General features: G+C 54.4%; 49 protein-coding genes, 1 other RNA gene, 3 pseudogenes and 1 other annotated feature. Of the genes and pseudogenes, 27 read left to right on the top strand and 26 right to left on the bottom strand.

The annotated features are described in order from the left end of the window. The 3 genes from SOR61_RS04230 to SOR61_RS04220 form a co-directional block, all read right to left on the bottom strand. A partial coding sequence (locus tag SOR61_RS04230) for a class I tRNA ligase family protein (protein WP_320611443.1) occupies positions 1–495 on the bottom strand: 495 nt, incomplete at its 3' end. 58 nt (positions 496–553) lie between these two features. Further along, positions 554–1,081: a YcxB family protein gene (locus tag SOR61_RS04225; protein ID WP_320611442.1), complete on the bottom strand. Its 528-nt coding sequence runs from the start codon at positions 1,079–1,081 to the stop codon at positions 554–556. A gap of 45 nt (positions 1,082–1,126) precedes the next feature. Then, positions 1,127–1,349 (bottom strand) — a binding site (T-box leader). A gap of 38 nt (positions 1,350–1,387) precedes the next feature. Beyond that, on the bottom strand, positions 1,388–1,654 hold the full coding sequence (locus SOR61_RS04220) for a hypothetical protein (RefSeq protein ID WP_320611441.1): 267 nt from the start codon (positions 1,652–1,654) through the stop codon (positions 1,388–1,390). 422 nt (positions 1,655–2,076) lie between these two features. On the opposite strand from SOR61_RS04220, the gene SOR61_RS04215 reads away from it, so the two are divergent. Next, complete coding sequence (locus SOR61_RS04215; protein ID WP_320611440.1) at positions 2,077–3,000, top strand: arylamine N-acetyltransferase; 924 nt, start codon at positions 2,077–2,079, stop codon at positions 2,998–3,000. Here SOR61_RS04215 and SOR61_RS04210 read toward each other — a convergent pair. Next, positions 2,893–3,852 (bottom strand): tRNA-dihydrouridine synthase family protein, encoded by a 960-nt coding sequence (locus tag SOR61_RS04210; protein WP_320611439.1) that lies wholly within the window; start codon positions 3,850–3,852, stop codon positions 2,893–2,895. The two genes, SOR61_RS04215 and SOR61_RS04210, sit on opposite strands and share 108 nt — an antisense overlap. Before the next feature lie 237 nt (positions 3,853–4,089). Here SOR61_RS04210 and SOR61_RS04205 point away from each other — a divergent pair, with 237 nt between their 5' ends. Further along, positions 4,090–4,368 carry a hypothetical protein gene (locus SOR61_RS04205; RefSeq protein WP_320611438.1) on the top strand — a complete coding sequence of 93 codons (279 nt, stop codon included), beginning with the start codon at positions 4,090–4,092 and terminating at the stop codon, positions 4,366–4,368. Positions 4,369–4,454: 86 nt separating this feature from the next. Here SOR61_RS04205 and SOR61_RS04200 read toward each other — a convergent pair whose 3' ends face one another. Together SOR61_RS04200 and SOR61_RS04195 are read right to left on the bottom strand one after the other, a co-directional pair. Then, positions 4,455–5,348, bottom strand: a complete 894-nt coding sequence (locus SOR61_RS04200; RefSeq protein WP_320611437.1) for an SH3 domain-containing C40 family peptidase — start codon at positions 5,346–5,348, stop codon at positions 4,455–4,457. 30 nt (positions 5,349–5,378) lie between these two features. Beyond that, on the bottom strand, positions 5,379–5,669 hold the full coding sequence (locus tag SOR61_RS04195; protein ID WP_320611436.1) for a hypothetical protein: 291 nt from the start codon (positions 5,667–5,669) through the stop codon (positions 5,379–5,381). Between the two features lie 253 nt (positions 5,670–5,922). On the opposite strand from SOR61_RS04195, the gene smpB reads away from it, so the two are divergent. The 3 genes from smpB to ssrA all read left to right on the top strand — a co-directional run bounded on the left by smpB (position 5,923) and on the right by ssrA (position 7,411). After that, positions 5,923–6,381 (top strand): SsrA-binding protein SmpB, encoded by a 459-nt coding sequence (smpB, locus tag SOR61_RS04190; protein WP_320611435.1) that lies wholly within the window; start codon positions 5,923–5,925, stop codon positions 6,379–6,381. A gap of 75 nt (positions 6,382–6,456) precedes the next feature. Further along, positions 6,457–6,978: a peptidylprolyl isomerase gene (locus SOR61_RS04185; protein WP_320611434.1), complete on the top strand. Its 522-nt coding sequence runs from the start codon at positions 6,457–6,459 to the stop codon at positions 6,976–6,978. An 85-nt stretch (positions 6,979–7,063) separates the two neighbouring features. Further along, positions 7,064–7,411: a transfer-messenger RNA gene (gene ssrA, locus SOR61_RS04180) on the top strand. A 233-nt stretch (positions 7,412–7,644) separates the two neighbouring features. Here ssrA and nrdD read toward each other — a convergent pair. Together nrdD and SOR61_RS04170 are read right to left on the bottom strand one after the other, a co-directional pair. Continuing rightward, the gene (gene nrdD / locus SOR61_RS04175; protein WP_320611433.1) at positions 7,645–7,917 is read right to left on the bottom strand and encodes an anaerobic ribonucleoside-triphosphate reductase; all 273 of its coding nucleotides are present in this window, start codon (positions 7,915–7,917) and stop codon (positions 7,645–7,647) included. A gap of 63 nt (positions 7,918–7,980) precedes the next feature. Next, entirely contained in the window at positions 7,981–8,142 is a 162-nt protein-coding gene (locus SOR61_RS04170) for a hypothetical protein (RefSeq protein ID WP_320611432.1), read from the bottom strand. A 364-nt stretch (positions 8,143–8,506) separates the two neighbouring features. On the opposite strand from SOR61_RS04170, the pseudogene SOR61_RS04165 reads away from it, so the two are divergent. The 3 genes and pseudogenes from SOR61_RS04165 to SOR61_RS04155 form a co-directional block, all read left to right on the top strand. Continuing rightward, a pseudogene (locus SOR61_RS04165) lies at positions 8,507–9,685 on the top strand (terminase large subunit); the annotation flags it as partial. A 105-nt stretch (positions 9,686–9,790) separates the two neighbouring features. After that, positions 9,791–11,110, top strand: a complete 1,320-nt coding sequence (locus SOR61_RS04160; RefSeq protein WP_320611431.1) for an ATP-binding protein — start codon at positions 9,791–9,793, stop codon at positions 11,108–11,110. Between the two features lie 164 nt (positions 11,111–11,274). Continuing rightward, positions 11,275–11,608 (top strand): annotated as a pseudogene (locus SOR61_RS04155) (phage portal protein); the annotation flags it as partial. 231 nt (positions 11,609–11,839) lie between these two features. Here SOR61_RS04155 and hcp read toward each other — a convergent pair. Genes hcp through SOR61_RS04130 form a run of 5 tightly spaced genes read right to left on the bottom strand, consistent with a single transcriptional unit; the run spans position 11,840 to position 15,320 of the window. Further along, positions 11,840–13,435 carry a hydroxylamine reductase gene (gene hcp / locus SOR61_RS04150; RefSeq protein WP_320611430.1) on the bottom strand — a complete coding sequence of 532 codons (1,596 nt, stop codon included), beginning with the start codon at positions 13,433–13,435 and terminating at the stop codon, positions 11,840–11,842. Between the two features lie 23 nt (positions 13,436–13,458). Further along, the gene (locus SOR61_RS04145; RefSeq protein WP_320611429.1) at positions 13,459–14,148 is read right to left on the bottom strand and encodes a DUF2249 domain-containing protein; all 690 of its coding nucleotides are present in this window, start codon (positions 14,146–14,148) and stop codon (positions 13,459–13,461) included. Continuing rightward, positions 14,145–14,408: a hypothetical protein gene (locus SOR61_RS04140; protein WP_320611428.1), complete on the bottom strand. Its 264-nt coding sequence runs from the start codon at positions 14,406–14,408 to the stop codon at positions 14,145–14,147. The genes SOR61_RS04145 and SOR61_RS04140 overlap by 4 nt, the downstream gene beginning before the upstream one ends. A 4-nt stretch (positions 14,409–14,412) precedes the next feature. After that, the gene (locus SOR61_RS04135) at positions 14,413–14,568 is read right to left on the bottom strand and encodes a rubredoxin (RefSeq protein ID WP_320611427.1); all 156 of its coding nucleotides are present in this window, start codon (positions 14,566–14,568) and stop codon (positions 14,413–14,415) included. Positions 14,569–14,600: 32 nt separating this feature from the next. Further along, positions 14,601–15,320 carry a 4Fe-4S dicluster domain-containing protein gene (locus SOR61_RS04130; RefSeq protein ID WP_320611426.1) on the bottom strand — a complete coding sequence of 240 codons (720 nt, stop codon included), beginning with the start codon at positions 15,318–15,320 and terminating at the stop codon, positions 14,601–14,603. Positions 15,321–15,404: 84 nt separating this feature from the next. On the opposite strand from SOR61_RS04130, the gene SOR61_RS04125 reads away from it, so the two are divergent. The 3 genes from SOR61_RS04125 (at position 15,405) to SOR61_RS04115 (ending at position 17,312) form a co-directional block, all read left to right on the top strand. Then, a complete protein-coding gene (locus SOR61_RS04125) occupies positions 15,405–16,067 on the top strand; it encodes a Crp/Fnr family transcriptional regulator (protein ID WP_320611425.1) in 663 nt (220 codons plus the stop codon). 289 nt (positions 16,068–16,356) lie between these two features. Continuing rightward, on the top strand, positions 16,357–16,779 hold the full coding sequence (locus SOR61_RS10230; protein WP_407066504.1) for a DUF3304 domain-containing protein: 423 nt from the start codon (positions 16,357–16,359) through the stop codon (positions 16,777–16,779). Then, positions 16,665–17,312 carry a zinc ribbon domain-containing protein gene (locus SOR61_RS04115; protein WP_320611444.1) on the top strand — a complete coding sequence of 216 codons (648 nt, stop codon included), beginning with the start codon at positions 16,665–16,667 and terminating at the stop codon, positions 17,310–17,312. The genes SOR61_RS10230 and SOR61_RS04115 overlap by 115 nt, the downstream gene beginning before the upstream one ends. Positions 17,313–17,374: 62 nt before the next feature. On the opposite strand, the gene SOR61_RS04110 is transcribed toward SOR61_RS04115, so the two are convergent. Next, positions 17,375–17,887 (bottom strand): TetR/AcrR family transcriptional regulator, encoded by a 513-nt coding sequence (locus SOR61_RS04110; protein ID WP_320611423.1) that lies wholly within the window; start codon positions 17,885–17,887, stop codon positions 17,375–17,377. A gap of 187 nt (positions 17,888–18,074) precedes the next feature. Between SOR61_RS04110 and SOR61_RS04105 the strand changes: the two genes are divergently transcribed. The 7 genes from SOR61_RS04105 to SOR61_RS04075 all read left to right on the top strand — a co-directional run bounded on the left by SOR61_RS04105 (position 18,075) and on the right by SOR61_RS04075 (position 27,033). Beyond that, positions 18,075–18,392: a flavodoxin family protein gene (locus tag SOR61_RS04105; RefSeq protein ID WP_320611422.1), complete on the top strand. Its 318-nt coding sequence runs from the start codon at positions 18,075–18,077 to the stop codon at positions 18,390–18,392. A 20-nt stretch (positions 18,393–18,412) separates the two neighbouring features. Continuing rightward, on the top strand, positions 18,413–18,724 hold the full coding sequence (locus SOR61_RS04100; protein WP_320611421.1) for a hypothetical protein: 312 nt from the start codon (positions 18,413–18,415) through the stop codon (positions 18,722–18,724). Between the two features lie 287 nt (positions 18,725–19,011). Beyond that, complete coding sequence (locus tag SOR61_RS04095; RefSeq protein WP_320611420.1) at positions 19,012–21,387, top strand: InlB B-repeat-containing protein; 2,376 nt, start codon at positions 19,012–19,014, stop codon at positions 21,385–21,387. A gap of 1,492 nt (positions 21,388–22,879) precedes the next feature. Further along, positions 22,880–23,707, top strand: coding sequence for an RNA methyltransferase (locus SOR61_RS04090; RefSeq protein WP_320611419.1), 828 nt, complete (start codon positions 22,880–22,882; stop codon positions 23,705–23,707). Between the two features lie 368 nt (positions 23,708–24,075). After that, complete coding sequence (locus tag SOR61_RS04085; RefSeq protein ID WP_320611418.1) at positions 24,076–25,404, top strand: MBOAT family O-acyltransferase; 1,329 nt, start codon at positions 24,076–24,078, stop codon at positions 25,402–25,404. 11 nt (positions 25,405–25,415) lie between these two features. Continuing rightward, a complete protein-coding gene (locus SOR61_RS04080) occupies positions 25,416–26,555 on the top strand; it encodes an alginate O-acetyltransferase AlgX-related protein (protein ID WP_320611417.1) in 1,140 nt (379 codons plus the stop codon). Positions 26,556–26,628: 73 nt separating this feature from the next. Next, entirely contained in the window at positions 26,629–27,033 is a 405-nt protein-coding gene (locus SOR61_RS04075; protein WP_320611416.1) for a hypothetical protein, read from the top strand. A gap of 6 nt (positions 27,034–27,039) precedes the next feature. On the opposite strand, the gene SOR61_RS04070 is transcribed toward SOR61_RS04075, so the two are convergent. Continuing rightward, on the bottom strand, positions 27,040–27,330 hold the full coding sequence (locus SOR61_RS04070; RefSeq protein WP_320611415.1) for a hypothetical protein: 291 nt from the start codon (positions 27,328–27,330) through the stop codon (positions 27,040–27,042). A 133-nt stretch (positions 27,331–27,463) separates the two neighbouring features. On the opposite strand from SOR61_RS04070, the gene SOR61_RS04065 reads away from it, so the two are divergent. The 6 genes from SOR61_RS04065 to SOR61_RS04040 all read left to right on the top strand — a co-directional run bounded on the left by SOR61_RS04065 (position 27,464) and on the right by SOR61_RS04040 (position 31,111). Beyond that, positions 27,464–28,282, top strand: coding sequence for a zinc dependent phospholipase C family protein (locus SOR61_RS04065; RefSeq protein ID WP_320611414.1), 819 nt, complete (start codon positions 27,464–27,466; stop codon positions 28,280–28,282). A 78-nt stretch (positions 28,283–28,360) separates the two neighbouring features. Beyond that, on the top strand, positions 28,361–28,720 hold the full coding sequence (locus SOR61_RS04060; RefSeq protein WP_320611413.1) for a CidA/LrgA family protein: 360 nt from the start codon (positions 28,361–28,363) through the stop codon (positions 28,718–28,720). Next, a complete protein-coding gene (locus SOR61_RS04055; RefSeq protein ID WP_320611412.1) occupies positions 28,717–29,409 on the top strand; it encodes an LrgB family protein in 693 nt (230 codons plus the stop codon). The genes SOR61_RS04060 and SOR61_RS04055 overlap by 4 nt, the downstream gene beginning before the upstream one ends. 16 nt (positions 29,410–29,425) lie before the next feature. Next, positions 29,426–30,028 (top strand): cytidylate kinase-like family protein, encoded by a 603-nt coding sequence (locus SOR61_RS04050; protein WP_320611411.1) that lies wholly within the window; start codon positions 29,426–29,428, stop codon positions 30,026–30,028. After that, positions 30,009–30,704 carry a GntR family transcriptional regulator gene (locus tag SOR61_RS04045; protein WP_320611410.1) on the top strand — a complete coding sequence of 232 codons (696 nt, stop codon included), beginning with the start codon at positions 30,009–30,011 and terminating at the stop codon, positions 30,702–30,704. Before SOR61_RS04050 ends, SOR61_RS04045 begins: the two co-directional genes overlap by 20 nt. Positions 30,705–30,745: 41 nt before the next feature. Continuing rightward, on the top strand, positions 30,746–31,111 hold the full coding sequence (locus SOR61_RS04040; protein WP_320611409.1) for a VOC family protein: 366 nt from the start codon (positions 30,746–30,748) through the stop codon (positions 31,109–31,111). A 68-nt stretch (positions 31,112–31,179) separates the two neighbouring features. Here SOR61_RS04040 and SOR61_RS04035 read toward each other — a convergent pair whose 3' ends face one another. The 9 genes and pseudogenes from SOR61_RS04035 to mtnA form a co-directional block, all read right to left on the bottom strand. Continuing rightward, the gene (locus SOR61_RS04035) at positions 31,180–31,605 is read right to left on the bottom strand and encodes a GtrA family protein (RefSeq protein WP_320611408.1); all 426 of its coding nucleotides are present in this window, start codon (positions 31,603–31,605) and stop codon (positions 31,180–31,182) included. Between the two features lie 12 nt (positions 31,606–31,617). Continuing rightward, a pseudogene (locus SOR61_RS04030) lies at positions 31,618–33,006 on the bottom strand (FGGY-family carbohydrate kinase). Positions 33,007–33,036: 30 nt separating this feature from the next. After that, positions 33,037–33,606, bottom strand: a complete 570-nt coding sequence (locus tag SOR61_RS04025; protein ID WP_320611407.1) for an RNA 2'-phosphotransferase — start codon at positions 33,604–33,606, stop codon at positions 33,037–33,039. A gap of 136 nt (positions 33,607–33,742) precedes the next feature. Further along, positions 33,743–34,588: a metallophosphoesterase gene (locus SOR61_RS04020; protein ID WP_320611406.1), complete on the bottom strand. Its 846-nt coding sequence runs from the start codon at positions 34,586–34,588 to the stop codon at positions 33,743–33,745. Between the two features lie 115 nt (positions 34,589–34,703). Continuing rightward, on the bottom strand, positions 34,704–35,117 hold the full coding sequence (locus SOR61_RS04015) for a PadR family transcriptional regulator (RefSeq protein WP_320611405.1): 414 nt from the start codon (positions 35,115–35,117) through the stop codon (positions 34,704–34,706). 195 nt (positions 35,118–35,312) lie between these two features. Further along, a complete protein-coding gene (locus tag SOR61_RS04010; protein ID WP_320611404.1) occupies positions 35,313–35,777 on the bottom strand; it encodes a hypothetical protein in 465 nt (154 codons plus the stop codon). Between the two features lie 58 nt (positions 35,778–35,835). Next, positions 35,836–36,228 (bottom strand): hypothetical protein, encoded by a 393-nt coding sequence (locus SOR61_RS04005; protein WP_320611403.1) that lies wholly within the window; start codon positions 36,226–36,228, stop codon positions 35,836–35,838. A gap of 188 nt (positions 36,229–36,416) precedes the next feature. Further along, positions 36,417–37,073, bottom strand: a complete 657-nt coding sequence (locus SOR61_RS04000; protein WP_320611402.1) for a class II aldolase/adducin family protein — start codon at positions 37,071–37,073, stop codon at positions 36,417–36,419. Continuing rightward, positions 37,073–38,158, bottom strand: coding sequence for an S-methyl-5-thioribose-1-phosphate isomerase (mtnA, locus tag SOR61_RS03995; protein WP_320611401.1), 1,086 nt, complete (start codon positions 38,156–38,158; stop codon positions 37,073–37,075). Before mtnA ends, SOR61_RS04000 begins: the two co-directional genes overlap by 1 nt. A gap of 526 nt (positions 38,159–38,684) precedes the next feature. Here mtnA and SOR61_RS03990 point away from each other — a divergent pair. Then, positions 38,685–39,902 (top strand): aminotransferase class III-fold pyridoxal phosphate-dependent enzyme, encoded by a 1,218-nt coding sequence (locus SOR61_RS03990; RefSeq protein ID WP_320611400.1) that lies wholly within the window; start codon positions 38,685–38,687, stop codon positions 39,900–39,902. Between the two features lie 254 nt (positions 39,903–40,156). Here SOR61_RS03990 and SOR61_RS03985 read toward each other — a convergent pair whose 3' ends face one another. Next, positions 40,157–43,642, bottom strand: a complete 3,486-nt coding sequence (locus tag SOR61_RS03985) for a pyruvate carboxylase (RefSeq protein ID WP_320611399.1) — start codon at positions 43,640–43,642, stop codon at positions 40,157–40,159. 497 nt (positions 43,643–44,139) lie between these two features. Between SOR61_RS03985 and SOR61_RS03980 the strand changes: the two genes are divergently transcribed. Further along, a complete protein-coding gene (locus tag SOR61_RS03980; RefSeq protein ID WP_320611398.1) occupies positions 44,140–45,564 on the top strand; it encodes a PLP-dependent aminotransferase family protein in 1,425 nt (474 codons plus the stop codon). 127 nt (positions 45,565–45,691) lie between these two features. After that, positions 45,692–46,663: a phosphate acetyltransferase gene (gene pta, locus SOR61_RS03975; RefSeq protein ID WP_320611397.1), complete on the top strand. Its 972-nt coding sequence runs from the start codon at positions 45,692–45,694 to the stop codon at positions 46,661–46,663. A 145-nt stretch (positions 46,664–46,808) separates the two neighbouring features. Here the strand turns inward: pta and SOR61_RS03970 are convergent. Continuing rightward, a partial coding sequence (locus SOR61_RS03970; RefSeq protein ID WP_320611396.1) for an integrase core domain-containing protein occupies positions 46,809–47,087 on the bottom strand: 279 nt, incomplete at its 5' end.

The raw sequence follows: 47,087 nt of genomic DNA, 5'->3' as shown, positions 1-47,087 counted from the left end.
ATACAGGTTGCAGAAGGTCTCACGCACGGCCTTGGAGCAGCCCTCGTCCATGGTGAAGCGGGCGCGGTCCCAGTCGCAGCTGGCGCCCATCTTCTTCTGCTGCTCCACGATGCGGTTGCCGTACTGGTTCTTCCAGTCCCACACCCGATCCAGGAATTTCTCCCGGCCCAGGTCATACCGGGTCAGACCCTCGTTCACCCGCAGGTTCTCCTCCACCTTGATCTGAGTAGCGATGCCGGCGTGGTCGGTGCCGGGCAGCCACAGGGCCTCATACCCCTGCATCCGCTTGAAACGGGTGAGGATGTCCTGCAGGGTGGAGTCCATGGCGTGACCCATGTGCAGCTGGCCGGTGACGTTGGGTGGGGGCATGACGATGGTGTAGGGCTTTTTCTTGGCGTCCCGGACGCCGGCAAAGCACTTGTTTTCTTCCCACTGGGTGTAGATGCGGCCTTCTACCTCCCGGGGGTCATAAACTTTAGGCAGTTCTTTTCTCATGCAGATGGTTCCTCCTCATAGTCTTGTCACGGGTTCCTTGGGGAAAGGACCGTAGGGTTCAAAATTTCTGAATGGGCAGCTGGGTATGCTGACCGATGAAGGCCTTGAAGGCCATGGGATCACCGGCGGTGAAGCCTTTCTTGTCCAGCACCACCCCGTGGCTGCTGTCAAAGAAGATGGCATACCAGTCTTTGTCGCCTACCACGGCGTAGACCTGGTCATAGGGATAGTGGAGCTCTCCGGCTTCGGTGTGGCAGATGAGCTCGTCCTCGTCAAACTCGTAGGTGCAGGTACGGACGCCCTGCTGGAGCTGCCGCTGGGAAGAGCGCAGCTGGAAAGACTTCCAGGTGATGGCTACCAGAAGAAGGAGCACGCCGTAGATCAGCAGCAGGGTCCCCACCAGGGTCTGGCTCTGGTAGCAGTAAGAACCGGCCACCAGACCCACCACGCCCAGCAGGTAGCACAGGGCGCGGGTGCGGCGGGACTTCTCCTTGCGCACGCTGGCCTCAGCCAGACGGTTCAGGGCGGCGAGAGCGTCCCGGTTGTAGGTGGTTTGGTTGACAAAGGGGTAGAAAGATTCGTCCATAGAATGCCTCCAGTCATACATAAAACGCCCTGGATCCCAAGAGGGATTCAGGGCGAAGGATTCCGCGGTACCACCTGAATTCGGACAGAAAAAAACACTGTCCGCACTCATTTTCCCGTAACGGGGGACGCCGGTCTGCCTTACCAAATGGGCTGGGGCAGACAGCTCCGGGAGGACTTCAGCTGCAGGCGGGGGGAGACTTGCACCGTCCGTCTCCTCTCTGGACCCCGTAGGTCTGCTGCCTACTTGTTCCCATCATCGCTTTGTTGCTCGTAAATTTTAGTATAAAAAACGGCGGGAAGATTGTCAAGAGGGTGGAAGAATTTTGCAGGGGACAGAACGAGCAGTCCGACGCAGAAGAAGGAAAACCGCCAGAGTCATGAGAGAGTACAGCTCCACCGGCAGGAAGTCCATAAACAGGAAGTAGGGCTGCCCATAGGTCCGGGTGAACCAGAGCAGGAGCAGCCGGAGGATGACACCTGCTGCCAGGATGCCTGCGTAGACTCCTTTGGACGCTGCTGCCTGCTTGCGGAAGCGGACCAGCAGCCAGAGAAGACCGCCCAGGATAACCACGCTCAGCAGGGGACGGAGCAGGGAGGTGTAGAAGGAGACCAGAGCGTCCTCATAGGGGACGGCAGAGGCGTATTCATCGATGAACCAGAACCAAGTACTCCCTGGTCAGGGGCGGAACAAGGAGAGAAGAGGGGGAAGGCAATAGGATAATCGTACGCCAGAGGGTGCAGCAGAGAAGAAAGAAAACCTGACAAACCCCGATGGAAAGGGAGAAAAACAGGACAGCTTTCTTGGGCATGAGAGACACCTCCTACGATTGGGGGCGAATGACGGAGAAGAACAACCATCGGTTTCCTGTTTATATTATATAGGGAGAGGATAAAACCGGTCAAGAAAAAGGGTTCTTTTTGGGGAGAATTGTGAAACCTCTCTTCCCGTGGTACAATGGACCAAGCATGATGAGAAAGAAGGCACATAACGCTATGGATATCAACGCCCTCAACGGCCCCAAAATGACGCAGCAGCAGATGGAAACCTACCTTCAGCGGATTGGCCTGTCAAACCCAGTCCCCTTGACGGTGGAGGGGTTGGGAGAACTTCAGCTGGCCCACAAACTGACGGTTCCCTTTGAAAACCTGGATATTGTGGCAGGGCGTCCCCTGTCCTTGGCCCTGGACCATCTGTATGAAAAGATCGTCCTTCGGCGGCAGGGGGGCGTGTGTGCCGAGCTGAATACTTTGTATAACTGGCTGCTCTACTCTCTGGGCTTTTCGGTGACCAGCTACAACGCCCGGATGCTCACCCCGGATACCTATCTGTTCCGCCGCCATCGGATCCTGGCGGTGGAGATTCAGGGGCAGACGTATACCACCGACGTGGGCTTTGCCACGGAGAATGCCCGCTGCCCTCTTTTGTTGGAAGAGGGCTTGGTGCAGAACGACGGTCACTGTGACTATCGGTACCAGTGGGAAGACTTTTTCGGCTGGGTCCAGTGTCAGCGGCGGCCAGGCCGAGACTGGGAACGGATTCAGGCCTTTGCCCTGGAGCCACAGGTGGACCGGGACTTTGACCCGGTGCTGTTCTTTTTTGAAAAGAGTCCCACGTCCAATATGAACCAGTTTCCCCGTCCCTCCATCTATACCCGGGAGGGGATGCTGGCCCTGCGGCGGCATGTTTTCCAGGTGGAGCGGCAGGGCAATGTGGACCAGGCTGCCCCCACCACGCCGGAGGAGGAATTGCGGCTCATCCGGGAGGTCTTTCACCTGGACACCGCTGGGATCTATCCAGAGCTCAGCCGGTCAGAAGGGGGAGAAGTGGGCCCCGGGCAGCAGGTCCTGGTCCCGGAAGAGGCCCTGGACCGCAGAGGTGTAGTCGGAGAGGGTGCGGGCTTTCCGCATGGCCTTTAAGGGCTTTTCCGGGGCGGGGAAGAGATGAGACCAGTAGAACCAGAGCTCTTTCATCTTTCCCAGGACCGGCCGATCTCCGGACAAAACCGAGGCATATCCCTCCAGCAGGCGGGCATGAAATTCCATAAGCTCCTCTTTGGTGAGGGGCGGACCCCCCTGAATCTCCCGGGCCAGGGCAGGGTTGGCCACCAGTCCCCGGCCGATCATCACGTGTTGGATGGCAGGAAAGTCCTGGGAGAAGGCATGGTATTGTAAAGGAGAAGTCAGGTCGCCGTTGAAGCAGAGGGGAAGGTCCGTGTGGGACACCGCATAGCGGAAGGACTCCATCCGCAGGGCTTCCCGGTAGAAATCAGTCCGGATACGGGGGTGGATGGTCAGCTCCGCAATGGGGTAACGGTTGAAAATTTCCAGCAGACCGGGCCACTCCTCAGGGGAGTGCAGCCCCAGACGGGTTTTGACAGAGACCCGAAGATCCAGCCCAGAGAATACCTCCGCAAAGAATTGGTCCAGATGTTCGGGCAGGGATAGAAAACCGGAACCTTTCCGCTTGGCGGTCACGGTACCGGAGGGACAGCCCAGGTTCAGGTTGACTTCCTGGTAGCCCAGATCCTGGAGCGCTTTGGCGGCGGCGATAAAGTCCTCTGCCCGGTTGGTGAGCAGCTGGGGGACCAGAGGGACCCCCTGATTATGGTCCGGGAGGACGTCGGCCAGGCCCCGACCGGACAGAGGGCTGTCGGCTGTGGGAGCCCAGAAGGGGGTATAATAGGTGTGAAGGCCGGGAAACATGGCGTGGTGAACAGAGCGATAGAGCCACCCGGTGATGCCTTCCAAGGGTGCGAAAGAAATCTGCATAGAGAACCTCCCAGTTTGGACGAAGCAGAGGGGAACTGCATAGGATGAGGGTGCGGGCACAGGGAAGGGATCCGGCTCCCTGCCCGGCAGAGATATTATACAGGGGAGGAGGAAGAAAAGGAAGGAAAACCTTCCCTTTTTGCGGGAAAGGGAAGCCTTGCGAAACCATAGGGAAAACGATATAATAGCAGCATAAGGAAAGATTGTGCGTACATGGATCCAAAGGAGGTAACAGATATGGCAGAATGGAAAGACCTGAGCAACAAGGCGAAGAATCTGACCCTGGCAGGCATTGGCAAGGCCAGAGATCTGGGAAAAAGCGCCAAACTGAACCTGGATAATGTGTCCGAGGAGGAAAACCGGAAGCGCCTCTATATGGAGATCGGCAAGCGCTTCGTGACGGAGAACCCCACGGCACCTCTGGGCTACGAAGTGTGGTACCAGCAGCTGGAAGAAGTGGAAGGAAGGATCGCGGCCAACAAGGCACGCCTGAACCAGCTGAAGGACGAGGACTGACGCACAGAAAAAACCATGAGATAAGGGAAAGGGCTGTCCCCTGGGGGACAGCCCTTTCTTTATCGGTCGTGTCGTTGTGGAGTTGGTCAGATGATGCGTCGAGCAGCGAAGAAGTGCGTGGTGTAGTAATTGGAGTTCAGGTCGCTGATGATGACGCCGGAGGTGGGGGTAGAGGCATGAATAAGCTGTCCGTCCCCAATGTAAATGCCCACGTGGGTGACCACAGTGCCGTTGCTGGAGAAGAGCAGCAGGTCAGCGGGCTGGAGCTGGTCTTTGGTCACAGGCATACCGTTGTACAGCTGATCCTTGGAGGAGCGGTTGAGGGTGTAGCCGAAGTGCTTAAAGACGTAAGAGGTGAAGCCGGAGCAGTCAAAGGTATTGGGTCCGGCGGTGCCGTAAACATAGGGATAGCCCAGGTATTGCAGGGCATAGTCCACGATCTGCTGAGCCAGGGTAAGGTCTCCGCCGCCGGGGTTTCCGCCGGGATGGTTGATCTCGTCTTCGTGCTTTTCGATGACGAACTCAGCAGAGACGTAGCCGGTACGGCCGTTGCAGGAGATCTGGTACCATCCATTGGTCTTCCCGGTGATGGGGAAGAAGTCGCCGTCAAAGACGGAGCAGAGGATGCCATAGTTGGTGCCGGGACCTTGACGGACCCGGAGAGAATCCCCGCCGGCGTTGACGCAGGCGTAGAGCTTGGCGTTCTGGGCGACCACAGAGACGTTGGCGGAGCTTTCATTGCCGTTTTTGTCGTGGTAGGAGACCTGGATGTTGCCGGTCGCCTGATCGGGAGAGACCGGAATGGGGCTGCGGTTGCCGGCGGTTGCCTGGCTGGAAGAGATGATATTGGGACCCCGGTCCACACGGGAGGTGTTGGTGGAGCTGCTTTCAGCCGGAGCAGCCAGGGCGGTGATAGACAGGAGAGAACCGGCCAGCAGAGCGGAAGCCAACACCCGGGAGAAACAATGCAAAGATTTCATAGGATACCTCTCTCAGGGGGAAGGGATGGGTCAGCGGCTGGCCAGAGCTCTGTCCAGCCAGACGGAAGCGATGTCGATGGCGGAGTAGAGGCTGTCCTTTTCGCTGCGCTTGACCACCCGATCCCGGCCCTTCAGGTCGGGGTCGGTCAGCTGGAGCTGGATGCTCACCTTGGTGGCCACGTTCATGTCGCCCACGGGTTTGGTGTCCAGGATCTGAAGCTGGATGATGTGGGAGTCGGACATGCTGCCATAGTAAATCATGTTGTCCTTCCGGAGAAGGGGATGACCTTTATAAGTCAGGGGGATCTTTTCGTTTGCCATAAAAACCTCCATATACACATAGGGCAAAGGGATGGGAGGGCAAAAGCATGGTGCCTCCAAAAAAGGGCAGGGCAAGGTGCCCTGTTTGTAAATGTAACCAAATTGTAACACATAGCAGGTAGGTTGTCAAATTGAATTCTGTAAACATTGTTTGAACAGGGGGAAAGGCGGGTCTGGACCCTTGACAGAAGGGAGATAATAAAGGATAATAAAAACACTGTTGCAGGCATTTGCCGGAGAGGAGGTGTCCGTCTTGGCGGGAGAAAAAACCAAGCAGATTGCGCAGAACCGCAAAGCGTTCCATGACTACTACGTGGAGGACCGCTACGAGGCGGGCATCGAACTGGCGGGGACCGAGGTCAAGTCCATCCGCATGGGGAATGTCAACCTGAAAGATTCCTTCTGCACCATCAAGGATGGGCAGATGACCTTAAACGGAATGCATGTGAGTCCCTATGAAAAGGGAAACATTTTTAACCGGGAACCCAGACGGCCCCGCCGCCTGCTTATGCACAAGCGGGAGATCCTTCGCCTGTTTGCCAAGATCAAGCAGGACGGCTACACGCTGGTTCCTCTGAGCCTGTACTTTAAAGGGCCCCGGGTAAAAGTAGAGATTGGCCTGTGCAAAGGCAAGAAGCTCTACGATAAGCGGGAGGCGGCAGCAAAAAAAGACGCCAAGCGGGATATGGACCGGGCGCTGAAACAGCGCTGAGCAAAGAAAGTCCCGGTTTCGGTTGTATGATCTATCATCGCGTTATCTATGATATGTAGTAAGGAGAGCATACCTATGGCACAGAATCCCATTGTTACCATTGAAATGGAAGACGGCGGCAAGATCGTCGCGGAGCTGTACCCTGACATTGCGCCCATCAGCGTCAACAACTTCATCAGCCTTATCAACAAGGGCTTTTACGATGGCCTCATCTTCCATCGCGCCATTTCCGGTTTTATGATCCAGGGCGGCGACCCCCAGGGCATCGGCATTGGCGGCCCCGGCTACTGCATCAAGGGTGAGTTCGCTTCCAACGGCGTGGCCAACCCTCTGAGCCACAGCCGCGGCGTGCTGTCCATGGCCCGGGCCCAGAGCCCCAACTCTGCCGGCAGCCAGTTCTTCATCATGCATGCCGACGGTGACTTCCTGGATGGCCAGTATGCAGCCTTTGGTAAGGTGACCGAGGGCATGGACGTGGTGGACCGGGTCGCCGCTGTGAAGACCAACTTCAGCGACAAGCCCAAGGAAGACCAGCGGATGAAGAAGGTGACCGTAGATACCTTCGGCGTCACCTATCCCGAACCCGAGAAGATGTAAGATCTCTCAACTATCAGCAATCCATACCTCTGGCAGGGAGGATCTCCTCCCTGCCAGAGGATACCCTGCACAAGGGTCATAATATGGGGGCGTACTGGTTTCGACGGGGACATGGGTGCAGGAATAGCGGGCGGATGTGTCTGCCATCCTTAAAACAGACAACTTATAAATTAAAGAACAACGACAACGAAGTTCTCGCCGCTGCTTAATAGCGGCCGTCCACCCCGGAAGGACCACGAGCCGGGCTTGGGCGTGATCTAAGTGGTGCACGTGACCGGGGTAAGCTTTGCCCCCGGCATGACCAATGAAGCTACCGGACCATGAAGCATGACGGCTTGCGTCATGGCGAGGGAATGTAAAGAACCGTCTGCGCCCGGAGAGGTTCCTGAGGAAGTGTTATCGGACGGGGGTTCAACTCCCCCCGCCTCCACCAAGAAGAAACCCCTTGAGCCAAAACGGTTCAAGGGGTTTCTTCTTTGTATATCAGCGTTTTTTGTTCTTGTTCGGTTTTATAATAACGAACACAGCGTTATATATAACAACAGAATTAGCAAAGGGAAAACCAAAAACGCTAACGGAAATACTAACGAAGAAAGAGACCGGATCCCAACAAGACTAAACAAGAAAAATCCCGCCCTCTGAAAAAAATCCAGGGGTGGGATTTTTTTACACGCTGTGCTTCACCCTATCGTGCACCTCTGCCAGCTTCCCGTTATTGAAGCGGCCCAGGTCGCCCACCAGGTAGCCGGTAATGCGCCGGATACGCTGGAAGGGGATCTTTTCAAAAATGGGCGTGATCCCGTATTCGTCCGGGTTCCCTGTGGTGCGGATGGAGATCTCCACCACCTTGCGCCCGTCTTCCTGCTCCATCATGGCAACGGCCTTTTGGATGATCTCGTCTGGCAGGCCCTCCGGGTTATTGATCTTCACGTCTTGCATAACGACGCCTCCTCTCTGATGACTTTAGTCTATCACACATCGGAGGAATTGCCAGTGATAAAATCACCGATCATACAACCCCGCCCGGTCGTTGATCACCAGCACTCGCAGCAGGTCGCTGGTGAGCCCCAGGCCGCTGCCGTCGCCCCGCAGGTAAGTGTTCTTGTCTAACCAGCTTCTTGACGGTCTCCTGGCCCCACGCAGGCACCTCCTGGATCGTCTCATACACTACGGTGCCTTTCAGCAGTTCATCATCTACAATCCGTCTGACTTCCAGTTCGTTCATGTCAGGCTCCTTTCTCTTGCGCATTTCCTTCTGAACGTCTGCCAACAAGATCATCAAGAATAAGCGCTACATCGGCATCTATACCTAAAAGGGCTGACCTACTCGGTGGCAGTCGGCACAGAAACGGAACGCAAAGCCGCTCTCCGGCAGAAGGTCAGCGTGTACATCATCAACCGGGAAAATGTCCAGTGGCTCGTGGAGGAAAGCGGCGTTTCGTTCGATTATGACATGGTGGTCATCGATGAGCTGTCCTCCTTCAAAAACTGCCAGGCAAAACGGTTCAGAAGCCTGCTGAAGGTTCGCCCGTCGATCAAGCGCATCGTCGGGCTGACGGGCAGTATCTATCAAGTTCTATCCGCCGATGTTGGCAACAAGCATGGCTTCAATACCCACGGCGTGGTATTTGACGAATTGCACACGCAGCCCAACCGCAAGCTGTTTGATGTTATGACCAAAGGCTCCGGTGATGCCAGAATGCAGCCGCTGTATTTCCTTATCACCATGGCGGGCAACGATACAAAATCCATCTGCTACGAGGTGCACCAGAAAGCCCAGGACATCATTGCCGGACGGAAGATTGACCACACCTTTTACCCCGTTATCTACGGTGCGGATGAAAGTGATGACTGGACAGATCCGGCGGTCTGGAAGAAGGCCAATCCATCCCTTGGTATCACGGTAGGTATCGACAAGGTCAAGGACGCCTGCGAATCCGCAAAGCAGAATCCCGGCGAGGAGAACTCCTTCCGGCAGTTGCGACTCAACCAGTGGGTCAAGCAGGCTGTGCGCTGGATGCCCATGGAGAAATGGGATATATGTGAGTTTGCCGTCAGCGAGGACGATCTGGAAGGCCGTGTCTGCTACGGCGGCTTGGACTTGTCCTCCACCACGGATATTACAGCATTCGTATTGGTATTCCCGCCGCTGGACGATGAGGATAAATACATTATCCTGCCGTACTTCTGGATACCGAAGGACAATCTCGATTTGCGAGTGCGCAGAGATCATGTTCCATACGATGTGTGGGAACGGAAAGGGTATCTCCAAACCACCGAGGGCGATGTTGTCCACTACGGCTACATTGAGAAATTCATCGAGCGTCTGGGCGAACGGTTTAATATCCGAGAGATTGCCTTTGACCGATGGGGAGCCGTGCAGATGGTGCAAAACCTGGAAGGTTTGGGCTTTACGGTCGTTCCCTTCGGGCAGGGCTTCAAGGATATGTCTCCGCCCACCAAGGAACTGATAAAGCTGGTGCTGGAGCAGCGCATTGCCCACGGAGGGCATCCTGTCCTCCGCTGGATGATGGATAACATCTTCATCCGCACCGACCCGGCGGGCAACATCAAGCCGTACAAAGAAAAGTCCACGGAGAAAATCGATGGTGCGGTAGCGACCATCATGGCGCTCGACCGTGCGATTCGCTGTGGAAATGATAACGGTGAGAGCGTGTATGACCGCCGTGGTCTGCTGTTTATATAGTTGTATGCATTTCCTGTCGAAAATAGAAAGTTTTTGCTCCCGATTGCAAAGACTTTATATTTTTATAAGTTTGTGCTATACTAATGCTGACAGGAGGAATGTACCATGATAGAATCCCATGAACTGAAAAAACGGGATCGGTATCTGGAACAGCTGATCGGTTTTCAGGATACCGAGCCGGTTAAGGTAATTACAGGCATTCGCCGCTGCGGAAAGTCCAGCCTGTTAAAGCTGATGGTCGCTCACCTCAAGGAAAGCGGCGCCCGTCCGGAGCAAATCGTTGAGATGAATTTCGAATCCCACGATTCCAGAAAAATGACCTCGGATGACGTATATGAGTATGTGAAAGAGCGCACTGTACCCGGCAAACGGATGTATCTCTTTTTTGATGAGCTGCAAAGAATAGAAGTGTGGGAGGACGCCATCAACGCTTTTCGTGTGGATCTGGATTGCGATATCTATGTTACAGGCTCTAACGCTTACCTGCTTTCATCGGAATACTCCACCTATCTCTCCGGGCGGTGCGTGGAAATAAAAATGCTCCCGCTGTCCTTCAGAGAATTCCTGTATTTTCATGATTTTGAGGTCAGAGAAACGCAGAGCGCACTTGGAGGACTTCGCCGACAGGTATTTGATAAAAACGGTGAACGATACGAGCTGCGGGAGGTCTTTGACGCTTTTATGCGTTTCGGAGGAATGCCGGGTATTGCCGATGTAGGACTCAACCAGGAAAAGGCACTGACGCTCCTTGACGGAATCTACTCCACAGCCGTTGTTCGGGATATTCTGGAGCGTGAAAAGCGGCGCGGGCAAAGACAGATCACAGACCCGGTGCTGCTCCGTAAGATCATTCTGTTTCTTGCCGATAACATCGGAAGCAGTATTTCCATCTCCTCCATTGGAAACACCTTGATGAACGAGGGACTGCTGGAGGATGGCAAACGGAAAGGGACACCGAGCGCGCACACGGTTCAAGCGTATGTCAATGCGCTGGTGGAAAGCTATTTCTTCTATGAAATCAAGCGGTTCGATATCAAGGGCAAGGAGTACCTTCGCACCCTTGGAAAGTATTATATCGTTGATATCGGTCTTCGGAATTATCTGCTCGGTTTCCGAAATCGGGACAGCGGACACGCAATTGAAAACATCGTATACTTTGAACTGCTGCGCCGTGGTTACGATGTCGCAATCGGTAAAATCGATAATACCGAGGTAGACTTCATTGCCACATCTGCGGATGACAAAAAGTATATCCAGGTTACGGAATCCATGCAAAGTGAGGATGTTCGCAAAAGAGAACTCGCTCCTTTGCAGAAAATCCGTGATAACTATGAAAAGATCGTTTTGTCGCTTGAACCGGGACTCGATGCTTCATACGATGGAATCAAGTCAGAAGGTCTGGTCGACTGGCTGCTGAGCGAGTAAATGATGCATTTTCGGAGCGCAATAAAAAGTTTTTGCACTGAATTGCAGAAACTTTTGAAAATTGCGTATTTTCAAACTGTATAACACGCAGAAATTGAGTGCTTTAAGCATCTGTCTACAGGCAGGTGCTTTTCTAATGCCTATTTTGAAGGAGAGTGATGCACATGGGTATCTTTTCAGGGCTGTTCAGATCCAGAGACAAGCCCAAGGACAGCACAGCCGGTTCGAGGTTTGCCTTTTACATGGGCGGCACGACCTCCGGCAAGGCGGCGACAGAACGTTCCGCCATGCAGATGACGACGGTGTATTCCTGCGTCCGTATTCTGGCGGAAGCTGTTGCCGGACTGCCGCTTCATTTATTATAGATACACGGACAGCGGCGGCAAGGAAAAGGCTCCTGACCATCCGCTGTACCTGCTGCTCCACGATGAACCGTACCCGGAGATGAGTTCCTTCGTATTCCGGGAAACGCTCATGACGAATCTATTGCTGTGGGGAAAGTAAATGTATCAAAAGTATCGTTTAGTAATGTCTGATAAAGCTTTGTATCTCATATCACGTAAACAGCTGAATTGGTGCGGCATAGTGGATTATGCAATCGTATGCGCAAAGGACGATGTCCGCTTCACCTTAAAAAACAGGCAGGAAATCCGGGCATAAGGCGCAAAAAATCTCCTCACTACCATTACGGCGGTGAGGAGTTTTTCTCTGCGTGTTGGTAATAAATTGTTATTTCAGAAGATGCTTCAGATCTTCCTCCGGCGTAGAGATAGGGGCAATGCCAAAATTATCCACGAGATAATTCAGCACATTGGGCGATACAAAAGCCGGGAGGGTCGGTCCAAGACGGATGTTCTTAATTCCTAAGTACAGCAGTGTCAGCAGGATACATACTGCCTTCTGCTCGTACCATGAGAGTACCAGAGACAGCGGCAAATCGTTGACGCCGCAGCCGAAGGCATCCGCCAGAGCCAGTGCGATCTTTACTGCGCCGTAGGCATCGTTGCACTGACCAACATCCATAAGCCGAGGCAGACCGCCGATTGTGCCGAGGTCAAGATCGTTGAAACGATATTTGCCGCAGGCCAGCGTCAGCACCACGGTATCGGAAGGCGTCTGCCTGACAAACTCAGTGTAGTAGTTGCGTCCGGGACGTGCACCATCGCAGCCGCCAACCAGGAAAAAGTGACGGATTGCCCCGCTCTTTACAGCCTCGATCACCTTATCCGCCACACTCAGCACCGTGCCATGACTAAAGCCCGTCGTGACCGTGCTTCCTCCGTTGATGCCGGTGAATGCTTTATCTTCGGCATAGCCGCCCAGCTCCAGTGCTTTTTCAATGACGGGTGTAAAGTCCTTGTCCTCACCGATGTGCGTCAGTTCAGGATAGGAAACCACCGCCGTAGTGAATACTCGATCAACATAGCTTGCTTTCGGCGACATAAGACAGTTGGTGGTGAAAAGAACGGGTGCGGGGATATCTGCAAATTCCTTCTGCTGATTCTGCCAAGCCGTACCGAAGTTGCCTTTCAGGTGAGAATACTTTTTCAGTTCCGGGTATCCGTGCGCAGGCAGCATCTCCCCATGGGTGTAGATGTTGATGCTCTTGCCCTCTGTTTGCTCCAGCAGCAGCTTCAGGTCGTGTAGATCGTGACCTGTGATTACGATGAAAGGTCCCTTCTCCACGGTCAGCGGAACCGTAGTCGGTGCAGGAGTACCGTATGTTTCCGTGTTTGCCTTATCCAGCAGTTCCATACACTTGAGGTTTTTCTCGCCAACCTCCATGACGATGGGCAACAGCTCATCCATACCCCAATCTTCTCCGACAGCAAAGAGCGCTTTTGCAAAGAAGCGGTTTACTTCTTCGTCGGTATAGCCCAGTACCATTGCATGATGCGCATAGGCTGCCATGCCACGCACACCGAAAAGAATCAGAGACTTGAGGCTACGAATATCCTCCCCGGCATTCCACAGCAACATCATGTCGTAATCGTCGTTCCGACCGCAGCGAGATGCGAAGCCGGAACAATTAGGAACCAGCCGTTCTTTTTCAGCGTGTACTCGGGCAATCATTTCCCGTATAGTTTTCTCATTAAAGTTCACATTGGTGACGGTGGTGAACAGCCCTTCAATCAACAGTCGCCAGGTATCCGATGTTGTCTGCGTATCGCCGTCCGTTGACCGAGCCAGCCCGATGAGAGCCCTAGTCAGTTCATCCTGAAGATGTGCCACATCGGAAGTCTTGCCGCAGACGCCGGCTTTTCCTGTGCAGCCGGTGCAACCCGCTGTTTGTTCACACTGATAGCAGAACATTTTGTTATCCATAATATATACCCCTTTCTATGATTTTAATTTAATACCTTCATATCGGAGTTCTTTTCACCAAATTTTTCCCGGAGAGCTGTGCAGATCTCTTCGCGCGGCTTGCCCTGTTTCTCACCGGTCTTGATGAGTTTGTACGCCTGGAACAGCGGCGATGGGCCGATCTCGGAGCTGAAAAAGCCAATGCCCTGATTCCACGCCAGCAGCTCGAACACATCATCCAGCGCGGCACTCTCCACGCCGTGGATGTACGCTTTTACCAGTTCCCGCGCCGCCTGCCGCATCCGTCCCGCGCCCACGGCGTTGGTCAGCGACAGCAGCAACCGTGTTTCGTAGGGCAACACTCGCTTTTCACTCTGCCATGTGGTTTCCCAGAAGTCCACGGCGATCTGCCCCAGCTTCTCATCAATCATGGGATAGTTCAGCAGCGCCAGCGGCTTAAAGGGCGCATTTTCGCCGCCGTCTTTTTTCTCTGTGCGGCAGAAATAGACATGGAATTCGGCTTCTCTCTGCTGCTCGGTATGATGCTCGTAGCCAAGTCCCTCCATCACGGCGTAGAGAGGATGCGGTTCAAAGGTCTGGATGATGTGCAGACCCTCGCCGATCTCCAACGCCTCAGCTTTCTTTTTCAGTCCCTCGAAGAAGTTTCCCTGCAAATGACGCACATCGATGGTCTGAAACGCCTGGATTTTTTCTTTCCAATTGTCAAAGCTCATGCCTGATCTCCTTTCTTTGCCCTGTAAAAATAGGCGTGATACTCGTTTTCACCCGTCTTTTCCGTAAAATGCTCGTAGCCCATCAGCGCAAGCACCGGATAGAGCGGGATCGGGTCAAAGGTCTGAATGATGTGCAGCCCTTCTCCGTTTTTCTTGCCAGCGGCCTTTGCTTTCAGTTCCGGGAAAAAGTCCAGCTTCCGTCCACGCACATCCATGACCTCAAACTCGTCGGTTTTTTCTTTCCAGCTTTCACAGCGCATCGTCTCACGCCTCCTCGAAGCTGTCCTTGCCAACACCACACAGAGGGCATTCAAAATCCTCCGGGACCTCGCTCCAGGGTGTGCCGGGTGCGATGCCGCCCTCCGGGTAACCCACGCTCTCGTCGTATTCCCAACCGCAAACGCTGCATACATACTTCATAATAATCGTCCTTTCTGTTTCAAAAATTGTTCTTATTCTTCCTTGAGCCTGCCGTCCACCGTGACCGTGACCACCTGCCAGGGAATAAACTTTCCACTTTGCTGTAGCGCCTTTTTCGTTGCCATCTCCAGTCCGCCGCAGCAGGGAACCTCCATGCGCACAACGGTTACGCTCTTGATGTCGTTGTTTCGGATGATCTCCGTCAGTTTCTCGGAATAGTCCACGCTGTCCAGCTTGGGACATCCTACAAGGGTGATATGCCCCCTGATGAACCGCTCGTGGAAAGCGGCGTAGGCATAGGCCGTGCAGTCGGCGGCGATCAGCAGTTTCGCTCCCGAAAAATAGGGCGCATTTACCGGCACCAGCTTGATCTGGACAGGCCATTGAGAGAGTCTGCTCACAGGTTCACCCACAGGCGTGTTCTCAACGGCGCAGGCATTTCCCGCATGGCTGATTTGCCGAGACTGACTGCCCGGACAGCCGCAGGGCAACTTCATGCCCTGTTTCTGCATCTTCTCCTGCTTATTCGCCAGTACCGCCTGTTCGTCATAAGCCACCGCTTCGCGCTCCACAAAGGTGATGGCTCCGGTGGGACAGGCAGGAAGGCAGTCACCAAGTCCATCGCAGTAGTCGTCCCGCATGAGCTTCGCCTTTCCGTCTATCATGCCAATGGCTCCCTCGTGGCAAGCCTCGGCACAAGCGCCGCAGCCGTTGCATTTATCCCGATCAATTTCGATGATCCGTCTTTTCATGATAGCACCTCCTTGATTTCTTGACTCCATTATAGTACAATAAAATCAACAATTCAGTTGAAATTTCAACGAAAGAGGATTTTTATGAAATATTTTTTATCTGTTATCCGCGCATCGCAACTATTTTCCGGCGTTACGGAAACAGAGCTTACCTCAATTCTCGCTTGTCTGGATGCTAAAAAAATAAGTTTCCCGAAGGAAACCTATCTTATGCACATCGGAGATACGGCGGAATCGATTGGTCTTGTGCTTTCGGGAAGCGTTCTGATCATCCAGGAGGATATTTGGGGAAACCGTCAGATCCTGTCCAAAGCAGGACCGGGGCAGACCTTTGCCGCCACGTTTGCCTGTGCGCCGGGTGCTGTGCTGAATATCAGCGTTGTTGCGGAAACGCCGGTTACGGTGATGTTTCTGAATGTAAAGCGCATTCTGACCATGTGTACCGCCGCCTGCTCCTATCACAGTAGGATCATCCGCAACCTCTTAGGAGAGCTTGCAAGACACAATCTGCTCCTCGGCGAAAAGGTTTCCCATATGGGTCAGAGGACAACAAGGGCAAAGCTCATGTCTTATCTCTCTAATCAGGCGCAAAAGCGCGGGGCCTATGAATTTGACATTCCTTTTTCCCGTCAACAGCTCGCCGACTATCTCGCCGTCGAGCGCAGCGGACTATCCGTTGAACTCTGCAAAATGCGTGATGAGGGGCTGTTGGAATTTCACAAAAGCCATTTTGTACTGAAGGTATAAAACACTCGATTAAATTTGCCATGGACAATGCGGCTGATTTCGCCCTCTGCGGATTATTTCCGTGGAGGGCGTTATTTTTTGCCCGTTTGACCCTGACAAACACGGCTTTTTTCTGCGTATAGCGAGAAGTGCTGTTCTCAGAGAGGAACCATAACCATGACGAATGAAGAAAGAACGCAGATCATCGAGCTGCAGCGCAAAGGCTATGGATATAAGCAAATTGCGACCATAACGGGCTTACCGCAGAATACCGTGAAGCCCTTTTGTTCCAGACACCCTGCGGTGGACGATGCTCTTGCGGAGGCGAAGGAACTGTGCCGCAATTGCAAAAAGCCGCTGGAGCAGACCTTACACAAACGGAAAAAGGTGTTCTGCTCGGATGCCTGCCGAATGGCGTGGTGGAATACACATCCCGAAAAGGTGGAGCGAAAAGCCTACTACACGATTGCAGAAATGCTTCACGGTGGATTTTCTCACCAAGAAGAAAAAAGTGAACGAGGGCGAAGTGCCGCAGTATTATGTGGAGCACAGCCATGAGCCGATCATCACACCGGAGGAGTTCGACAAGGTGCGACCGAATGGGAACGGCGCAAACGAATCAGCCGCCAGTACAGTGGAAAAAGCCTTTTCTCCTCTCGTATCATCTGCGGCGACTGTGGCTCCTTCTTCGACTCCAAGGTGTGGAACTCCACCAGTAAATACCGAAGGGTGATATGGCAGCGCAACGAAAAATTCAAAGGCGAACATAAATGTGAAACACCCCACCTTGATGAGGAAACCGTCAAAGCAGAGTTTGTAGACGCCTTCAATGCCATACTTACCGATAAGGATAGCCTCCTTGAGGACTGCCGCTTGATGCAGTCTGCGCTGACGGACTGCTCCGGCATTGACACCGAAATCGGGCAGTTGCTTGAAGAAATTGATGTGGTGACGGAACTTACCAAACGCTGCATTGCGGAAAACTCAAAGACGGCGCAGAATCAGGAGGAATATACTGCCCGGTACAACGGCTTCGTGGAGCGGTATGAAAAGGCGAAGGCACGGGGCGAAGAACTGCGCAGCACAAAGGCGGCGAGGGATGCCCAGGCAGATGCCACCGGCGCATTTATGTTCGAGGTGCAGGAACTCAATCCACTCACGGAATTTGATGAGAAACTTTGGCTGACGGTTATCGATATGGTGACCGTACACGCCGACGGGCGGATAACTTTCAAATTCCAAGGCGGTACAGAGATTAATGTATAAGTAAAAACACTGCCCATAAGGCTTGTTTCAGCCATATGAGGCAGTGCTTTTTGCTTTTATCCTCACAGCGTCCCAACCAGACCGGCGCAAATCAGCGAGGTCGCCGTGGCGATATCCTCTTCGATGGACTGCTTTTTCCCACTCATAACCCAGTACTTGTAGATTTCCAGCAGCGCCGTACTCATTAAGACGCCGAGGAGTGTGGAGGTGAACGGGTCGATTTTGGTTTCCTCCTGTACATTGCGGATCATCTGCCCACGGATATACTGAAAGGTTTCCGAGCAGGTAATCCTTTCATATGCCTCACCCTGTTCGGCGGAAAACAGGAAAAACTCCCGGATCACCTGCTTGGCATCCCGTGGGAGCTGATAGGCCGCAACCCGCTGGGCGTAGGCCCTGGAAAGTTGTCCCTGCATTTCCGCAAGAAGTTCGTTCAAATCCGTATAGTACACATAAAATGCCTTTTTGTTGATCACCGCCAATGCGCACAGCTCGGTGACGGTTATTTTTTCGTATTCCTTTTCACAGAGTAACTGCTCAAAAGAACGGTAAACTGCCTCAATGGTTTTTTGCACACGCAAATCTTCTGTCCCGGTTAGAATCGCTTTTAAGCAACCTTTCCGCAAAGAGCGTTATTTAAGTAACAAAAGTGATCGCTAGGTGGTTTCTCTGAGATCTGCGCTTGATATAATACAATTACAAGAAATAAGAAACTTCAAGTTACATCATACCGCTTGCGGTACGCTTGTCAAGGAGGCAGGGATGAAAGTACTATTGGTAAACGGTTCGCCCCACGAAAAAGGTTGTACTTACACGGCCTTGCGTCATGTGGCAAAGGCGCTGGAGGAGCAAGGGGTAAACGCCCAAATTTACTGGATTGGAAACAAAGCAATCCATGGTTGTATGGACTGCGGAAAATGTTCTGAAATCCACCAATGTGCTATTCAGGATAATGTCAATGAATTTCGGGAACTGGCAAAAGATTTTGATGGGTATGTGTTTGGAACGCCGCTCTATTATGCCGGAATGACCGGAAGCCTGAAAGAGTTTATGGACCGTCTGTTCTGTTCCGACCTGTGAGGCGGAACAATACCTTTACAATGAAACCGGCTGCGTCGGTTATTACGGCCAGACGGGCAGGCGCTACAGCGGCTTTTGACCAGATCAACAAGTATTTCTCCCATTGTCAGATTTCAATCGTTTCCTCCACCTATTGGAGTCTTGCCTATGGCATGAAACCGGAGCAGATCGAACAGGATGCCGAAGGAATCCATACCAAGGCTGTAATGGCAGCGTATGACGGCCGATGCTGCATAACCGGCATGACAATACCGCAAATGCTGACAGCGAGTCAAATCAAGCCATACTCAGTAAGTGACAAAGCGACTGAACTTCCTCTTCTGCAAGAGTGAGTCCTCAGTCGGTTTTACCTCAACAAAATTATTTGCGTCTTATTCATAGAGATTGACAAAATAAGCTTTACGCAGATATAATAAATTAAATAATAGTTAGCAGTGTCAGGCTGTCCTATTTGCACTTTCTATAGCTGCTGACGATCAAAAAAGGGAGACAAGACTATGAAAACAAAAAACTGGTTTGCATCATCCTTACGCTTTGCTTGATGCTTTCCCTTGCTCCGATTCCGGCGCTGGCTACAAATGGAGAACCTGTACGTGATGGTGAAGTCGTGGAGTACCGGGTGAATACCCTGGATGATCTAATTAATGCTGTCAAAGAAATTAATACCAATGGCGGTAATGCGGAGATTATTTTAGGGGCAGACATTATGCTGAACCCTGAGAAATGGAAAAAAGAAGGTGGCCAAGATGACAGCCTGACATTTGAAAAAGGTACAGTGACCATTCTAGGTGAAGGGCACACCTTAGATGTTTACAATCCAGATATCAAAGATCAGCGCGGCATGAGCATCTGCGGGGATGCAGTCGTGAATTTAGGTAAGGATGGATATGAACAAAGCCTGACCATCAAGGGCGGTGGCGGCAAGGAGACTAAAAATGTCCTTATGCAGCCACTGTTCACGGTTCGGGAAAATTCCACGCTAAATATGTATGAGCATGTGAAGGTATGCGACTCTTCAAGTAATGGAACCACTGGTGGCATTGCTATCGGACATGGTACTGAAGACAAATCTCAGTTCAATATGTATGGCGGGGTGATTGATAATTGTCACAATTCGAGTTCCGTCAGCGGTGGTGTGATGGTGCTGAGTTCGAACAGCACATTCACTCTCAGAGGAGGAACCATTTCCAACTGCTCTGGTATAAAAGGTGGTGGGGTTTCCGTTGCTCCGGGTCATATGTTGTTCAGCGGGGGGCAAATCAAAAACTGCAGCGCTTCCAGTTTTGGTGGGGCGATTTTTAATGAAGGCGAGGTAGAGATTACTGGAGGTACCATCACTGGAAATTCTGCAACCTACGGCGGCGGGATAATGAATTATCCCGAAGGAACACTGGCAATCGGGGCAGATGCTGCTATCCACAACAACACTGCTGACAGTGCGGGAGATGATATTTACAACTTTGGGGATGGATCTGGAGCAATCAGCTTCTCTGCCCCACCAGCCGGGCTGACACTTGCCTCTACTTCCAAAGCGATTTCGGGCTGGTATGAGGATGGAGTTGAGGATATTCGTTGGTCGAAGACACATCTTGACCTCATCGAACCAACCCAGAACAGCACAGATTGGTTTGCGCTCAAAGCTGCACACGGCTATTATACTATTAATTTTAACGCCAACAGCGGTAGCGGCGAAATGAATGAGTCGGTTGTTCCTCCCGGTGAGTACACGCTTCCCTACTGTGAATTTGTCGCTCCCAATAACATGCGTTTCAAAGGCTGGTCGCACAAAGCAGACGGCGACGTGATTGCCTCTGAAACCATCTCGGTGGAAGAAGACACCGTCCTGTATGCGATTTGGGAAGCAGTTCCTCCAACCACTTATAAAGTGACTTTGGACGCAAACGGTGGTACAGTAAATCCGACTGTCATGACTACCGGTCCGGATGGCAGGCTCTCCGAACTGCCCAGCCCCACCCGCAACAGATATGCTTTCAATGGTTGGTACAGTGCTATGGACGGTGGTGAAAAAATCACCTCTGAAACTGTGTTTTCTGCAGACACCACCATATATGCGCACTGGACACGCAAAGATGGCAATGGAGATACGCCCATTTACACCTACTATACGCTCAGCTTTGATACCAACGGTGGCACAACCTATCCCGATATGAGATATGTTTCCGGTAGCACAGTTGCGTTGGACAAGACTCCTGTGCGGGAAGGATACACATTTAATGGCTGGTACGCTGACGAGTCGCTTTCGGTGCGTATCCACAATATCAGAATGACATCCGATAAAACAGTATATGCTGGGTGGGTGGCAACGGAATATCCTGCGCTTTTTAACAGCAAGGATCATATCGCCTACATCGTCGGCTATCCAGACGGTATGGTTGGCCCCACAGATAGCATCACCCGTGAGCAGGTAGCGACAATCCTCTACCGTCTGCTGCGGGCAGAGATTCGCGCAGAATATGATAATACCGTTGCTACTACTACTACCCCCTTCCCTGATGTGGAGCCGGAGCGGTGGAGCAATAGAGCAATATACACTATGGTAGCCCTTGACGTTTTCCGCGGCTATGATTCTGGTATTTTTGCGCCGGATGCCCCTATCACGCGGGCTGAATTCGCCGCGGTTTGTGCGCGTTTTGACCAACATGATATTACGATCGGAAATACCTTCCGGGACGTTAGTGGGCATTGGGCGCAGAATGACATTGAGCGCGCTGCAGCTCTTGGCTGGGTGCAGGGCTACCCGGATGGGAATTATTATCCAGAATCCAACATCACCCGCGCACAGGCTGTGACGATGATCAACCGTGTTTTGGGACGTCTGCCGGAAACCGAGGATGACCTCTTGCCCGGAATGAAAACGTGGTTAGACAACCCTAGTTCGGCATGGTACTATTTGGCAATTCAGGAGGCCACCAACGACCATGACTACATCCGTAAAAGCGACGGCATCCATGAGATGTGGGAAGTACTGAAGTAGGTGGCGTCAACTATTTCGAGAGAGATCATAGGAGCGCAGCAGGACCAGGGTGTCCTGCCGCCTTCTCTGGCGAATTGAATCATAAAAACTGGCAGGCAAACACACACTGTGTTTGCCTGCCAGTTTTATGATTTGTGCATCCCAATATGCAGAGGGCGAAAATTCAATCAAAATACTGGTATAAAGAGTCAGATGGCCGTCACTGCTATGCGCTTCCCGATGACAAAAGCGTCCGCGTCATACGTTTAGCGGATACGGTTCTCATCATGCAGAATGAGGACTCACGAACGGGAGATTCAAAATATATCGGGGCCGTATCGCTCTATCTGGGAGCGGTCGCCCAATCTTATCTGACCAGCCGAGAAATACAAACAACGCTGGACCTGTCACGCCCTCTATCCTATATACACCGCATCTGCGCATTAAGTGATCTGAAGGCCATTCGAACAGATAAGGAAGTTAGCTTTCTCCGGCCGATTGACATTCTGAGTGTTTTGGAAGGGATATCCGAGCGGACGGAGCCCCCGGTGAAAGAGAAACCGCCCATCAGTGAGACATGGAAATACAGCAAACGGAAGCGGTACTTCTCCAAATGCACAGCAACGTCAGTGACTTTGACGTTTAAGAAAATCGAGAAGATTTCGAAGGTAAAGCTCCCGTCGTACGCCTTTACAAGCAAATAGTGGTGGTACCCACGTAAGGAATATAACCGAATCGCAGATCCGTGGATCACCGAGGGCTACTACATGAAAAAGCTGAACATGGGGGCGGCAGAATCACCGTCAGCAGAGATGATGAGGGACACACAAAGCTTAAAATCTAAAACGTGATTTTAAATGGTTTGCTGCCGGATGACACAGTATATGAGCTGGAAACCCACATGGAGTACATCATTAAGAAGTATGCCCTTCATTAAAACTGAAAGATTATCGCATCTGACCGAGAAACCCCCACTGCCGAGGAGACAGACAATCCTACCCGACAGCGGGGTTTCAAATTTTTGTCCATTGTTGTCTAATGGCATCGAATCCATTGACAGTCAAAGCATAATATGTGACACTGGCCAAAAATGATTGAGAGGGGCACCTGATATGGATATGCATAATGAGACCTTGTCTTAACAGATCGTCATTATTTCTCCTTTATGCTAAAGTTTTTGCGATGAGTTGTTGAGGGTATGATGTGCAGCGTGGGAGAATGATTGCCGTGAAAGAGGGCGGTTCGAGGTCTGTCTTCTCCTGCTTCATTGTACTATAGTATGCATTGCAAACAGAAAAAACATAGTGAGCTTGTGGGAAATTGAAAGGATGGTCTGGAGTGACCTCTGGAATGGGCCTGGCGCTTCTTGCAACCGGGAGGAGAACTGTGTATAATCGGGAAGAACCGCTTGCTGTTGTCAGCTGCAAAGGGGAGACTCCGACCGGCTGTTTTCTATTGTGGCAGGGGGAGTCTGCGGGGCTAAGACAACCCGTCGAATCAGGAGGCGCATGGAATGAACATTATCGAGGTGCGAGACATAGCGGCGCCAGCGCTGCGCGCATATACTCAGCTTACCCACGCCCAGCTGCGCAATCGTCTGGAGCCGGAGCAGGGGATCTTTATTGCAGAGAGTCCGAAGGTGATTGCCAGTGCGCTGGACGCCGGGTACGCGCCGGTTTCCATGCTGATGGAGCGGAAGCACCTGGAAGGTGCGGGCAGGGAACTGTTGCCCCGGTGCGGAGATATCCCGGTTTATACAGCGGATCGGGAGGTCCTGGCAACGCTGACAGGGTACACCCTGACGCGGGGCGTTCTCTGTGCTATGAGGCGTCCGGTGCTGCCCAGCGTAGAGGACCTTTGCAAAACGGCCCGCCGGATTGCGATGTTGGAAAACATCAGCGACGCCACCAATGTGGGTGCGCTTTTCCGGTCTGCGGCGGCGCTGGGGATGGACGCTGTTTTGGTGACGCCCTCCTGCTGTGATCCTCTGTATCGCCGGGCAGTGCGGGTGAGTATGGGGACGGTGTTTCAGATCCCGTGGACGCAGATCGGCGACATAGCGGACCAGTGGCCGAAGGAGGGAATGGCCCGTCTGCAAGCCCTTGGCTTTAAAACCGTGGCCATGGCACTGTCGGAGCAGGCCATCAGCATAGAGGATCCTGCCCTGGCACAGGAAGAGAAACTGGCCATTGTCCTGGGCACAGAGGGGGACGGCCTGTCCGCAGGGACGCTCGCTGCCTGCGACTATACCGCGATGATCCCCATGTTTCATGGGGTGGATTCCCTGAATGTGGCCGCCGCCGGTGCGGTGATCTTCTGGCAGCTGCGTCCCAAGCGGTAAGCTGTGTGCTGGATCAGGCCAAACGGCAGAGCGGATATAGAAAATAGATACAACGCCTGTGTTTATGGACGCATCTGTCTGTCTATGAAACACGGGTGTTTTTTCTTTGTGGGTATGGGGGAGAGTGCCTTACGGGATGCGTTGGTGTGGGAGAGACTGTTCACTTCCCGGACCTGGGCATAGAGGGTCCTTGCCCAACAAAGGCCGGTATTGTATAATAAGGAAAAAGCAGGGAATACCTGCTCTTGTTTTGTAGGTTAGAGGATTGTTTTATGGTATTTAGTAGTTTTACGTTTCTGTTTGGCTTTTTCCCTCTCCTCTTGGCGGTGTATTACTGTCCGCTGTTCCGAAGGAGGACCTTTCGCAATGTGATTTTGCTGGCGTTCAGCCTGTTTTTTTACAGTTTTGGCGGCTGGCGGCTGATGCCCATTATTTTGGCGTCCATTTCCATGAACTACGTTGCCGGACGTCTCCTGGCGGGGCAAAGGCCGGAGAAGACGCGCAAGGTGATTGTGGGTGTGGCGGTGGCTGCCAACCTGGCGCTGCTGTTTGTGTTCAAGTATCTGGGCTTTGTCACGGAGAATCTTCATTATCTGTTCCCTGTGGTTCCTGTGCAGGAGATCGTCCTTCCCATTGGGATTTCCTTTTATACCTTCCAGGGGATGAGCTATACCATTGATGTGTTCTGGAGAAAGGCCAAGGTGGAGAGGAATCTGTTCCGTCTGGCGCTGTACATTGCCCTGTTTCCCCAGCTGGTCGCAGGTCCGATCGTGCGTTACACCACAGTGGCGGAGGAGCTGCGGTTCCGGCGGGAGAGCTGGGAGGATTTTGAGGCGGGGGCCATGCGGTTTCTGTTCGGTTTGGCCAAGAAGATCCTGCTGGCCAACCAGTTCGCACAGATCGCCGATACAGTGTTTGCGCAAAGTCCGGATCAAATTTCTCTCTCCCTGGCCTGGCTGGGGGTGATCGCCTATACCATGCAAATCTATTTTGATTTTTCCGGCTACTCGGATATGGCCATTGGCATAGGCAGAATGTTCGGCTTTCACTTTCTGGAGAACTTCAACTATCCCTATATCTCCCGGTCGGTCACCGAGTTCTGGCGTAGATGGCACATTTCTCTGAGCAGCTGGTTCCGGGATTACCTGTACATCCCCCTGGGCGGAAACCGGGTCTCCCGGGGCAAGCAGATTCGCAATCTGCTGATCGTCTGGGGCCTGACCGGCTTCTGGCATGGTGCTGCGTGGACCTTTCTCTTATGGGGGCTGTACTATGCGCTGCTCCTGATGGGAGAACGGTATGTTTGGAAGGGACTGTTGGAGCGGCTTCCCCGGGTGATCCAGCACGTCTATGCTCTGGTTTTGATCCTGATCGGCTGGCTGATCTTCCGCGCAGTCGACGTGAACCAGATCATCACCTTCCTGTCCCTGATGTTTGGGGGTGGTACGGCAGGGCTCTGGAACGACCAGACCACGTATTTCCTGCTGGAGTTCCGGTGGGAACTTTTGGTGGGCGTGCTGGCTTCTCTGCCCATTAAGCGGTACCTGGAGGAGAAGGAAGGCAGCATGGAAGAGACCGGCCTGATGCCGGTGCTGTTCCGCTGGGGAAAAGTCGTTTTGGCCCTGGGCTTGGGCGGCTTGTCGGTGCTGTCTCTGGCCAGCACGGGATACAATCCGTTTATCTATTTTCAGTTTTAAGGGAGCATCCAATGAAAAGAGCGTCAAGTAAATGTTTTGTCATTTTATTTCTGCTGGGACTCTTTCTGGTTCCTGTGGTTACCTTGCTCAAGGGGGGCGCGGAGGTCTCTGTCTATGAGCAGAGGACGCTGGCGTCTATCCCGGAAGCCACCAGGCAGAGTGTGTGGGACGGCACCTATTTTAGCCAGTGGGAGACGGCTTACTCCGACCATATTGCCCTGCGTGACACCATGCTGAAAACCTACACCCAGCTGAACCTGGGCCTGGGAAGACCGGTGGTGAATGATCTGGCGGTGACGGAAGACAAACTGCTGGATTTTTATGGCCATTCCGTTTGGGACCTCTCCTATCTGACTGGGGAAGCCCAGGCGATGGGGGAGCGGTATGCGGCCCTGAACCAGGCGGTGCAGTCCTATGGCGGCTACTTCGTGTTTCTGGGTGTTCCGCAGCAGTCCACCTATTTTGCGTCTTCCTATCCGGCGTATATGGACAGCCGGGTGTGGCAGACAACAGCCATTCAGCGGGAGGTTTCTGCGGCGCTGGAGGAGGCAGAGGTGCCCTTTTTGAATATGACTGCCGTCTATGCCCAGGAGGGAAACCCTGCGGATTACTACTTTAAAACCGACCATCACTACGCTTACCCGGGGGCCTACGCTGCCTATACCGCGCTCATGGAGAAGATCATGGCAGATACCCAGTGGGAGCTTCCGGTGATGGGGCCGGAGGACCTTGTATGGACTACGTTGCCCAATCCCTTCCTGGGCAGCGCCAACCGCAGACTGTACGCCCTGAAGGATACGGACGACCGGATCGAGATGGCATCGCCCAAAACGGAGATCCCCTTTACTCGAACCGACAATGGGCAGGAGGTTCCGTCTGTGCTCTATCGACTGCCGGAGACCCAGGAGGAACTGGTGGACTATACCCTTTACATGGGGGGGCGACGTAGGGGAAACCATCATTCAAACCAACCGTCCGTCGTTAAAAAAGGCGCTCATTGTAGGGGACTCCTTTACCAATGCGCTGGAAACTCTGGTTTGGATGAGCTTCGACGAGACCCGCAGCTTGGATTATCGCCACTATACCGGGGAGAGTCTGCTGGATTATGTGAAAGCCTATCAGCCCGACGTTGTGATCAGCGTGCGGGATGAGAGCGTCTATCTCTCTCAGGAGGGGAACGGCGCCCTCTTTTGAAGAAAACCGAGAGGAAGGAGGGCGACCTGTATGCCATCAGCGGGAGGAATGATTCTTCTGATCTTTTTGCTGATCCTTGGGCTTCCTGCGCTGGTGGTCTTGTTGATAATAAAAGGCAGCCAGTCCCTCCGAAAGAGGAAACTGGCTGCCTATACAGGGCGAACCCAGGGAACGGTGCATCGTTTGAAAATAGGGGGTCTGGATCATCCGGATGTGATTGAGGTGCGCTACACCGTGGGCGGGACCCAATATCAGCTTCGAGAGACCGTGAAACTGAAAAGTGAATGGATCAAGGTGGGAGGAATCCCCATCGGGCAGCGAAAGGTCTATCGCATGGGCAACGTAGGTGTAGGAGACTTGGTTGCGGTGCAATACGATGAAGGAAATCCCGCGCATGGCCTTCTCCCGGAGAACGAAGGGGTGATGACCGGGTGATCGGGGTCATTTTTCGTCGTCCAGACCAAACAGCCGCTCGTACTGTACGCACTGATAGTCCTTGATGAGGGAGGTGAAGGGGGAGATCTCCATATGGCTGTACGCATCCCCTTCCTGGTCCATATATCCCACGAAGGTGACCACCGGCAGGGTCTGGCGAAGCTGGTTGAGGAAACGGAAATACCGGTCGCCTTGCAGCCCTGCGTATTGCAGTGCATATTGCGCCAGGAAGTTGAGGCTGGTGTCCTGAGGATGCACGGCGTCATTGAGAGGGTAGTTCGCCCAGATGACATTCATAAAAGCCTCCATTTCTCAAAGAGCAGAATGAAGAACGGCCATGTTGCCACAGAAATGTTACGTATATATTACAGGAAAATGACGCAAAAGTCAAAAAGATAGAAAAACCATGGAGCAGAAAGGGGGAATGGAGATGCCTGCTGCCTATGCCCACGACCGGTTGGGCCGGGAAATCAAGAAACGTGTGAGGGCGCAGGAATGCGCCGTCATAGAGAAACATTGGGACCTGTTTACCATTGGGCTGCAAGGGCCGGACATTCTGTTTCATTATAAGCCCCTTCGGAAGAACCAGGTCAAGGAACTGGGGCACAGGACCCACGACCGTCCGGGGCGGGCCTTCTTTGAACAGGCGGCCCGGGTGATGCGGGAGAACGGGGGAACACAGCAGCACCTGGCGTACCTCTATGGGTTTCTCTGTCATTTCGCGCTGGATGTGACCTGCCATGGGTATGTGGACGAAACGATCGCCGCCAGCGGCGTCAGCCACGTGGAGATCGAAACAGAGTTTGACCGGATGCTGATGCTGCGGGACGGGCATGACCCGATTCGTCACCTTGTGATGGCCCATATGGTCCCCTCCCGGGAGAGTGCGGCAGTGATTGCGCCTTTTTTTGAGGGAGTGAGCGGGGAACAGATTCAGAAGGCGCTGAACGGAATGATCCGGGACGGCAAGTGGATGCGGTCGCCGGGAGAAGGAAAGCGCAAGATGCTTCGAGCGGCGTTTCGGCTCACAGGGACCTATGAAGAGATGCATGGACTGATCGTTAACCGGGAGGAGAACCCTCTTTGCCGGGATAGTACGCAGCGGCTCTGGACCTTGTACCAGGAGGCGGTCTGCCTTGGAACCAGGCTGATCGAGGAGTACAGCGCTTACTTGGCGGGAGAAGGTGCGCTGAGTTCGGTTTATGATTTCAACTTTGGGTCGAAGCTGGTGGAAGCCACGCACCATTGACAAGGAGGGAAAAGGTGTCGTATAATTGGCTTCCAACTGGTAGGACCAGTTGTAAGCCAAAGAGACAGAGAGGGTTCTATGAAGTTTTTACGACAATTTACGCTGATTCTATTGATTTCCTTTTTGGGAGAGGTGCTCAAAGCACTGATCCCCCTTCCTATCCCGGCCAGCGTGTATGGGCTGGTGCTCATGCTCATCTGCCTGTGCACGGGAGTGATCCGGCTCCGCCATGTGCGGGAGGCGGCGTTGTTCCTCATTGAGATCATGCCGGTGATGTTCATTCCGGCGGCAGTGGGTCTGAGCGACGCCTGGTCCAGCCTCCGCCCGGTGATCGTGCCGGTGGCCATCATTACGGTAGTGACCACCATCCTTGTGATGGTGGTCACCGGTCGGACCACCCAGTATGTCATTGGTCGGGAACGGAGGAAGAAATCATGACGGCGTTTTTTACCAGCAGCCTCTTTTACGGGGCCACCATCAGCCTGCTGGCCTATGGGTTTGGGCTGTTCCTGAAGAAAAAAACCAAGTTGGCTGTGCTCAATCCCCTGCTGATCGCCGTGATCTGCGTGATCGGTGCGAATCAGGTCCTGTCCATTAACTACCAGACCTACAATGAGAGCGGGAAGTACCTGTCCTACCTGCTGACGCCGGCCACCGTCTGCCTGGCTGTTCCCCTCTATGAACAGCTGACGCTGCTGAAAAAGAATTGGAAAGCTGTGGCCTGCGGGCTTCTGGCGGGGGTTTTGGCCAGCCTGGTGGGAATTCTGGCTTGCGCTAAGCTGTTTCGTCTGGACCACCAGCTCTATGTGACCTTGCTGCCCAAGTCCATTATCACGGCCATCGGCATGGGGGTTTCCCAGGAGCTGGGAGGGATTGTGAACATTACGGTGGCGGTCATCATCATCACCGGTATTTTGGGGAATGTGATCGCAGAAGGGGTTTTCCGGGTGTTCCGCATCCGTGAGCCGGTGGCCCGGGGACTGGCGCTTGGGAACGCCTCCCACGCCGTGGGTACCGCCAAGGCCATGGAACTGGGTGCGGTAGAAGGGGCCATGAGCAGCCTGGCCATTGCGGTGGCTGGACTCATTACCGTGGTGGCAGCCTCTGTGTTTGCCCCGCTTGCCTGAGAGAGGAGAGAGAACCATGAAAAAACCGCTGATTCTTACCATTGGCCGTCAGTACGGCAGCGGCGGCCGGGAGATTGGACTGCGTCTTGCCCAGCGGCTGGGCATGGAGTTTTACGACAAAGCGCGGCTCATGGCGATTGCCGAGGCCCGGGGCGACGGCGAGCGGGAAAGTGATTTCTACGAAGAGCGCCCGGTGAACAGCCTGCTCTACGCCATTGCCATGAGCGAAATGACCCGCAGCACAGGCAACGCCTCCTTTGTGCGGATTCGCAGCCTGATGGAGGAGAAGGGCGGCGTGCTCATTGGCCGGTGCGGCAACGTGATTTTCCGGCAGGATGAAAATGCGGTGAGCGTCTTTATTCATGCCAGCGCAATACTCCGTCAGCAGAGCATTGCCCAGGGGGAGGGGATCTCTCTGCGGAAAGCCTCCCTTCGCCTCCAGGAAGTGGACGAGAGCCGGACCCGGTTCCACCGGTACTTTACCGGAGAGTCTTGGGGACATGCCCAGGGATATGAGCTTTGCCTGGACAGCGGCATCTTGGGAATCGACGGCTGCGTGGATATGATTCTCAACTACTTGCGGTGGAGGGGTCTTCTGGATGAAGAGGAAGGAACCTGAGACGAAACCGGAAGGAGAGAGCAGAGCGTATGCGCTGGTGCTGTCCTATCTGGAGCAGCAGATCCGAAAAGGAGATCTGAAACTGGGGGACAAGCTTCCTTCCGAGCGGACCCTCATGGGGGAGCTGGGCCTGGGGCGGAACTCGGTGCGGGAAGGGCTGCGCCAGCTGGAGAACATGGGGTTTATCCACAGCGCCCAGGGCCAGGGCAGTTTCCTGGTGAACCAGGCGGACCGTGGAATTTCCGGCATCCTTTCCATGCTGCTTCTCTTGGATCAGACCAGTCGGGCGGAGTTCTTTTCCCTGCGCCAGAGCCTGGAGCAGGGGGCGCTGGACCGGATGGTCCAGCAGGAAGAGCCGGAGGTGCTTTGCCGGATGGAGAAGGCGCTGTCTGCCATGGAGGCCTCACCAGACGGAACGGGCAGGGAGGCTGCGGAACGGGTGTTTCATTGGACCCTCATCACCGGGGGGCGCAATCATTTGTCGGAAACCCTGGTCCATGCCCTCACCGAACTGGATGACGCCTACCGGCAGGAGACCCTGGCGAGGATCTCGGAGGAGACCCGGCGGCGGCTTTTGGACGCCCATCGAGCTATGGTGCAAGCCCTGCGGGAAAAGGATCGAGAGAAGGGGCGGCTGGCCCTGGAAGAACATTTTCAACTGATCTGCGGAACATGACCGTGGATCTTTCAATAGAAACGAAACAGGAGGAATCCAATATGACCTTTCGCATGGTTCATGAAAACTATAATGTGCGGGATTTGGAGGCGTCTTTGGCCTTCTATGAGCAGGCTCTGGGTCTGAAGGAGAGCCGCCGCATCACAGAGGATGCGTTTACCATCGTGTATGTGAAGAACGAGAATAGTCCTTTTGAGCTGGAACTGACCTGGCTCAAAGATCATCCCCAGCCCTATGACCTGGGGGAATGTGAGTTCCACTTGGCTTTCCAGGTGGATGACTTCGAGGGGGCTCATGCGAAGCATGAACAGATGGGCTGCATCTGTTTTGAGAATCCCGAGATGGGCATCTATTTTATCGAAGATCCTGACGGCTACTGGCTGGAGATCATTCCGTCCAAAGACTGAGTCGTCGCATCAAGAAAAAACAGGGCGTTCTCCCTAATATGGGAGAACGCCCTGTTTTGATGCTTTGGTCAGGCCTGTTTCTTCTTGGCCACGCTGTTGGTGTCCAGGGTCGTCCGAAAGACCACGAACCGGTCGAAGAGGTACTCCAAAATGAAGTTGGAGGCCATATTCAGTAAGGTGACCAGGTACTCATTCCAGCCTACGGTGTCGGCCAGATAACTGCCCGCCCAAGTGGAGAGGGGGACAAAGACGCAGTAGAACCCGGCAACCTGGGCCATCGCCTTGGGGACGTTGTTGGCGGACTGGAAGGTGTAGCGGCGGTTCAGGGTGAAGTTCCACAGCACGGAGAGGATCAGCGCAATGAGATAGCAGGGCCAGTAGCTCCAGTGGGTGAGCTCATTGAGAAGAGAGAAGGCCAGCAGTTCAATGACGCCGGCAGAGATGGAAAATAGCAAAAATTTGATGGTTCGAATCAGTTCCTTGTGTTTGGACATAGACGGGGCTCCTTATGCTTTGGTTCCGGCGCCGTTCAAGGCTCGGAAGTTTTTCCGGTTGGCCCGGTAGAGATTTTTGAATACCTCATAGTAGGGACGGTAGGCAGCGGTGCGTTCCGGGTCTGGGGTGTACCGGGCGGCTACGGGGATGAAGTCCCCAACCACATCCAGGTTTGGGATCAGCCCAAGTCCCACCCCTACCACAGCAGCGGCGCCGACAGACCCTACGTTTTGGGGGCTGGCCACCACTTCTACGGTGCGCCCGGTGATGTCGGCCAGACGCTGACAGGTGACCGGAGAGAGGGCGCCGCCCCCCACGAAGCGAAGGGGATCGGAGGTTTTCAGCTTCCGGTCCTGTCAGTCCAGCATCCACTTTAAGTGGAAGCAGGTCCCTTCCAGAACAGCGTGGATCAGCTCGGTTTTTCCCGTTCCCAGGTGAATGTTAAAGAACATACCGGCGGCGTTGGGGTCCTCGAAGGGACAGCGGTTGCCATGGAGCCAGGGGGTAAAGATGACCCCGCCGGACCCGGGGGGAACGTCTTTGACTGTGTCGGTCATGTAGTCGTATAAGCTGGTGTACTCCGCTTCCTGGCTCTGGGCTACGTGGGTTTTTTCCAGGTAGATGCCAATTTCGTCCAGAGCCAGATGGTTTTTCACCCACTCCAGGCATTTGCCCGCAGTTTCCATCTCGGCGAAGTAGTGGTAACGCCCGGGCTGTGCCCCCACGATGGCGGCGATCATGGCGCTGACGTCCACGGTCTGCCGCTGGGTCACAGTGGAGACCCAACCGGAGGTGCCGCAGTAGATGTGGGTGCTGCCCACGGCAGTGGCCCCTGCCCCCACACCGATGAGGGCCGCGTCCCCGCCCCCGCCGAAAACGGGGGTCCCGGGGAGAAGCCCCAGGTCTTGGGCGGCCTGCGCTGTGAGTCCTCCCACCTGCTCGGTGGCCTCAGCCAGCCGGGGCAGATGGTCCCGCTGGACCCCGAACATCCGGCAGAGGGTGGGGCTCCAGTCCTCTTTACCCTTTCGGGTGTCGTACAGGAAGGTGGCAAAGGCGCTGTCCTGGGTCATGACCGCCTCTCCGGTGCACCGGAGGATCAGATATTCCTTGACGTCCAGCCACTTCCATACCTGCTGGAAGTTGTCTGGCTCGTGGGCCTCCACCCATTTGTATTTCCAGAGAGGGTCCTTGACGCTGCTGGACACAGCGCCGGTCAGGCGCAGGCTGGTGAGAAGTTTCCGCACGTTGGCCCCGGCGATCTGCATCCCATGGGCCAGTCCCCGTTTCAGTTCTTCGTGGGAGCGCTGGTCCATGTAACTCATGGGCCGCCGGATGGCGTTTCTCTCCCGGTCCACCAGGACCAGTCCCCGCATCTGGGAGCAAAAGGAGAGTCCGGCGATCTCTGGTGTTCACGTCCTGTTGATGATGTTCTATGGTTCTTCCTGAAGGAAGAAAATGCGGTCACAGAGGTACCGGGTGGGGACCGACTCGGTGCACCAGACCTGATTATCGGCCATGCCAAAGGAGAAGCCGTCCCGGTCCATCGCGGCGGCGTCCACTTTCAGCACCACAGGGACCAGATGCCAGCGCTCGGCCGACTGCCAGGCCTGTTTCAAGGTAGGCTGTAAGTGGACGGCGTGCCGTTTCATTTTTTGGATCGCACCGCTGGCATCAATTTTCTTCATGGCGGCGGTGTTGGTGCCATGGTACAGAACGGGGGGCGGGGTTCCATAGGTCAGTTCCGGCTGGATCCACGGGATAGAGTGCCCCTGACAGCACTGGATGCGGCTGTGGTCCTGGTTAAAGCGGTAGCGGCCCTTTTCGTCCTGGGCCACGATGGATTCCAGCTGTGCTTTGTCCAGGGAGAACCCCCGCTGGCCATCCACCTGGCGGATGAGCTGATCCACGGAGACCCAGCCGTGGATATCCATATCCAGACCGGCCTTTTCGGGGTGGTGGCGGAGCAGGTAGCAGAGATAGACTGAGAGATTGCGTCCCATGGGGACATCTCCTTTCCGGAGAATAGAGGGGAAGCGCCGGGTTTCGGCCTTCCGTTTTCCCTAGTGTACCATAGGACCATGGAACTTTCCAGCCTGAGAGAAAGGGGGGCAAAGCCGAGTCCTCTCAGCCCCTTTCTCACGGCAGGGAGGGGACTGACGTATGGTGGAGTTCCAGGAGGACCACCTCGGGACGGTTGAGGACCCGCAGGGGGAAACTGCTGTTGCCCAGCCCTCTGCTGATCACCATGGAGGTTTGTCCCTCCTGACAGCAACCGGAAGTATACCGGGGAAAGAAACCCTGTCCTGGGGAAAAGATCCCGCCCACAAAGGGCAGACGAATTTGCCCGCCGTGGGCGTGGCCGCTGAGGACCAGGTCGACTCCACTCTGGACATAGAAGGGCATATACTCCGGCCGGTGGGACAGGAGAATGGTGTAGGGGTCCTGGGTGGAACAATGGGGAAGGTGGGCGGCCAGATAGGCTTTAGAGTTCGGGAAGGTGGTCCTCTTGTGGAAGCCGGGGTCAGCCAGCCCCACCAGAGAGAGGTGGGAGCCTGCCCGGCGGAGGGATACCGATCGGTTTTCCAGCGCTTGGACCCCTGCGGCTTGCAGGTCCTGTCTCAGGCTGGGGTAAGAGGCGATCCGGGCTTCGTGATTGCCGGGGACAAAGAAACAGGGGGCGATGGCCTGGGCCCGGCGGACAAAGTCCAGGGCTACGGCGGGGTTCAGGCGGTAGGAGTCAAAAAGATCTCCGGTGAGCACGATGAGATCGGGATTCGCCTGTTCCAACAGTTCCAGCAGGCGGCGGTTCTCCGGGCCGAAAGTCCGGTTGTGCAGGTCGGAGAGATGGGCGATGCGATACCCGTCAAATGCCTCCGGAAGGCGGGGGGAGGAGAGAGAACAGGGGGTGAGCACCAGGGCTTTGTTGGCCCACAGAAGCCACCCGGCCAGCAGCAGGGCCAAAAGGGAAAGAAGGAGGAGCATGGCGGGGGTCCTTTCAGAGGGAGTGATCCGATGGGTAGAAAAACCGTGTGGAAAAGTGGGTAAAAATTCATTACGCCGCCATCTGCCAGAAACGTGGCGGATGACGGCGTGCAGATCATATGGCTTTGATGTTCTCGGGCTCGGGGGCCTCTGCCAGGAACTGTTCCCCGGTCTCCAGGATGAGGTTGACAGCGCCGGTAAAGGAACGGTACTCTGCGATGAGCTGCTGGAGATACACCTTTCCTGCGTCGGTAATGGAGAAATAGATGCGGATACGGTTGTCTTCCGAGACGACCTTCCCCTTTTCCTGGATATAATGAAAATCCTGGAGGCGATAAATGGCCTGATAGAGGGTGTTAAAGGTGATTTTTCCCTCGCTCATGCGCTCAATGGCCTGCATCATCTCATAGGTGTACATGGATTTTTGCTGAAGCACAAAGAGGACCAGCATCTCTGTGGTGGCTTTTTTCATGGCCTCGCGGATACTGGCGGGGGTTCCGCTGGTTTTGGCACGCTTTCGTTCAGACACGGTAGCAAGGTCCTTTCTTAATAGATTTTTAAGAAATATGCAATATCATAGTGCAGACGGAATGAATTGTCAACTGTATAAAAAGAAAAGAAGAATAAAAAACCGTTTTTAGACTGGAAAATCGGAGGAAAAAGGGAAGCTATACAAAAAAGGGGAGGATTGGAAAAAAGAACCGGGAATTGGCGCAGGGAATGATTATTTTGTAATGGTGCCGGTGGGGGAGCAACGGAGGGTGATATGAACGGGGATGATGCCTACAATGCCTTGTAATTTGGCGTCCAGGGTTGCAGTGGCACTGGGCATACGGTCCATAGTGGTAATCTGGTGGCTTCTATAGAACCAGCCCAAGGAGGTGGATTTGGAATAGTCGGTGGACCAGACGCTGGCCAGAGAACCGTTGTAGGTGAAGGTAGCGTATAAGGTGACTTTGGCAATTTCTTTTCCGTCACGCTTAAATGTACTGGTGTTACTGGCGGAGCGGAGGGTACGGGTCGAAGAAAGTGTGATTACACTTTCCACGGTGATGCCGTTGCCCAGGTCTTCGGCACTGTAATCAATAACCTCTCCTGCGTCTGCGGCAGCAGCGCTGGAGTGGAAGGGCATGGTCATGGTGACGATCAAAGCGGACAAGAGTAGGAAGCAAAGACTTTTACGAACCAAAGATGTATTCATGATAATATCCTTTCTTTGTTAAAGTGAAATGGAAAAACAACATAACTTAATGAGGATGCTTTTCATCATTGATAATAATCAATTGTTCTTCTGTGACGTTTGGATCAACTATAAATGAAGCAGAATAGAAGAAATAGCAAGCGATGAGTGCGACAGAAATTCCGACTAAAATACGAACAAAGCGGCGTTGCCGTTTCTTTTTCATCTGGTATCGTTCTTTTGCGTCGTCATCCAAACTCTCCATATAAGTATGCGCCAATTCCTGGGGTTCTCCTAAAAAATCGATCACATCGTCGTAGGTGAGACCGGGATTTTCCTGCTGCAATTCAGAAACACGGAACTTTGCCAAGAAGATAAAATCCTCCTGCTTTGCCTTGGAGCAGAGGAGGTGTTTACGCAGCTCTTGACAATAAGAATCCAGTTCTTTTTCAGCGATCATGAATACCTCCTTGTCTGTTGCCGCCCTTTCTGCGGTGTCTGCGCCGGCGGCGGAACAACACAAAGAGGACGATTACGGAAAAAAGAATAACGAAAAGACAAAGTTTTGTCAATAGTATATGTTAATAAAATGAGGAAAAAGTAGCGGGATAAGGTATGGCCTTATCCCGCTGCCTTTCTGAAAACCACTCAGCGAATCCCCCAGGCGGGGCGCAGCCCCTCCAGTTCCTTCACCAGGGACGGGGGCATCACCCGGTCACAGCCCAGGGTTTTCAGGTGGAGGGTGACCAGGGCCATCTGTTCCAGACATTCCAGACGGTAGTGGGCCTGCTCCATGGTGTCGCCCCAGGTGACGGCCCCGTGGTACTCCAGCAGGAGGGCCCGGTGGGTCCGGCAGAAGGGGGCGACGCTGTCTGCCACAGCCTGGGAGCCGGGGAGGGCAAAGGGTGCCACGGGAACTTCGCCCAGCTGCACCACCGCTTCCTGGAGCACCGGGCGGTCCAGAGGAAGTCCGGCGGTGGCGAAAGCCGTGGCGGCAGGGGGATGCGCGTGGACCACTGCCCGGACGTCAGGGTTTTCCCGGTAGATCCGCAGGTGCATTTTAGTTTCAGAGGAAGGTTTTCTGGTGCCTTCCAGCAGGTTTCCGTCCAGGTCCAGCTTGACCAGCATATCTTCGGTCATGGCTCCCTTGGAAACACCGGTGGGGGTCACCCAGAGGGCGTTGTCTCCCACCCGGACGCTGAGGTTGCCGTCGTTGGCAGCCACCAGCCCCCGCTGGTAGATCTTGAGCCCGGCGGCCAAAATCTGGGCTTTCGCCTGCGCATCCGAGGGATAGTGAGGGGACATTAGTCTCCCCCCTTCCGCTGGCGGGAAAAGAGCTTGGCCAGGTTCTCTTCAAAGGGAGGGTAGCAGATGCCCTTTTCGGTGACGATGGCGGTGATGAGGCTGTGGTCGGTCACATCGAAGGCGGGGTTATAGCACTTCACGTCCGGCAGGGCGGAGGGCTGAGAGAAGAACTTTTCTTTGATCTCTTCCCCCTCCCGCAGCTCGATGGGGATATGGTCCCCGTCGGGGCAGGTGAAGTCGATGGTAGAAGAGGGGCCCAGAACGTAGAAGGGGATGCCATAGTACTTGGCCAGGATGGCCACCCCGGAGGTGCCGATCTTGTTGGCGGTGTCGCCGTTGCGGGCCACCCGGTCGCAGCCCACGAAGCAGGCGTTGATCTTCCCTTCCTTCATCACCAGGCTGGCCATGTTGTCGCAGATGAGGGTGCAGTCGATGCCTGCCCGCTGGAGCTCGTAGGTGGTGAGTCGGGCCCCTTGCAGCAGGGGGCGGGTCTCATCGCAGAAGGCCCGCAGGGGGATGCCCCGTTCTTTGGCCAGGAAGAGAGGACCCAGTCCGGTGCCGTAACGGGAGGTGGCCAGGGGACCGGCGTTGCAGTGGGTGAGGATGCCGTCCCCGGGCTTGACCAGAGAGAGCCCGTACTCGGAGATGGCAGTGCACATGGCGATGTCCTCCTGATGGATGGCCAGGGCGGCCTGCTTCATGGCGTCCTGAATGGAGAGGACATCCATGCAGGGCATGGACTCTGCCACGGCCAGCATCCGGTCCAGCATATGGCGCAGGTTGACAGCGGTGGGGCGGGAGGCGTTTAAGTAGGCATGAATCTTCTGGCAGTCCTCTACAAAGGTGCTGTATTGGTCGGCGGGGGACTGGAGGGTCAGAACATACATGGCGTAGGCGGCGAAGATGCCGATGGCGGGAGCGCCCCGGACCCGGAGGGTGGCAATGGCCTCGTAAAGATCCTCGGCCCTGGAGAGCTCCAGATAGACAGTTTCGTTGGGCAGACGGCTCTGGTCCAGGATGCGGACGGCGCGGCCGTCGTCGGAGAGGCGGACATTGTCCGCATGGGTGATTTGCTTGAGATCCATGGTAATCACTTCCTTTATTATAATATTGTAGCAAGGGAACGGAGGAAAAGCAACGGAACATTGGAAGAAAGAGGGGCATGATGAAAACGGACAATGGGATTGGAGAAAGAAAAAAGTCGATTGTGCAAAATGACGAAGTGCAAAATGGTAGAAATTGACTTAAAAATGAAAATAAAAGGAAGGAAAATCGCTTCAAAAGTCACTGCATACAAAATAAAATAACCCTTTTCCAAGAAAAATAAAATAATACAAGAAAAACCAGCGAATCCTTGCACAAAATCCTGCATGGTCCCAAAGGGCTTCTGCAAAAAAGTCCTTAAATAATTTGTGCAAAAGATGCATTTCATTTTTAGGAAAATGGTGCTATTATGAACACAAGTTACAGGAGACGTTCGCTGAATCAGTTTCCTGGTCTTACATTCAAAACGATCGGAATGAGTAGCCGATTGTTGAGAATACTGGGTCTGGTACGCAGGCCCAAAGGATCCCTTTTTTGAATCACAATATTAAATGGGAGGAATTTTCTATGAGACTGAAAGACACAGGCTTGACCGCTGCTGACATTAAGGCACTGGCCGCTAAGTACATGATCGAGACCTACGAGCGTATGGACTTCCTGGCAGACTCTGCTGAGGGTATCTATATGTACGACGAGAACGGCGAGGCTTATCTGGACTTCTATGCTGGTATCGCTGTTAACTGCCTGGGCAACTGCAACCCCAAGGTTGTCGCTGCTGTTCAGGAGCAGTCCGCTACCATCATGCAGACCTTCAACTATCCCTACACCGTTCCCCAGGCTATCCTGTCCAAGGAAATCTGCGAGACCATCGGCATGGACAAGGTTCTGTATCAGAACTCCGGCGCTGAGGCTAACGAAGCTATGATCAAGCTGGCTCGTAAGTGGGGCATCGAGAACATCGGTCCTGACTGCTGGCAGATCATCACCGCTAAGAAGTCCTTCCACGGCCGTACCTTCGGCTCCATGACCGCTACCGGCCAGCCCGAGTCCGCTATCCAGAAGGGCTTCGGCGACCTGACCCCCGGCTTCGTGTATGCTGACTTCAACGACCTGCAGTCCTTCAAGGATGCTTATGTTAAGGGCAAGACCTGCGCTATCATGTTCGAGCCTGTTCAGGGCGAGGGCGGCGTGTGGCCCGCAACTGAAGAGTTCATCAAGGGCATCCGTGAGTTCTGCGATCAGGAAGGCATCCTGATGCTGCTGGACGAAGTCCAGGCAGGTTGGGGCCGTTGCGGCGACTTCATGTGCTACATGACCTATGGCATCAAGCCTGACATCGTTTCCATGGCTAAGGCAATGGGCGGCGGTATGCCCATCGGCGGCATCGCTACCACCGATCGCGTGGCTCCCGCTTTCGGCCCCGGCACCCACGGCTCCACCTATGCTGGTCACCCCGTCACCTGCGCTGCTTCTCTGGCAGTTCTGCGTGAGCTGAAGGCTGGCAACTGGCCCGCAAACGCTAAGAAGGTCGGCGACTACTTCGCAGAGCAGCTGCTGAAGGTGCCTGGCGTTGTTGCTGTCCGTCATCGCGGCCTGTTCGTTGGTGCTGTTCTGGAAGACGGCATCGATGCTGTCCAGGTTAAGCGTAACTGCATCAAGAACCACTTCCTGGTCACCGCTATCGGCTCCTCCATCATCCGTATGGTGCCTCCTCTGACCATCCGCGAGGTCGACTGCGACGTGGCTTGCGAGCGTCTGGCTAAGTCCATCGCTGAGGCTAAGTAATTATCCCTCTGGTATAACCAAGATAGAGTGATACTTCACCGCCCCCACCAAAATGGTGGGGGCGGTTTTTTGCGTGCAGGGTTCCCAGAGAGAAATGGCCAAGAAAGTCGGTTGTCCTTGAGCAGAAACCGAAGAAAGACTTCCATCCCGAGAGATTCCGGGGCACCTGCCCTTCCAGGGAAAAGAAATAAAAAAGCACCCCCGCTGCTATAGCAGCGGGGGTGCTGGTGGTATGGGATCATAGGTGAGGAGAATTACTTTTCTTCCTCTTCGCCGCCTTCTTCCTCCAGAATGAAGGAGATCAGCAGGTCTTCTGCGTTGACCCGGTCGCCGGGAACCACATAAAGCTTGTCGACCTTGCCGTCGACCTTGGAGACGAAGGTAGTCTCCATCTTCATGGCTTCCACGATCATCAGGGGCTGGTTGACCTTGACGATGTCGCCTTCCTTGACCAGGACGGTCTCCACGGTGCCGGGGATGGTGGAGCCCAGGTGGCAGGGATTGTTCTTGTCGGCCTTCAGCTTGCGGTCCACCAGAACCTCCAGGGTCTTGTCCAGAACCTTCAGTTCACGCAGGACGCCGTTGACCTCGAAGGTCAGCACGCGGTAGCCGTCCTTGTCGGGGTCGGACATATCGATGAACTTGATGATGATGTCCTTACCAACGCTGGCCTTGAGGACGGTCTCTTCGCCCTTGCGCAGACCATAGAAGTAGACGTGGCTTTCCAGGGTGGTAACGTCGTTGTAAGCCTCGAAGTGAGTGCAGTAATCCTCGTAAACTTTGGGATAGAGGGCGTAGCTGACAGCCTTCTGATCCATCTCGAACTCAGAGAAGCCTTCCATGTCGAACTTCTCTCTCAGGTGTGCCTTGATGGCCTCGAAGTCCACGTCGGGCAGCAGGGTGCCGGGACGGACGGTGATGGGCTCGATGTCCTTCAGGACGATCTTCTGCAGTTCCTTGGGGAAGCCGCCCTCGGGCTGACCCATCATGCCCTTGAAGAAGTCGATGACGGAGTCGGGGTAGGAGAGGGAAGCGCCGTCGGTCAGGATGTTGTCCATGGTCAGGTCGTTCTTCAGCATGAAGATGGCCAGGTCGCCGACGACCTTGGAGGAGGGAGTGACCTTGATGAGGTTGCCCAGGATGATGTTGGCCTGACGATAGAGCTCCTTGATCTTCTCGAACTCGTCCTTGGAGCCCATCTCAGTGACCTGAGCCAGCAGGTTGGAGTACTGACCGCCGGGGATCTCGTACTTATAGATCTGAGCGTTGGGGGAGACCATGCCGCTTTCGTTGGACTTGTAGACCTTACGGACATGCTCATAGTAACGGCTCAGCTCATCCAGACCTTCGAAGTCCAGGCCGGTGTCGCGCTCGGTGCCGCGGAGGGCTTCCACAACAGCGTTGAGGGAGGGCTGGCTGGTGCAGGAGCTCATGGACTCGATAGCCAGGTCGACGATGTCCACGCCGGCCTCGGCAGCCTTCAGCACGGTGGCCACGCCAGCACCGGTGGTGTCGTGGGTGTGCAGGTGGATGGGGATGTGGAGCTCGGACTTGAGGGTCTCCACCAGCTTCTGAGCTGCATAGGGCTTCAGCAGGCCGGCCATGTCCTTGATGGCCAGGATGTGGATGCCCATGGCTTCCAGTTCCTTGGCCTTCTCCACGTAGTAGTCCAGAGTGTACTTGACTTCGTTGGGGTTCATGATATCGCCGGTGTAGCACAGAGCGCCTTCGACGATCTTACCGGTCTTGAGGGATTCCTCGATGGGCATCTTCATGTTCTCGATCCAGTTCAAGCTGTCGAAGACACGGAAGACGTCCACGCCCTTGATGCCGGAGATGCGGATGAACTCCTTGACCAGGTTATCGGGATAGTTGCTGTAACCCACGGCGTTGGAAGCACGCAGCAGCATCTGGATCAGGGTGTTGGGCATTCTCTCGCTGAGGATCTCCAGGCGCTTCCAGGGAGATTCCTTCAGGAAACGGTAAGCGGTATCATAGGTAGCGCCGCCCCAGGCTTCCACGGAGAAGGCGTTCTGCATGATGGGGTGGGTGGCCCGGGCTGCGCCCACGATATCCTTGGTACGCATACGGGTTGCAATCAGGGACTGTTGTGCGTCACGCATGGAGGTGTCGGTGACATACAGGCGCTTCTCGCCCATGATCTTCTGGGTGAAGCCCTTGGCGCCCAGCTTCTTGAACTCGTCCTTGGCGCCGTAGACCAGAGCGGTCTCGTCATACTTGGGCAGGACACGGTCTTCGAAGTAAGGCTTGTTACCAGCAGAGACGTTCACGATCTTGTCGCCCAGGAAGTCCAGGATCTTGGAAGCACGATCCAGGGAGTGGGACAGGGTGAACAGCTCGGGGGTCTCTTCAATAAAGGTGGTGTAGCAGCGGCCTTCCTGGAAGGTGGGGTTGTTGATGACGTTGATCAGGAAGGAGATGTTGGTCTTGATGCCCTGGATGCGCATCTCGCGCAGAGCACGCAGGGACTTGGTCACAGCGCCCTTGAAGGTGCGGTCGAAGGAACAGACCTTGACCAGCAGGGAGTCGTAGTAGGGCAGGATCTCAGCGCCGGTGTAGATGTTGCCGCCGTCCAGACGGATACCGTTACCGGAGCCGGAGTGATACACGCTGACCTTGCCGGTGTCAGGCATGAAGTTGTTGGAGGGGTCCTCGGAGGTGACACGGGTCTGGATGGCGTAGCCGTGGCACTGAATGGACTCCTGAGAGGTGATGTTGATCTCGGGGGAGTTCAGGGGATAGCCCTCAGCCACCAGGATCTGGGAGCGGACGATATCCACGTCGGTCACCAGCTCGGTGACGGTGTGCTCCACCTGGATTCTGGGGTTCATTTCGATAAAGTAGGGGTTGCCCTCCAGGTCCACCAGGAACTCGCAGGTACCGGCGTTGCGGTAGCCGACCTGCTTGCACAGGCGGATGGCGCTGTCAAAGATCACCTGACGGGTCTCTTCGGGAACAGAGAAAGCGGGAGCGTATTCCACGACCTTCTGGTGGCGGCGCTGCACGGAACAGTCACGGTCGAAGAGGTGCACCACGTTGCCGTAGGCGTCGGCCAGGACCTGCACTTCCACGTGCTTGGGGCCGCGGAGATACTTTTCGATGAAGACCTGGTCGTCACCGAAGGCCTTCTTGGACTCGTCGATGGCTTCCTTGAACTCCTTGGGCATATCCTCTTCCTTATAGACGATACGCATACCACGGCCGCCGCCGCCGTTGGAGGCCTTCAGCATAACAGGATAGCCCACCTTCTTGGCCACTTCCATGGCTTCCTCTGCGGTCTTCATGGCGTGGTCAACGCCGGGGATGATGGGCACGTTGGCGGCAATGGCGATCTGCTTGGAGGAGATCTTGTCGCCCATGGCGTTCATGCTGTCCACGGAGGGACCGATGAAGGTGATGCCGTTCTTCTCGCACTCTTCCACGAAGTTGGGGTTCTCGGCCAGGAAACCATAGCCGGGGTGGATGGCGTCGATGTTGTGATCCTTGGCGATTTTGATGATGGTCTCGATGTCAAGGTAAGCGTCGATGGGGCCCTTGCCGGGGTTGAGGGGATAGGCCTCGTCGGCGAGGGTACGGAACATGGCGTACTTATCTTCCTTGGAGTAGATTGCAACAGAGGTGATGCCCAGCTCGTTCAGAGCGCGGAACACACGGATGGCGATCTCGCCACGGTTAGCTACAAGAACTCTCTTGAAACTCTTAATGCGTACTTCACTCATAAGCAGTCTCCTTCTTATACGGTGATATAGAAATTGAAATGTGACGTTGAGGCAGGGGGCTGCCCGCCTATGCACGCTGCAAAAACAGTTGTTTTTCTATTCGAAAATCATTATACACGAAAAGAAAAAACCTTGCAAGTACAGGACAGCAGGCGGAAGAGAAGGGAAGAGACCATGCAATTTGGCAAGGGATAGCCTGCAAAACGGTTTTGGCGGAAAATCCGATGTATTATCATTAATTTTCGAGGCATTTGGTTTTCGCTTTTCAATCAAATTTCACAAGAAAAAATAAGGGGTTGTTTTTGTAAAAAAAGAGGAAAAAAAGAATAACAAAAGTCAGAAAAAAACGACGAAAAAATCTGGTAGAATGACGAAGGAGAATCTGCGTTCTCGTGGCTTTACAGAGGGTAGAAAAGGGAATATAATGGCCTTGGTGATGGGAAAACCGTCATTTTTCTTGACTTTGATAGGACCAGATGCCGGAAGGAGCGCTGATTTTGCTTACCTACTCCTTTGAAAACATTGATACAGAGAGCATGTATGAGCATCTTTACCGATGCATCAAACAGGATATCTTACAGAAGAAACTGAAATCCGGGGAAAAGCTTCCTTCAAAGCGGACCTTTGCCAAGAACCTGGGGGTCAGCACCATCACAGTGGAGAGCGCCTATGCGCAGCTGGTGGCAGAGGGGTACCTGTACACCCTGCCCAAGCGGGGGTACTACGTCTGTGAACTGGAAAAGGGAGAAGCGCCCGCCCAGCCCCGGCCCAAACCGGTCCTGCCCCGCCAGCAGCCTCGCCCCACCTACTGGGCGGACTTTGTCAGCAGTTCCGTGGCCAGGGATATGTTTCCTTTCTCCATCTGGGTGAAGCTGCTGCGGGACGTGACCGCCCGGGAGGACGAGACCACCCTGCTGACCGATACCTCCGCAGGGGGGATTCGGCAGCTGCGCCAGGCCATTTCCGAGCACCTCTACCAGTTCCGGGGAATGACCATCGACCCGGAGCAGATCGTGGTGGGCGCGGGAACAGAGTATTTATATAGTGTACTGATCCAACTGCTGGGCCGGAACCATGGGTACGCGGTGGAGGACCCGGGCTACCTGCGTCTGAGCAAGATCTATGAAAAGAACGATGTGCGGACCTACCATATTCCCATGGACGCCTCCGGGATCCAGCCTGATTTGCTGGAGGAGAGCGGAGCAGAGATCCTGCACATCACCCCCTCCCACCATTTCCCTACAGGGATCGTGATGCCGGTGAGCCGTCGATATGAGTTTTTAAGTTGGGCTTCCAAAGGGGAGAACCGGTATATCATCGAGGACGACTATGACTGCGAGTTCCGGCTGGCCGGACGGCCTATCCCCACCTTGCAGAGCATTGATGTGATGGAAAAGGTGATCTACATCAACACCTTTTCCAAGAGCCTGGCCCCTGCCTTCCGGATCAGTTATCTGGTCCTGCCCAAGCATCTGGTCACCCGGTTTTACGATACCCTTGGATTTTACTCCGGTACGGTTTCCTGCCTGGAGCAGATGACCCTGGCCCGGTTCCTGTCAGAAGGGTATTTTGAAAAACACATCAACCGGATGCGGAACCATTATCGGGGCCTGCGGGATCAGTTCCTGGGCGCCATCCAGAAGAGCCCCCTGGCCCGCCGGGTGAAGATCAGCGAGGAGAATGCCGGACTTCACTTCCTCATGGAGCTGGACACCCAGCGCAGCGACAAGGAGATCTTGCAGCGGGCAGAGGCAGAAGGGCTCCGCCTGTCCTTTGTGTCCCAGTACTATTTCCGGCAGGAAGAGCGCCAGGCACATGTGCTGGTGATGAACTATTCCGGCCTGGAAGAGGGGCGGATCACGGAGGCAGTGGCCCGGCTTTGCCGGGCGATCCTGCCTGCCCCGGAGGAGCCCGGCCTGTGAAAGAATCCCTTCTCTTATAAGGAGAAGAGGGAAGAAGGGGTTGAATCAGACCCCATATAGTGATACAATAAATAAGTTGTTTCGCACAGAAGACAAAACGTCTTATATTTGTTGGAGGTAATCTATCATGTTTGCAAAGCTGATTGAAACTCTGAAAGCCAATCCCCGTACGCTGGTGTTCACCGAGGGTTCCGACGCCAGAATCCTGGAGGCCACTGCTCGTCTGAAGAAGGACGGTTTCCTGACTCCCATCCTGGTGGGCGTGGAAGCAGAAGTCAAGGCCGCTGCTGAAAAGGGCGGATTTGACATTGAAGGTGTCCGTATCGTGGACCCCGCTACCTATGCTGGTATGGACGCAATGGTAGAGAAGATGGTGGAGCTGCGGAAGGGCAAGATGTCCCCCGAGGACTGCCGCAAGAACCTGCTGAAGGGCAACTATTTCGGCACCATGCTGGTGAAGATGGGCGAGGCCGACTGCCTGCTGGGCGGCGCCACCTATTCCACCGCTGACACCGTGCGTCCTGCTCTGCAGCTCATCAAGACCAAGCCCGGCAACAACAACGTGAGCTCCTGCTTTATTCTGCAGAGAGAGAAGGACGGCGTGGACGAGCGCCTGTGCATGGGCGACTGCGCTATCCAGATCGATCCTGACGAGGATGCACTGGTGGAGACCGCTCTGGAGTGCGCCAAGACCGCAGCTATCTTCGGCATCGATCCCAAGATCGCCTTCCTGAGCTACTCCACCAAGGGCTCCGGCAAGGGCGAGACCGTGGACAAGGTGAAGAACGCCTGCGACAAGGCCAAGGCTGCTGCGCCCGAACTGGCCATTGACGGCGAGATGCAGTTCGACGCCGCTGTCTCCCCTGTGGTGGGTCAGCAGAAGTTCCCCGGCTCCAAGGTGGCAGGCCATGCCAACACCTTCATCTTCCCCGAGATCCAGTCCGGCAACATTGGCTATAAGATCGCACAGCGTCTGGGCGGCTTCGCTGCTTACGGCCCCATCCTGCAGGGCCTGAATGCACCCATCAACGACCTGTCCCGCGGCTGCGACGCCGACGAGGTCTACAAGATGGCTATCATCACCGCTGCTCTGGCATAATCCTTTCTTAGAAATCGAACAGCGCACAGGAGTCACTTCCTGTGCGCTGTTTTTGTATCATACGGGAAAAGACGTCCTGCGGAACTTTGAACTGCTCCAAATTGTGCGGACAGTACAAAAAGCGCCCTGGTAGGAAAAATAAGTTTTAGGTGGAGAGGCGCCGCACCAGCGGTGCCTCTCCGGTTTTTAACTGGATACGTTCATAGTTATAAAAGTGGATATAGCGGTCAATCATCTCGTTGGCCTCTGAGAAGGTAGCGGGTTTGTGCCGGTAGATACACTCTGTTTTGAGGATGGAGAAGAAATTCTCCGCCATGGCATTGTCATAAGGATTTCCTTTCCTTGACATGGAAGGTGTAATGCCGTATTGTTTAGTTAGCTGGAAATATGCTTGAGAGGTGTATTGAAAGCCCTGGTCGCTGTG

Source organism: Evtepia sp., from assembly GCF_034090835.1.
Taxonomy (GTDB): domain Bacteria; phylum Bacillota; class Clostridia; order Oscillospirales; family Oscillospiraceae; genus Evtepia.
This window is presented reverse-complemented; position numbering and strand designations above follow the sequence as displayed.

What these genes read in the sequence shown, in the direction of transcription:
- SOR61_RS04225 (WP_320611442.1), bottom strand. Translation starts at nt 1,081, where the DNA reads ATGGACGAATCTTTCTACCCCTTTGTCAACCAAACCACCTACAACCGG.
- SOR61_RS04215 (WP_320611440.1), top strand. Translation starts at nt 2,077, where the DNA reads ATGGATATCAACGCCCTCAACGGCCCCAAAATGACGCAGCAGCAGATG.
- SOR61_RS04210 (WP_320611439.1), bottom strand. Translation starts at nt 3,852, where the DNA reads ATGCAGATTTCTTTCGCACCCTTGGAAGGCATCACCGGGTGGCTCTAT.
- SOR61_RS04205 (WP_320611438.1), top strand. Translation starts at nt 4,090, where the DNA reads ATGGCAGAATGGAAAGACCTGAGCAACAAGGCGAAGAATCTGACCCTG.
- SOR61_RS04200 (WP_320611437.1), bottom strand. Translation starts at nt 5,348, where the DNA reads ATGAAATCTTTGCATTGTTTCTCCCGGGTGTTGGCTTCCGCTCTGCTG.
- SOR61_RS04195 (WP_320611436.1), bottom strand. Translation starts at nt 5,669, where the DNA reads ATGGCAAACGAAAAGATCCCCCTGACTTATAAAGGTCATCCCCTTCTC.
- SOR61_RS04185 (WP_320611434.1), top strand. Translation starts at nt 6,457, where the DNA reads ATGGCACAGAATCCCATTGTTACCATTGAAATGGAAGACGGCGGCAAG.
- nrdD (WP_320611433.1), bottom strand. Translation starts at nt 7,917, where the DNA reads ATGCAAGACGTGAAGATCAATAACCCGGAGGGCCTGCCAGACGAGATC.
- SOR61_RS04170 (WP_320611432.1), bottom strand. Translation starts at nt 8,142, where the DNA reads ATGAGACGATCCAGGAGGTGCCTGCGTGGGGCCAGGAGACCGTCAAGA.
- SOR61_RS04160 (WP_320611431.1), top strand. Translation starts at nt 9,791, where the DNA reads ATGATAGAATCCCATGAACTGAAAAAACGGGATCGGTATCTGGAACAG.
- hcp (WP_320611430.1), bottom strand. Translation starts at nt 13,435, where the DNA reads ATGGATAACAAAATGTTCTGCTATCAGTGTGAACAAACAGCGGGTTGC.
- SOR61_RS04145 (WP_320611429.1), bottom strand. Translation starts at nt 14,148, where the DNA reads ATGAGCTTTGACAATTGGAAAGAAAAAATCCAGGCGTTTCAGACCATC.
- SOR61_RS04140 (WP_320611428.1), bottom strand. Translation starts at nt 14,408, where the DNA reads ATGCGCTGTGAAAGCTGGAAAGAAAAAACCGACGAGTTTGAGGTCATG.
- SOR61_RS04135 (WP_320611427.1), bottom strand. Translation starts at nt 14,568, where the DNA reads ATGAAGTATGTATGCAGCGTTTGCGGTTGGGAATACGACGAGAGCGTG.
- SOR61_RS04130 (WP_320611426.1), bottom strand. Translation starts at nt 15,320, where the DNA reads ATGAAAAGACGGATCATCGAAATTGATCGGGATAAATGCAACGGCTGC.
- SOR61_RS04125 (WP_320611425.1), top strand. Translation starts at nt 15,405, where the DNA reads ATGAAATATTTTTTATCTGTTATCCGCGCATCGCAACTATTTTCCGGC.
- SOR61_RS10230 (WP_407066504.1), top strand. Translation starts at nt 16,357, where the DNA reads ATGCTCTTGCGGAGGCGAAGGAACTGTGCCGCAATTGCAAAAAGCCGC.
- SOR61_RS04105 (WP_320611422.1), top strand. Translation starts at nt 18,075, where the DNA reads ATGAAAGTACTATTGGTAAACGGTTCGCCCCACGAAAAAGGTTGTACT.
- SOR61_RS04100 (WP_320611421.1), top strand. Translation starts at nt 18,413, where the DNA reads ATGAAACCGGCTGCGTCGGTTATTACGGCCAGACGGGCAGGCGCTACA.
- SOR61_RS04090 (WP_320611419.1), top strand. Translation starts at nt 22,880, where the DNA reads ATGAACATTATCGAGGTGCGAGACATAGCGGCGCCAGCGCTGCGCGCA.
- SOR61_RS04080 (WP_320611417.1), top strand. Translation starts at nt 25,416, where the DNA reads ATGAAAAGAGCGTCAAGTAAATGTTTTGTCATTTTATTTCTGCTGGGA.
- SOR61_RS04075 (WP_320611416.1), top strand. Translation starts at nt 26,629, where the DNA reads ATGCCATCAGCGGGAGGAATGATTCTTCTGATCTTTTTGCTGATCCTT.
- SOR61_RS04070 (WP_320611415.1), bottom strand. Translation starts at nt 27,330, where the DNA reads ATGAATGTCATCTGGGCGAACTACCCTCTCAATGACGCCGTGCATCCT.
- SOR61_RS04065 (WP_320611414.1), top strand. Translation starts at nt 27,464, where the DNA reads ATGCCTGCTGCCTATGCCCACGACCGGTTGGGCCGGGAAATCAAGAAA.
- SOR61_RS04060 (WP_320611413.1), top strand. Translation starts at nt 28,361, where the DNA reads ATGAAGTTTTTACGACAATTTACGCTGATTCTATTGATTTCCTTTTTG.
- SOR61_RS04055 (WP_320611412.1), top strand. Translation starts at nt 28,717, where the DNA reads ATGACGGCGTTTTTTACCAGCAGCCTCTTTTACGGGGCCACCATCAGC.
- SOR61_RS04050 (WP_320611411.1), top strand. Translation starts at nt 29,426, where the DNA reads ATGAAAAAACCGCTGATTCTTACCATTGGCCGTCAGTACGGCAGCGGC.
- SOR61_RS04045 (WP_320611410.1), top strand. Translation starts at nt 30,009, where the DNA reads ATGAAGAGGAAGGAACCTGAGACGAAACCGGAAGGAGAGAGCAGAGCG.
- SOR61_RS04040 (WP_320611409.1), top strand. Translation starts at nt 30,746, where the DNA reads ATGACCTTTCGCATGGTTCATGAAAACTATAATGTGCGGGATTTGGAG.
- SOR61_RS04035 (WP_320611408.1), bottom strand. Translation starts at nt 31,605, where the DNA reads ATGTCCAAACACAAGGAACTGATTCGAACCATCAAATTTTTGCTATTT.
- SOR61_RS04025 (WP_320611407.1), bottom strand. Translation starts at nt 33,606, where the DNA reads ATGGGACGCAATCTCTCAGTCTATCTCTGCTACCTGCTCCGCCACCAC.
- SOR61_RS04020 (WP_320611406.1), bottom strand. Translation starts at nt 34,588, where the DNA reads ATGCTCCTCCTTCTTTCCCTTTTGGCCCTGCTGCTGGCCGGGTGGCTT.
- SOR61_RS04005 (WP_320611403.1), bottom strand. Translation starts at nt 36,228, where the DNA reads ATGATCGCTGAAAAAGAACTGGATTCTTATTGTCAAGAGCTGCGTAAA.
- SOR61_RS04000 (WP_320611402.1), bottom strand. Translation starts at nt 37,073, where the DNA reads ATGTCCCCTCACTATCCCTCGGATGCGCAGGCGAAAGCCCAGATTTTG.
- mtnA (WP_320611401.1), bottom strand. Translation starts at nt 38,158, where the DNA reads ATGGATCTCAAGCAAATCACCCATGCGGACAATGTCCGCCTCTCCGAC.
- SOR61_RS03990 (WP_320611400.1), top strand. Translation starts at nt 38,685, where the DNA reads ATGAGACTGAAAGACACAGGCTTGACCGCTGCTGACATTAAGGCACTG.
- SOR61_RS03985 (WP_320611399.1), bottom strand. Translation starts at nt 43,642, where the DNA reads ATGAGTGAAGTACGCATTAAGAGTTTCAAGAGAGTTCTTGTAGCTAAC.
- pta (WP_320611397.1), top strand. Translation starts at nt 45,692, where the DNA reads ATGTTTGCAAAGCTGATTGAAACTCTGAAAGCCAATCCCCGTACGCTG.